The organism is Colwellia piezophila ATCC BAA-637 (assembly GCF_000378625.1).
GTDB classification, from domain to species: Bacteria; Pseudomonadota; Gammaproteobacteria; order Enterobacterales; family Alteromonadaceae; genus Colwellia; species Colwellia piezophila.
Map to the genome: position 1 here is coordinate 27,024 of NZ_KB905160.1, position 57,534 is coordinate 84,557.

Consider the following 57,534-nt stretch of genomic DNA (forward strand, 5'->3'; position numbering starts at 1 on the left):
AGTTCTTTTCTTAGCTTTCTAATACGCCTCATAAGCCTTTCTTGTGGTCTTTCACTTTGGCTTGCGTAATGTAAGCCGATACATTGACGACAAGCATAGGCGTATTTAATCGCGTAAAGGTGCTGGCGTTGCTTTTGGCAATAAGGGCAAGTTATGTATAGTTTGTTACTTGCGCTTCGATTATCAAGCTTTAAGGCTATTTGGTGCTGTTTATCGTTTATAGTGAATGTTACATAACGAACGCCATTTTCATTTTCTTTTAAGACTAGCTTACAATGGTTATCACTTAGATATTCAGAGTTGATTGAATAGCTACCTAGTGGTGTAGAGAGTAATGACTTAAAAATATTGGCGTTTATGCGGTGATATTCACCAGTGTAAGCCCTTGTTTGTGTTCTGCCGTAATGATGACCTTTAGGCATTGTCATTCACTCCGAAAAACTAAAGAGAAAATATACTATCTTCGCCCACTTCTCTTCGCGCTGTACTCACACCAACTTGTTTAATAGGCGCACATACAAAAGGCATGAATTTAGTTAAGAAGTTTAACCTTTGAACAGGGTCTTTAATTTCTGCGAGTGTTACTGGCAAGTTTACTAATTCATCTTGAATGGCTTTATTGATTAAATGCCTTATATCGCCAGCCATGTATTTACTGGTAGGTGTTTTGTTAGCTGCTGTCATGTTAAAAACCTTGTTTGTAATAATTTTATTACAGTATACCATTTTTATCTTGTACGAAAAACAGGCTGTTCTTTAGGTTAGCTATTCCTGTATAATTCACAACTAAGTAACTAAATGAATAATAACTAGTAAAATGGAATTAACATTGATTAAAGATGAATCACTACTTGTAATTAAGCTTCCACGAATGTTTGAAGCATTTATTGAAATAATCATTAAATTGATAGGGCTATATTTTACATACCTAGTATTTAAAAAAATGGGCATTTCATTGATGGGTAAAGAATTCCAAACAGATACGCTTTTTAGTTTATTACTCTTACCTGTTCTATATATTTTTAAAGATTCACATGTTGTATTCAAGCCTTTTACGATCAAAGTATTGTTAAACGATAAAGATGTGACTGTAACTAGTGGCTTTTTTACAAAACGTCATGACAAACTAACGATTAGAACAGTAGATAATATAGAGCTTATCACTACGCCCATAGGTAGATTGTATAATTATGGAACATTACATCTATATACCCCTGGAGCTACGGTGACTTTACCTTATATTAAAAATGCTATAGAAATACAAGTGAGAATAGAAAACATCATGAAAGTACAGAATGGCAATTAAAACTTAGGATTTTCTTAGGTTCATAATTTCTTTAAGGGCTCCGAAAACTACTCGCCTTTTATGACATGGGGAAAACCTTTACTTACTTTACATTAGCCTCAAATAGCCCTATTAATGGCTTAAGTTCTTCTTTTATAAGTTTGAATTTTTTCAAATGTTAACTACCCTTAATCATTCAACAAGTAATTAAGGATGATTATGAAAAACTACCCACCTCGTGTATTGACACAAACATGGATAACCCTAGCAAGTTCAAATCAACTTGAAAATGAAGAAGCTAGTCGAAAAGCAATGAACAATATAATTGAGGTCTTTGGCAATATAGAAGTTGCTGAAATGTATTTGGATACATTCGAACGTGATAAATACCCAAAAAGTGCTTAGTTAACACCAGTTTTTTTTGGTTTCTCCATCGTACCGAATAGCATGGCCTTGTTTAAGGAGTAACTCGCCTAAGCTAACACCGTCAACATAAACGTCAGCTATTAATCTGAAATACTTACCTCGTTTGATGTTATTCAAAGTAATATTCTTAGCAGCTCTCAAATGCTCAACAGTGAATTGTTTTGCTTTCCTTGCTAGTTGCTTCTCTTTGTCGCATTTACCTCTTAATTCAGGTGTATCTATGCCATTTATGCGAATAGACATATGTTCGCCAATAATAGCAGGATAGCCTTTGAGGTTAGCTCTAAACGTATCGCCATCATAGATGCTAGTGACCTCTAATACTTGTGCGCTTCCATAGTTTTTATCTTTGGCATTTACTGTTAAAGCCAGAAACGTAATGACTATTATTAATAGTTGTTTAAAATTCATAGCGTATATTCTAATAAGAACAATTTTTGGCTTCTTGAAGAGAAGTAGCATAGATAAGGCAAGAACTAACTTCTTCGTTTTTTCTTGAAAGATTTGTATTTTCGACCTCTATATCATTATAACTATTGATTAAATTTTTATGCTTCCTTAATAACTCATTGTAGTCATCCACCAAACTGCTGTTTTTCCTTAATAACTCATTGTAGTCATCCACCAAACTGCTGTTTTTCCTTAATAACTCATCATATTTCTTCTTACAAATGAGACCTCCACCACCAAACCCACACACATATTTATCGTAGCAAATAGAGTCACTATCAACAACTTTATCACTGTAATCAAGGCACGCAGCTTTTTGCCCATAATTACATGAAAAATTCTGAGCTATGGTAAAGCTCGGGTTTATTATCAGGAGTGTAGATAGGAGGGCAAGTAATACTATTTTCATTTTATTCCCTTAAATTTATTAGTTGCTGTAATTGGATTCTGTGTTTTGGAAACATACAGTTTTCTAGATTGTCGTAGTGTTTCTATTATTCCAACTTATACTTAAACAGAGCAAATTTATATTTATTTTTACTATATTGCTTTCATGCTTGTTCCCAATCATTTATCCATTCATCATTAGTTTGTTCTTCTGGCTTATTAATACTATTAATTACTGGTAAAGGATTGCTTATAACCGCACTACCTTGTTTACTTAATTCGTAGTTGTTTGAACACGTTGTTACATCACCTGTTAAGCCCTTATATTCATGGGGTTGAGCTATGTCGTTGTATGGCATATTTGTATGCCTGTTGTATGGTAGTTGTATGTCACTTGTTTGGTTGTTGTATGGGATATGTTGTGAAAACCTAGCCAATACCTCACCATGACAAAGGTTAAGCAAAGGTATGATTTTCTCTTTTACTTTAGCGCTATGATCAAAAGTAGGTATGAAATAACACTGTTTTAGGTTGCCCATATAATCATGGAAGCTAGATAATCTTGGCGGTAAACTCAAGCCAGTTGAAAGCCAAAATTGGTAGAACTTATATTTTTTGCTTATGCGGAATTGTCCTTTAGGCAAGCAACTACCTTTTATCCCGTTGTCAGTTGTACGGCTTCTTTTTAGTTCAACATTAAAGGTTAAATAGCAATCCTCACCTGTTGATATATTAATTAACTGTAGTGTCATTCCTGGGCTTTTATGTTTGCCATAATATCCCGTTGAATAGCCATCGTAGATATAAACATTAATATCAAGCAAAGCGGCTATTTCACTTAACAAGCGGGTTGAGCTTTCAGCAAGCCATTTTTTAGGTACTGGCTGTTCACTTGCTGGCGTGATAACTAACTTACCTTTGATAATATCAATATGATCACCCCTAGAAAATAAAGTTTCTAGCAATGAATATTTATTAAGCTGTCTCATTGTGGGATACTCTTTAACGAATTGGCTAGTGGCTCGGTCGCCAAACTTTCACCACTAGCTAGTTAAAAGAAGTCTTCTTTGGTTAATCCATTGAAGGCTTTTTGTTTTTTACATTAGGGTCATTTGCTGCTTCACCTAAAGATAAAAAATGTGCTGCTCTAGCATCAGATCTTTTAACACGTGCGGCTTCTTCCCTAGCGCTTCCGAGCTTAGCTTCTTTATAAGATTGCTCTGTTAGTTTTTTCCTACGCTCTAACCTAGCTTTATTATCAATATTTATATCTTTAGAGTAGTGTCTTTCATCAAGCTCTATATAAAGCATTTTATTATTGATATTCCCCCTATGAATTAACCAACAATTATTAACTTCACCATCAAGAGCTTGTATATCTGTTCTGAAGCTATCACCTAATACTCTGGTCAGTTCTTCACGAGTGATACGCCTCTTTTGAGCAAATAGCACAAGCAGTTTATAGCCTTTAGCATTTGAGTTAGGAAAGCACTTATGATGTGCGATAAAAACCTCATAAATATTTTTATAAGTCATGTTGCCCCCTATGCTACTTTCTTGCGTTTTTGGATTAGCTCTGAAACAAGCTGCTTGATCTGTTCTGGTGTTTGTTCTTGGAACATGGCTTTAATAACAGCATCAACTTCATAAGAAATAAAGCCTATACTTCTTTGGCCAAGAGATATGGATTTAACGAATTGATGTGATTCAATACGATTGTATAAAGTACTTTTTGACCAACCTGTAAGTTCTAGTACTTCAGGGCGGCGCAAAATTCGTGGCTGTTGTTTAACTTGATATGTATTCATAAAAACTCTCTGTGTTGTTTGAGTTTTTAAAGAATATAGATAAACCTAATAGGAATGGTGGCCAGCCAAAAAATTGTTTGGCTGACTTTGGCTAGCCAATGAATTAAAGCTTAAATCTACCTTCTAGTTGCCTTAGTGCGGTAGATATATCTTTGTTCAAGTTACTGAACATTATTTTGTTATCTGTGTTTTCATTCAGACCAAGATCATTAATAACTGTTACAACGATCTCTTTTATTTGCGAAGCATTAGGCTTGTCATTTCGCTGTAATTTGCTAGTTTTTTTAGATAACAGCCAAGCCATTACTCCTAGTGAGGCGAGTAATGATGACTCTGGTGTTCTCATAATGGGTGTGTTTTTCTTATGGAGATCGGTTCCAGCTGAATGTCCGTCTTCTATTGCTACACTTGTGTTATTAATAAGCTTAGCTAGGTCATTTTTCCTATTGGTATTTTCTTGTATGATTTCTTCGATATTCCCTTGAACGTTAATCGCATATTTTTTATAACCATGATTCCAAAGCCAAATGGCGACACTATGCTTAGTTATTAAAGTTTCTTCGTATTTAATATCATCTTTATTTTCATATTTTTCGCAGTCAATAACAATATCTGTCCCCCTTGATGGGCTAATCGCGTTTGGATTCATTCCAATGCCTGCGAAATCAGCAGCTACTAGATTAAAGTTTAGATTTTGATAGCCAATTTTTATTTCTTCAAGCAATGCTTCTTTGATATTAGTAGCATTATAAATTGAATCGCCTTCAAGCTTAGGGTCAACCTCAAGATCAGTATATTCACCACCTTGTTCTATTACTCGTTTTGCGTGAAAAAGCTCTTCCTCTTGGTACTGTCGGCCTTCAAGTGCTGACTCAATAGAACTGTAATACTGTAAGCCTACAGCTATTAGGGCTGCGTGTTCTGCCGTAAAAGCTTGTTTGAAGTGATTGATAGGAACAATTTTTACAGGACCTTTAAAGATCTTGCTTATGTTTATTTCGCCAGCCTCTTCAAACCATTTAGCTAAACTAGCTTTAGTTAGTTGAGAATAATCAGGATCGAAAATACCATTAAATTGTTGGTTATAACTTGGTAAGTAAATCTCTAAACAGCTACTTGATTCCTCTTCATGAACTAACCAAGTTTCTTCTTTTAATGCTTTTATAATATCCATTGCTTCATTAAGCTGTTCAGCCGTAACGCAAGTGGTATGCCCTAAGCACAGTTCGTCATCTATGTATTTTTCTGCGTTCTCTAATGTACGATATGACTCCAAATTAACAGCAATTAAAGCTGCTTCCTCTGGTGTATACCCCTTTTTATATTTACTCATGTGATTACCTCTTTCACTACCTCAATAAATTGATTGGGAAAGTACCGAGGTGAGTACCTTTTACTTAAAATGATCAGTTTTAAGCTATCCCAACAAATTTAACCTATGGCTTCTAAGCCTTTATTAGATTTATTAAACTTTCCTGTTTGAGCCTGTTCAATATGCTCTGACCACCAGTACATTAATTTACGTCTACGCTCTAAATATTCAGCACGGTTATAAGCGCGTCTAACTTCGTTTTTATCAACGTGTGCTAGTGCCGACTCAATAACATCAGCATCAAAACCTTGTTCGTTTAATATAGTACTGGCTAACGCTCTTAAACCATGAGAAACGAGCCTGTTTTTAAAGCCCATTCGCTGTAACGCCTTGTTTGCTGTTTCAGTGTTGGTATGTTTCTTAGGGTCGTTATTTGCTGGGAATATGTATTCTCTATGCCCACTTATAGGTTTGATTCTTTCTAACAAATAAAGTACCTGATCAGTCAACGGAATGATATGTTCTCGTTTCATCTTCATTTTTTCAGCAGGAATAACCCATACTTTATTGTCTAAATCTATTTCTGTCCACTTAGCCATTGCTGCCTCACTAGGTCTTGCCATAGTGTGTAACTGCCATTCAATTAAACAGCGAGTTACTATTTTTATGCTGGCGTAATTTAACGCTTTCATTAACTCAGGTAGTTCTTCAGGCTTTAAGGTAGGCATGTGTTTACCGGTTGGTGAATCGAATGCTGCCTTTATTCCTATTAAAGGATTAGCGTGGACAAGGCCAATGTTTACCGCATGATTCATAATTTCATTAATGCGTTGGCATAATCTTCTAACAAGCTCCAAGCTGCCTTTGATGGCAATAGGTTTTAGCACTTCTATTACTTGTGGTGCGGATATCCTAGAAATAGGATATTTACCTAAATCATGTAATAAGTGATTTTCTATTGAATTCCATATCCTACCGCCTGTGTCAGGTGTCACTTTCTTGGCTTTTAATTCATACCAGTTAGCTGCTACGTTTTCAAAAGTGTGAGACAGAATTTTTTTTTGTGTTATTTCTTTAGCGTCTCTATGTTCTTTGGGATCAATATCATTGCTTAATAACTTTCTAGCTTCAGTTCGTTTTTCTCTTGCCTCTGCCAGTGTTGTTTCAGGGTAAGTACCAAAGCTAATATTGGCTCTTTTTTTGATGAAAGGGCGGTAGTAGTTAAATAGCCACAACTTAGAGCCAGTGGGCTTTATACGCAACATTAAGCCATCACCATCAGATAAGTTATATTCTTTCTCTTTAGGTTTAGCTTGTTTTACTTGTGTGTTGGTAAGTGGGGTAACTTTTTTAGCCATAGTAACACTCGGAAAGTAAGGGGTAAGCGATGTTACTTCAGATGTTACTATAAAACTTGAGTGTTACAAACTCTTATTAATCGCTATGGATAGCTAAGAGTCTTATTTTTAATGGGATTCGGTAAGTTTTTGAATGGTGTTAATCGTCTTGAATAGTGCTTTTGGCGTCTCCACCGGGACTCGAACCCAGAGCAGCGGCTTAGGAGGCCGCAGTTTTATCCAGTTAAACTATGGAGACATAGTACTAAGGTCGCTATTTTAATCATATTTCTTATGGTTTGTTAATGTTTTTCTTAAATTTTTTTCTTCTTGAGCTCACGCCTTATTATTCCAAACTAGCCATCTAGCAGAATAAGTTCATTTTATGTACTTTCCTTGATCTGTATCGCTTTTGTATTACACAGGAGTTTTACAATGAATGATGGGTAATTCGTTGATAATTATTTCGGCGACATTAATTTCAGTAATAATAATGTGAAAGGAGTTCTCTTATGAAAGCAGCAGTGATCCATCAATTTAAAGGTAAACTTGAAATTCAACAGCTCGATAAGCCAATAATATCTAGCCAAGAAGTTTTAGTTAAAATTCATGCCTGTGGTGTTTGCCATACGGACTTGCACGCATGTCACGGTGATTGGCCGGTTAAACCTAAAATGCCCTTAGTACCAGGTCATGAAGGCGTTGGCGAAATCGTCGAAGTAGGCGAGCAAGTTAAACATTTAAAGCTCGGCGATCGCGTTGGCATTCCTTGGCTTTATAGTGCTTGTGGTTATTGTGACTACTGTTTAAGTGGTGATGAGAATTTATGTTTATCACAACAAAATTCTGGTTACTCGGTTGATGGTAGTTATGCAGAATATTGTAAAGCCGATGGTGATTATGTCGTTAAGATACCCGATGGTATTAACTATGTCGATGCGGCACCCTTATTTTGTGCGGGTGTTACCACCTATAAAGCGCTGAAAGTTTCAACTGCAAAACCCGGGGAGTGGGTGGCAATTTTTGGTATTGGTGGTTTGGGACATTTAGCGGTGCAGTATGCCGTTGCCATGGGCTTAAATGTTATTGCTGTTGATACGGGCGAAAATAAGCTAAAACTCGCTAAAAAATTGGGTGCTAGCCTTTGTTTAGACTTTAAAAGTGATGATGTTGTCGCCCGCGTACTTGCTGAAACCGGTGGTGTGCATGCTAGTATTTGTACTGCGGTGAGTAAAAGTGGTTTTGAGCAAAGTTATAAGGTTATTCGCCGTGGTGGTAAATGTGTTTTAGTGGGTCTACCTGCGGAAGACATGCCTTTGCCTATTTTTGATACCGTACTTAATGGGGTTAGTGTTATAGGCTCTATTGTTGGTACACGCAAAGACTTAATTGAGTGCTTAGATTTTGCCGCTCGCGGTAAAGTGAAAGCAATCACCATTGAGAAATCGCTTGAGGATATTAACGAGATTTTTGACGATATGCTTAACGGTGAAATTACTGGTCGCGTGGTAATGACGTTTTAATAGTGCTTGTTAGATGCTTAGCTGATTTTTATTAATAGCCGCTAACGTATTATACTAATCGGACCAATTTATTGATCACTTAGCGAGAATTAAAAGGTTTAGAGGCAAGGCATTGATTGAAGAGAATGGTTATTCCCTTGTCAAAATCAATAACGCCGTATATAGACCTTTTAAACTCGCCCTTCGGGAGTTCATTAGCAACCTGATAACATCACAAAATGAATGAAATATAGACGAACTATGTTTAACTCATTTTACTTGTTTTAAGCTGGCTAATGTAACTCTAAGCAGACCAATTAATTAATCCGTTTGGTATTTATATTGTTATAAGCCCTTTACTGTTACTTGCAGTGAAGGGCTTTTTTGTATTTGGCTGATTAACCAATGTTTTATCGATATATTTTTGATAGGTAAGGTCTTAATACTCTGAGTATTAGAATTGATGAAAATATAAATTAATTAATTTCAAACTATTTTCCCTTCAACCTCTACTTTATATAACAATGAAGCTTATGTTACCGAGTCACTTAACTAAAATGCTAATAACAAATAATAATGGGAGCCTTTGTGTTTGAAAGAAGCGATGAAACGCTCATAGCGCAAGCGCTAAAAGGCAAGAAATCAGCCTGGTTAACACTGGTAAAGCGTTATGAGAAAAATATCTATAACTACGCTTTACGTATGGTGAATAACCCCGCTGATGCTATGGACTTAATGCAGGATGTTTTCATGGCATTATTTCGTAATTTATCGAAATTTAGAGGGGAATGTCCCTTTAAAAGTTGGCTGTTTAAAATTGCCCATTACCGCTGTCTCGAGTTTTACCGACGTAAACGGCCGATGCAGTCTCTTGATGATGCCCCCGAGCAAGAAGACGAACAATCGTTATGCCTAGAGAAGGACTTGTTTTTAAAACAACAAAGCAGTGCACTATTACAAGCAATGCAATATTTACCGGTAAAACAAAAACTGGTAGTGGAGTTAAAGTTTTTCCAGCAGTGTACTTTTGAAGATATTGCTCAGCAGCTCGGCATATCAACCAATACGGCAAAGTCACAATTATATAGTGCACTTGATAAATTAAAACTGCACTTAAGCAATGAGTTAGTAGAAAAAGAAGAGGTGGAGTATGTCTGAGTTAACACCAGTTGATGCTCAATTGAGTGAAGATGAACGAGCATTGTTTAGTAAAAACCTTGCTGAGCAAGCAAGTCTTGAAGTAGAGCAAGAAGTGCCAAATTGGCACAGAGCACAGGCCTTTGAGCAACATTTTTCAACGGATGAGCATAAGCACAAAAAACTCATTAACTGGGGTGTTTGGTTAGGTGTACCAGCATTGTCTATGGCGTGTTCAGCTTTTGCTATTACGGTGGTGATGAATTTTATGCCCGGGCAAACGTTTAATAAGCAGGTTGTTGCTCAACAAGTTCTCTCTCAAGGCGTTACCGCGCTAATAGATGAGCAAGTTAAGCTAAAAGTTGCCGCTGAGCTAGCAAGTCAAAGTGATACGGATATAGAAGCCTTATTAAACCTTAAATTACGCGAATTTGCCGCAGAGCAACAAGTAATGTTAGCGAATTACCGCGCTGATTTAAGTACGCAACAGCAAAGTAGTAACCTCGCTTTAGCCAGTTATGTTATTGGCGCGTCGAGAAAGGAGCGCAAAGAAGATATGAGCGACTTTATCAGCTTTATTAATGCACAAAGAAAAGATGAACAATTGAGTCAGAAAATTAAATTTCAACAACTTGAACGCGAGATTGGCTTTCAACAGCTCAGCCTAAAGCAAATTGGCAACATTGAGCATAATTCGGCAACGCCTATTAACTATAAAGGGTAACTATAAAGGTCGATTGTTAAGGTTTGTTATAAAAGCTCAACTGAAAAAAGATAATTTTAAGTAAATATAATCAAGATATTACCGAGATAAGCCATAAAGGGGAAACTTATGATGAAAAAAACAAAGATATTTACCAAGCCTGCTGCGCGCAGTAATACGTTGAAAATTAAAGCAAGAATAGCGCTATTCAGCTCTACTATGCTATTAGCCTTCAGTGCTTATAGTGCACAGGGTACTGAAAAGTATGATAACTTGCAAAAACAACTCAGTATCATGAATGACATTATGATGTCATCGGCAAAAGGGCCACAAAATTCAGACAGGACTTTGATTCGCTCAATTGATAGTGTTTACTTACAAGGGCAAGGCGCAATCTTTACTATACAATCAGCGCATGGCGGTTCATCTCATCACCAGTTTTTTCAAATGGTATCATCAGTACCATCCGTACGCTCTGTAAGAGGTATTGAACAAATTGTTATTAGCAATGATGAAGATTTTGTTATCGCCTTTGAAGATCATGAGGATGAGTTTGCACATGTGATTGAAGTTTTTGAGCAACAAAGAGAGGGTGCTAGAGAACTGCATAGTGAGCAGCGTGACATTGCTTACGAAATGCGAGATATTGCCCGTCAAGAAAAAGACATTCATTACCAGTTAAAGCGTGCAGAAAAAAGTGATAAAGCTGATCTGAACACCGAGTTAAAAAAACTTGAAAAAGAACGAGTCACTTTAAAGGCCGATAAAGTTCAGCTGGATAAAAAAACCACTAAATTGAATAAGCAGCTCAAACAGCAAAAAGTGGCACAAACTAAAGCCAGAACTGCCCACTTTAGTGCTCTCAATAACACCTTAGTGGAAACGTTATGTTTATACGGAAATGGCTTACAAGCAATACCAAGCAAAGAGCATGTCAGTTTAATTATTAAAGGTGCGGGCACTAAACAGAGTAGGGGTTACAAAGATCAAATATTGGTCTTTAACAAAACAGATATTAATGCTTGTGCCAACAATAAACTTACCGTGAAAAAACTATTAGCCAAAGCGGATAAGTATCAATTTTAATCGCTAGACGCTAGTTTGTTGCCATAGATAGAAGCCATAAATATCACTGCTGATATTTATGGCTTCTTTATGTTTTAACGATGAGTACTTGGGTAGCTTATCGTTAAAGTCGTCAGTTCCAATAGATGAATGCTCTGAACTGGTAAGTTCATTAGTATTTAAGTAGTATGCAACTTTTCAATAAGTAAACTTTAGGGTGTTATCAAATGGGTAAGTTTGTATTACTAGTTATTATTATCGGTTTTGTGGTCTTTTATCTGATGAAGCAAAGCGCCAATAAAGAAGCGGCGCAGATAAACATTATGGCAGGTAATATGTTTTTACAGTCGAATAAAAGCGAGGAAGGGGTGATAGAAACAGCTTCCGGCCTACAGTACAAAGTGTTAACGCCAGGTACCGGCACTGAGCACCCAAGTGCATCGTCAAAAGTAAAAGTACATTATCATGGCACTTTACTTGATGGCAGCGTATTTGATAGCTCAGTCGATAGAGGCGAGCCACTTAGTTTTGGCTTAAATCAAGTGATTAAAGGTTGGACCGAAGGTGTGCAGTTGATGGTTGTTGGTGAAAAAACACGTTTTTATATCACTTCAAGCCTTGGTTATGGCAATAGCCCTGCCGGTAAAATAACCCCGGGTTCATTATTAGTTTTTGATATTGAATTGTTAGCGATAAACTAAAGTCGGTTTTGCACATCACGCTAATATAAAGACTAAGACTAAGACTAAAGCTAAAACTGAAACCTGAGCGTTTCAGCGCGCTATTTTGAGAAAAAGTGGTCAGTTGAGCCAGAACTAACTTAGCGATTAAGTTAGTTCTAATTTAGCGCTAACTTAGCCCTAACTTAAGCTCCAGTAGTAGCGTCGCTAAGCGTTCAATTTTGTTATTTGATAACTGGCGGTAATCAAAGTAAGGACAGACCACTAGCTTATTTACCCTATCGATAGCAAACTCATCATCTAACCACGTTAACTGACAATCCAACTTTCCCGAGTTAATCAATTTTTTTGCATGGGTTTTACCGCAAATAATGTGCAAGGTGTTTTGTTGTTTATCTACTTGAGGCGACAATAATGGCGCACTAAAGAGCAACGTGGTTTGGCTGTTGTTTTGCAATAAAAAATCATCACGGTATTTCTGCCAAGTTGGCGCAAGTTGGGTGAAAGGGAATACTTTTGGCTCTAAAGCAAACAACAACTTTGCATAAACATTAAATACCTTGCGCCATCCATTACCGCACGCTTGACCAATAGTGAAAATTTCACTTGTTGTTAACGGTGTGATGTTTGATAACTGTTGGTATTCCAACATATTAGGCCGGTTAGCAATGTACACTGCGAAGGTGAACTGATCACAGCCCAAGCCGATATTCTCTGCCATGTGTTTATTTAGCTTTTAATGTGAGAGTGAACTGAATGGTAATAGAAGCACAGTGGTATTTATACTGTTAATACCTAAAAGATAAAGAGAAGGCTATCCCCAGACACGGAAAGTGACCAAGCCAGTATGAACAAAAAACTCATGAAATACAGCTTAGGGGTTATAAAACAAAAAAGCATGTCAAAATGACATGCTTTTTAATAAGGTATCAGTCGCGATTAACTAAACTAATAAATGGTGAATATTTACTAAATCTTTTTTACCTTTGATGATTTCATCAGGCGTCAAACCAGAGAGTTCATGTGGGAAGACTAACCATTCTTCCGAGGTATGTATGAAGTAGTCAGGGGCAAAATCGACTTTTGAGTTTTGCGGTTTATACCAAGGGCAGGCAACACGAACATCTTTTGGCATGTTGTTGCGCATATTCTGTTTTAACTGCTTAATTAAAGCTTGGATACTACGGCCAGAATCAAAAACATCATCAACAATTAATAAGCCATCATCAGCATTGGCATTTTCGATAATGTAATGTAAACCGTGCACTTTAATTTCTTTACTTTGTTGGTTAATACCGTAGTAAGACGAGGTACGAACAGCAATGTGATCCGTTTCTACTTTTTTAAAATCAAAGTATTCTTGCACAGCGATACCGATAGGTGCACCACCACGCCAAATACCGACGATAAATTGTGGACGAAAGCCATCTTCAAATACCTTAGCAGCTAAACGAAATGAATCTTCTAATAATTCTTGCGCAGTAATAAAACGTTTTTCCATTGCCGAGGAAGCCTTTTGTTTAAAAATTGATAAGCGCTCATTATAACCTGACAAATAAAAATAGTGTACTGCTGCACGCTGATAATTGTGACAAACGTTGCTTAGTTGGCCAATGCGCGGTTATTAGGTAGCCATAGGCTAATCGAGTACTGGGCAATGAAAACTCAACGGCTAGTTGATGTTTACTTAGGTAACCTCAACTCTGGATAAGCAAAGTTACTCAAAAAGCTATTTTAGGCGATATCAGTGTTGGTATTCCTACCAATAACCAGTTATTGGCTACGTAATACCGCCTTGTTATCACCAAAACTATCAATATTGAGACGAATAAATAAACTTATAGCATAGGTGTTTATGCTATGTGGTTGATAATAAATAAGTACTTATAAAAATTAACATTCATTATCCAGAGTTGAGGTTAGGTATTGTCACCAGATCAAATAAAATAAACTTGGTAAAGTTAAAATTAACTTTGACCTTGGAGCTAACTCCAAGCTTTATACTGTATGATATTCAGTTATAGGCACGCTGCTATCGCGTTTAGTAAAGGACATATTATGTATAGAATTGGTGAGTTGGCCCAAAAGTTATCGGTATCGACAGATACCTTAAGATATTATGAAAAGCATAAGTTATTAACCGCAACCAGTCGCGCTGACAATGGTTATCGCTTTTATAATGAAGAAGCACTAAAAGTGATGCAATTTATTATTCGTGCGAAAGCGGTTGGTTTTAGCTTGAATGAAATTAATGAGTTATTATCAATTAAGGTTGATAAAGCCAGTCATAGCTGTGCTGACGTTAAATCGTTTACTCAGCAAAAGCTTGAGCAAGTGAATAATAAAATTGCTGAACTAGCGCGTTTTCAAAGCTCATTAGCGCTACTCGTTGATGCTTGCTGTGGTGGTGAAGAAGAAGCAACACACTGCTCAATTTTATCTGCTTTGGAGAATGTTGATGCTATTACTCAGTAATTTTTGGCAACTATTTGTACTATCCGCGCCGTGGTTGATGTTGGGACTGCTGATTGCAGGCATCATTAATGTTTATCTACCGAAAGACTTTTTAAATAAACACTTAGGCAGCGAAGGTTTATATACCACCATAAAAGCAGCTCTGATTGGCGCACCTATGCCACTTTGTTCATGTGGCGTTATTCCAGCTGCGCTAGCGCTTAGACGGTCGGGCGCTTCTAAAAGTGCTACCACCGCTTTTTTAGTATCTACTCCTGAAACGGGTGTTGATTCTATCTCGGTATCCTATGTATTACTTGGTCCTTTCATGGCCGTTATCAGACCTATTGCTGCTATAACCAGTGCCATTGTCGCAGGCGTATTGGTCGGTCGAGATAAAGAGCAAGACTCAGCGAAACACGAGATAAAAGAGCAAGCGAGTGATAATTCCTGCTGTGAAGATAAAGCCGAAAAAATTGAACAAAGCGCTTGTTGTGCTAAACCTGTCGTGGAAAGTAAAACGTCATGTTGCTCATCAAAACCTCAGGCAGCAACACAGCAAGACTTAGCACAAGTGTTAGCGAAAGAGTCAGTAACAGAGCCAGTGAAAGCGTCAGAGAGACTAGAAAAAGCTAATTCGACAGATAGCTGTTGTAGCACAAAAACAGCTGACCCTACCCAAACATCGGTAGTTGCCAGATTAAAGCAGGCGATAGCGTTTAGTTGTACTAAATTATTAAGTGATACCGCCGTTTGGCTTGTAATTGGTTTAGGTTTTGCAGCTATTGTGCAAACTTATGTACCGGTAAGTTTCTTTAGTCAGTGGGGCAGCGGCATACTGGCGATGCTTGTGGTTATTTTAGTGTCAATTCCAATGTATGTTTGTGCGACAGCATCAACTCCTATCGCCGCAGGCTTATTGTTGTCAGGGGTTTCACCAGGTGCAGTCTTAGTTTTTATGCTGGCGGGCCCTGCGACAAATATAGCGACACTTGGCGTTGTTGCTAGTGAGCTAGGCAAGCGCGCCGTGGTTTCCTACTTAACTGGCGTTATTGGCGTTGCCATACTGTTTGGCTTTTTAACGGACTTCTTAGTAGAACACTTTGATATTGAAGTAGCACCAATGTTGGGCGAGCACCACGAAGTACTACCTCAATGGCTGTCACAATCATTTGCCTTGATTCTGGTGTTACTATTAATGAGATTGTTGGTATTGAAATTTGTCCCTAAGTGGCAAGCATTAAGGAGTTAACAAGTAGAGTTAACTTAATATATGAACGCAAGAAAAACACAATAAAAAGCAGCTATCATTAGCTGCTTTTTGATTGTCTATTACTGCCGGTCACTTTCTACTAATAAATCAGTAAATTTATAACCAGTGAAATTAGTTATTACCTTGGTAACATAAAACAAAAGGCCACCAAGCATTATCATTGATGGTATTGCAATGATTGGGTAACTCAGTAAAGTCATACGACCAAGTTCTTCATTAAAAGCAACGGTCCCTGCCGGACTCGTTACCAGCCACTTTGCTAATATATAATTCATAACGGCTGAAAAAATAAACGTTAATGCTAATAAGTTATTAGCAAAGCCAATTTTAGCTTTAAATGCCTCAGTATTCCCTGATGTATAAAGTTTTTCATATATCTGATCGACCTTAAATATCGATTCATTCAATAATAATTTTGCGATTAAAGGCTTACCATACACACTAGAGAACACGACAAACACAGCGATTAAAGTCGGTATAGAGGCTTCTTTTATTGCGAGCCAATGAACACTTAGCTCAAACAATGCAATGCCACCGGTTAAGAGGGTACTTAAAAAGCCAAATACAGATATTAGGTTCATTGCTTTGGTTCGAAGGTAATCATAAATGGCATAACCAAGAGGAAATGCTAAAGCTATGATTAATCCTGCCACTACCCCTAAATACTCAGGACTGGAAAACTTCATTAGAACCCAAGAAGGTAGGGCTACATTAAAGATAATTTCCACGAAGGGTTTATTTTTCGGTTTTTCGGTTGTCATTTGTACTACCTGGATATTTATAAAATTTTTAAAGCACCGAAAACAAAAATAAAAAAGGAGAATTACTCATTAGTGGTAAAGCTTTAATATATGAGTTAATGGATACTTAAACCAATACTTGGGATTGTCTATTATACCTATAATTAACGGCCTCTGGGCTGATAACTTATCACTATTACCCATTTGTTCTCTCAACTCTTTAATTTGTTTATATTTCTATCTTTTCTTCACCTTGTTTAGTCAAAGCAGCTAAGTTATTAAAATAAACCAGGGCAAACACTGTTAATTTTTTATAGCTAATGACAACTTTCAGGTATAAAGAAACCGCAATGAAGCGGTTTCTTATCATAGACGTTGCTTTGTCTATCGCCAAACCTAAAAGTTACTAGCTATAACTAATGGAGTAAAAAGGCTTACTTATTCCACTCTAGTTAATCAATACCATATAGCCTTTATCTCGTTACATTAATAGACTATTTTCTCAAAGTACTCTATTAGCATACGTGTGTCGTACCCTATCAAGCTCTTTGCTTCCATACCAAAGAGCCTTTTTGATAGATAGCCCATATCTTTAATTTCAACTGTATCAGCTAGTATAACTTTACCTGCTATATCTTTGATTACATACCCGAATGACATGCGTGGAATATATAGATCTTTTAGTATACGTATTTCATGTGTGTTGAACCTAGTCTCACCAGCTAAATCAATATCAGTGAATGTAATATCAATAGTTACATCAGCTGCTTTAAAGTGGTCAGCTAATGCCTCAGCCAACTTCTTAGCTACACTCTGTTCGAAATTAGACTGTATACCAAAATTACCTGCATTTATATCAGTAAAATCACGAGGCTTAATCAATGTGACGGTAGCTAATCCATCAGTAGCTGCTACTGTTTCTGGTTTCACAATAGTGTTTGAGCAAGATGCTAGTAGCATAACTAGCGTTAGTGTTAATAGTTTTTTCATAATTTATCTCCTTCCTATAGGTATAGTATTAAACTGCTATGGTTATCAAAACTATCAAAATATGAATTAACAAGGTCTTTATTTGGTGGCGCGGGGACGTCTGGATCAGTTCTTCAATTGGCTTGTTTTATTGATTTGTTTTTTGTGATGTAAATTTAGCTAGTAATAAACTCCCGATGTAAATGGGGGCTATTATGACTACCACTCCTAAAAGGAGTTCTATATAGACAATTATACTCCTACCTAATAAAAGAGGTTGAATAATCACTGTTAAAAAAGGTAATAGAATAGAGCTATATACAATTAGCTTATCCTTTATTTTTAAAAAGTTAGTTATAAAAGCTAAAGGGAGCCCAATTAGTACAATAGCCAAAATTAATATTAGGCTGTAAAACTCAAGTAAGTGCAAGAAACTAGATTCTATGTGGTACTCCTGCGCTGCAGCAAAGCCATACATAGCAATTAGCAGATATGTAAAGTATACATTCGAAAATACGACATATAACATCACTTTGAATTTATAATAACTTTTCATATTTTTTTAAACTTTATCTATTTACATTCCATCCTTACACCTGCTGTCCCAGTACAACCAACAAAACCACAACCAGATTGTTTCTGTGCCCTCGGACCAGCTTCGCCAATACTAACAGGGGTTCCGTTGTTGTCGGTAGTACTCTCATCTAAATACACATAATTAACACTAAAGTAGACTGTATGAAAGTAATTAACAAGGACACTCACTGTTGATTTTTATAGTAAATGACAAATTTTTGACATAAAAAAACCGCAATTAAGCGGTTTCTTATCATAAACAATGGTCTGTCTATGGCCAAATCTAAAAGTTACTAGGTATAACTAATGGATTAAAAAGGTCTTAATTTGGTGGAGCGGGTGGGATATACCATATCCACCAATAAACTCCACCACGAATGGCCTACCTGTTGCTTTATAACGATATTATATTTTAGTTGAATGCGTTTGTGTAGCACTTTGTGGGAGGTTTGTGGGATCTATTCACTTATATTACATTTTAGGGAGTTGCACCTCCGACCGATTCTTAGGTGAGGTGTCGATTTCCAATCATGAGTAAAAGTCTGTGTAGCAAAGTTTAAAATTACCTTTGATATTTTAAATAGGGGGTAGCTAAATAGTTGATTTTTTTCGTATGCTTATACCACCCCCTCTTATTGTTCTTGATGATCACTTCATAAATAGCAAATATCAATTTGAATAGCTTGAAATAAAAGCACAATTTTTAACTTATACATTACAAAATATTCTGGATAGGAAGAACTTTAATAACAATATGTTGCGGTTATTAAAGTTAAATCACCTTAATATATGATGATATTTATTTCAAAATAGAGGTTTTATGAAAACAGATGCAAAATTATCAGAGTGTCGAAAATATAGGTATGCACTTTGGCGCATATGGGATGAAACAAAACCTTGTGTAACCATTATTGGTTTGAACCCCTCTACTGCAGATGAAGTAGAAAATGACCCTACAATAACTCGTTGTATTAACTTTGCGAAGTCTTGGGGTTATGGAGGTGTATGTATGGCAAATTTATTTGCATTTCGTTCAACTTTGCCGCCAGACATGAAAGCATCATCTGATCCTATTGGTAAAGAAAATGATGACTGGCTGTTAAAACTTGCAAACGACTCGGCTCTTGTTGTTGCCGCTTGGGGTAATGATGGTGCTTATTTAGGTCGGTCAGAGCAGGTTAAAAACCTTATTCCAGATTTACATTTTTTAAAAATGAATAAGTCAGGCGAACCAGCTCATCCATTATATCTAAAAGGGGATTTGAAGCCTCTAGCATTGATTAGTTAGGTAGAATCTTTTGAAACTTATTTTGAAGATACTTTTTATTGTAAGGTTTAAAGTTTGGACAGGTTGTAATATAAGCACAATTTTTTAATTAGTGAAGTGGCATGATTAGCCAATGTACTAGCAAGCTAAAACCAGATAACCCAATGGTTAAGATTATAAAGCTTGAAGTACTTAATCAATGGGATTCACCTTTAAGAGGATTAGATGTAAGCAAAGGCGGTTATCAGTTTGGTTTAGATTACTTAGCAACCATAAAGAAGAGTAACTGCAGCATTAAACAGGTATCAAGTAAACTTTATTACTTGCCTGATGGTACAGCTAACCACGGTAAAAAATAGAAAAACAAATCTACTTAACAGGAATACGAACCATGAACCTAAGAGGTATAGGTAGACAACTAAACAGATATTACAATAACGTATTAGATTTTGAATTTAATGCACTAGTTAAAGTAATAGTAACAATTGGTTTGATAGTGGCTGCCTGGTTATATGTAGTTGAGCTAACAAAGTCGTATAGATGCGATATGGACAATTACAATGAATACGCAGACTACGTGGATTTTATAGAAAATATTAAATTAAATAACCCTGGGTTTTGTAGTGGTAGGTAATCAATGAAAAAATTATTAGTTATGCCTCTTTTTATTTGCTTGTCAGTAACAGCACATGCTGAAGATAATACCAAGTTAGCAACAGAGCATGCAAGGTGTAGCGCTGTAGCAGCAATGACAGGTGACACACTGGTAACTACTGTGCACGCTTATTAATTAACAGGACACTCACTGTTAATTTTTATAGCTAATGGCAATTTTCAGGCATAAAAAAACCGCAACTTGTAAAAAAAGTAGCGGTTTTTTTATCATAAACAATGACTTGCCTATGGAAAAATCTAAAAGTTACTAGGTATAACTAATGGATTAAAAAGGACTTTATTTGGAGGAGCAGAGGGGATATACCATATCCACCAATAAACGCCACCACGAATGGCCTACTTGTTGCTTTATATAGAGATTATATTTTAGTTTGATGCGTTTGTTTAGCACTTTGTGGGATCTATTGGACTGTGTTGCGGGATAGGGAGCTGAACCGCCGTCTATTGGTTTTGGTGGGCTATATGCAGCTGATTAGGAAAAGAGTTACTTCCTTAGTTTTGGCAGCCTCTTTATGTAGTGGTGCCTTGATCTAACCTGTCTGCCAGGATAGTGATAGCTGAGTAGGGAAGTTTAAATGTCACCGGACATGACAGAGGTCTGTGGATATGTGCAGAGAAAGTTAATAATTACCACTCTACAGAGGTTAAGAATAATAGACTACGATGGGATTTAGATTGATTTTTGTGTCAATAAACCTCCCTAAGCTGAAAAATAATCACACGCTTTTTGTCAGCTTAAGTGCTTTGTTAGGTGAAGCTATTTCGCGAAACTACTAACTAATGGTGGTATATCTGGAAACTCCGGTCTTTTAGCTTTAAGCACCTCGTACTCTTTAGTTAAAGACCATTCTTGTAGCTGTGAGCTACGGCCTTCAATTATGAAAGCTGTTCCTCCGACCGTATAGTAAGGTGAGTTATACGCTGGAATTATATTGATCGACTGCATAATTGTAGCTATGTTATCGCTACTTTTAGGATCTGAAGCAGCGTAGTGTGCAGCTACCTTATTGCGCCATTTTTTAACACGGACAGGTAAATATTCAACACGCATAGTTGCCGTTTTATCACGAACTAATGATGGAGAACTTTTTATATCCTGGTATGTTGAACCATTTTCAAGAAATTCTTTCAAAGCTAAAAGTGAACAATAGTTTGTAAGATAAATACTGAATATATCAAAATTGGTTGTACCAAAACTATTAACGAACAGATCAGCCGTATTGAATAAGCTAATAGTTTGCGTTGGTCTAGATTTTAACTTTAGTTCACCCGTTTTATAACACTTATTCAACATTTCAGATGCTTCATTTATGTTTGCAGCACCATGGTTTAAATAAAACTTAAGGTTTTCATGCTGTCTTACATTCATTGCCTCACGCCATAGCAATTTCTGAACTTGCCTTATTTGAGGTAAAAGCCTCTCTTGACTACCTTCCTCGACTAATTCAATCATTTATAAATACCTTCTTAATTTTCTGAGTCACCTAACGCTTACCATGGTGGATTCTCAGTAATGGTTGAACCATTATTTTTATTCAATATTCATAAATGATCACATGGCTTAAAAGTATTATACATAAGAATAAAGTTAAATTTTGTAATCGACAGGGGAACTCTGTGTTGTTTTATGTACGCTATCGTAAGGATAAAATCATTAGAAAATCTATGGCGATAATTGCCCCATTGGGGGTTAGAAACTATAAGTTAGTTGTCAGGAACACTTAGCAACTATACAGTTACATATAGCAGCCTAAGAGTTTACTGATCTCTATTTCTTAAGGGAGATAACATATTTCAAAGACTCGCTTCCTTGATAAACATTTAATGACAATTTCAAATCTGTGACGGTGCTACGATCCGCCCAATATAGCCTTGCTTTTCCTAGGCTTTAAGCCAGTTATGAAGTTGCCTTTCAGCAAGAGGGATGTCAAACGTACTTTCTATGAAGCTAACTGCACGTAACTCAACATTACACCTATCAGCATTGAACAAGGTTTACGTATGCTAAGCGAATATGAAGCATTAATTTATCCTGCAGTTAATAGAGGTTGGTCAAAAAAAACTGCACCTGTATATGTAGAAGCCCACCATATAAAACCACGTTGTTTAGGCGGCGATGACACCGCTGATAATCTAGTAGTGCTTACCGCTCAGGAACATTATGAAGCTCATAGGTTACTAGCAGCAATCTATCCAGACAATCATAAGCTAGCGCATGCCTGGTGGTTAATGGCTAATAGTACTGGGCGACGTATCATCGAGATAAGTGCAGAGGAGTACGCAAAGGCTCGGAAGGCACACGCCCATGCCACGGGTGTATTTCATAAGGAGCTGTGGAATGATCCTGAATATAGAGCAGCTAGACCATCTATGTCTGGGGAATTAAACCCAAACTACGGCAACGGTCAGGCCCTCTCAGGTAGTAAAAACTTTTTCTATGGTAAGACACATGAAAAAGGTACCATCGAAATAATATCCCAAACTCATAAAGGTAAGGCTACTTATAGAAACATTGATGGTGGGGAGTTACGTAAATTTCTTGTAGGTGAACAACCAGATGGTTGGGAGAGTCAGATTAATGGTTTAGTGCCCGTTAAATCAAAAAATAATCCTGAAGATACTAAGTTTGTTCCTAGGGGGGAGATACCTTACGGGTACGAGCATGTGAACTCAGGTAAGACTGTATACAGGTCCTCGACAGGAGAGACTGGTTCTTTTATAGCGGGAGAGCAGCCTACTGGATGGATTCATATTAATTGTGGTGTATTGCCCTGGGACCAACTTCGTGTCAGAGAAAATCCTCAACAAATGGAAGCATGGAAGAATTTTAATGAAATCTATGAAATATGGGGTTCATCAAATAACCCTAGATATACCGTACTTCAAAGGTTAGTTAGGGAATCACTAGGACTAACAGCTAGTCTACTAAATATGGTTAAGATATTTAACTCAGCCGATAAGTTTCACCTTATAAAGTTAGCTCATACTGAGTGGGTTAAGAACGTACCTTCTTAATAAATCAACAAGGACACTCACTGTTAATTGAACAATCAGAGCCTCTCAACTAAGGTTAAATAACCTGCATAGTTAAGAGGCTTTTTATTATGGCCGTAGCAAGAAAACGTCAAATCAGTTTGCAAGATACTCCTTATTATCATTGCATTTCCCGATGCGTACGCCGTGCCTTTTTGTGTGGTGAAGATAAGCATAGTGGGCAAAATTTCGAGCATAGGCGGGCATGGGTTGAAAATAAGTTACTCAAATTAAGTGGGGTATTTGCCATAGATGTCTGTGCCTATGCGGTTATGAATAATCATTATCATGTGGTGTTGAGGGTCGACGAAGAGCAGACTAAACAATGGTCTATGGATGAAGTATTAATTCGTTGGCACAAGTTATATAAAGGAACTTTGCTGACACAGCAATATTGTCGAGGTGTACAACTAATTGAGCCACTGCTTGATATGGTTAAAGTGAGTGCGGAAATATACCGAAAACGGCTAATGAAAATAAGTTGGTTTATTGGAAATATCAATGAGCATATCGCGCGAGATGCGAATCGAGAAGATAATTGCACTGGGCGATTTTGGGAAGGGCGTTTTAAATCACAAGCCTTACTCGATGAAGCAGCGCTTGCAGCCTGTATGGCTTATGTTGATTTGAATCCTGTCCGTGCCAATATTGCTGATACCCCTGAAGAGTCTGAATATACTAGCGTAAAGCAAAGAGTGAAGAAAGCAAAAACCGGCAAGCAACCAAAGCAGCTTTTACCTTTTGTTGGTAACCCGAGGGAAAATATACCCAAAGGCTTACCATTTGAATTAAGCGATTACCTAGAACTTATTGATTTAACGGGTCGCTGTATCCGCGAAGATAAAGCCGGCCATATAAATGCTAATCAAGCTAAGTTACTTAGTAGGCTAAATATAAGTCCTGAAAATTGGCTTACACTAAGCAAAGAGTTTAGATCTCTTTTCCATGGGGCTATAGGGCATGATGATGTGATTAGTGACTACTGCAAACACCAGTCATTTAAGCGACGACAAAACTTAAGTTGCTGCCAGCGGTTGTTTGCTTAACGTTTATTACGTTGTGAGCCATTGATGGCGTATTAATTGCGACGCTACTTTTATAGTGATTACAAATTTTAGACATAAAAAAACCGCAATTTGTAAAAAATAGCGGTTTCTTATCATAAACAATGACTTGTCTATGGCCAAATCTAAAAGTTACTAGGTATAACGGATAGATCAAAAAGGTCTTAATTTGGTGGAGCGGGGGTGTGGCTCACCTACAAAACATACCAGAACTTTTAATGTAAGTTGCTGATTAATAATAAAGTATTTAACTTGTTAAGGTGGAGTGTACCACCACTGTGTCCTTATTTCACCTCTGTTTTATCGTGAATAAAGAGTTTAATCACGTTTTTCGGACGGGGGTTCGACTCCCTGTTTTAATGGTTAATCTTGTTTGATGTTATGCCTGTTTTCTAATTATAGGTATAACGTTGTTTTCATATTTCAAATCGTCAGAATCAATATTCATTTCTTCAAACGTTGAACTAATAACTTTATTTAATATCTGCTCTAGTCCTCCTGCTCTCGCTATTCGTTTGTTTCTGGCTGCTCCGCCATAAATGGTTTTATTTTTATTTAAATACAAAGGGCTGCAAAATTTATCTTTCATCGGTATATCCTTAATATAGTGAGAACTCTTTTGATTAAGAATCCTTCGTTCATAATAATAAACATTTATGAATGTATTTATACACACAAGTGTAACTTTAAGACGTTGGTATCTATCCTGTAAGCCCTTATATAGTATGCTTGGTGTATTCTAGTCTTTATTGGTTTTTACAGGGGAAGGTTATGAGAACTAAACAGTATTACGATGATTTTGAAAAGAAAGTATCAGAAATAATTGATGATAAGAAAGCAGAAGATTTAGAGGTTGCAGACGCTTTCTTTTTACAGCAAATATTAGTTAGGCGGTTTAAATTAAAAAATAGAGGAGAGTTTGACGAACTAGTGAATATAAGGAAAGAAATTGAAAATTTAGCTGAACCTAAGTTTTTACCGTACCACCCTCATTTGGCTAGCAAGCTTGATTTACCTTATGTTGTTGATGCCGTAATGTCATTACTGCTTAAAGAAAGCCAAAAATCATTCTTTGAAGCTTTAACGACAGAGCAAGTCGAAAAGGAGTTGGTTGAAGAAATTTTAAGCAAACAAGATGAGCCTTTTGGATTAACCATTGATAAGGAGTTTGTTGTTCTGATTAAGCGTTTCCTAGAGTCGAACCAAGAAAGGTTTCGCTTGATAGTCAATGCTTTTAACTATTTTGATTTTTACAGTCCATTAGAAATGAGCATTGAAGTCGATTTTCAAAAACTATTAGCCATTTATCACACCGCATTTTATGAGATTGAGAAGTATCTTAGTTTAAGTTGTAGCGTAAAATTTACGATAAATGAGACTAACTGGTGTCACGGTTATGACTGTAATTATCCTGAATTAGAGTATTTTTATAAATTAGGATTTCCTCATTATCAGAGTAATGTAGACATCATTATCAATGAAGGGACTAACAATGATTATGATAATGATGTGGTTATCAATAACTATAGAACATCAAACTCTTTATATATAAGGCTACCGTTAAACGAAGCGCCTAAAATGCTGGATAGAAAAATAGAGAGAGCAAAAAACACTTTAAAGTATTACTACAAGCAATTTAATGTAAACGATGATGCTATTAAACAGTCTAATTTTTTCAAGTTTAAATCTCAACAGGCTTGTTGTGTATTGAAAGAATCTCGTTCGATGCTTAAAGTTATTTCATCATTAGCCACTTGGGATATTGCTAAACGAACACCAGAAAGCACCGTTGACGGTGCTATTAAAGAATTGTTGAGTGATATTGATAATATTAATCAATTATTAAAAGATTATGGTGTTGAAAAGCAGGTGATCCCCTATGCAAATGTCAGTTATAGAAGAAATTACGATGACGTTACTTCCTTGATCAAAGGTAATACAAGGGAGGTGGATACTTTCCTTACAGGTAGTGATTTAGATGTTATAGGTAAAAATAAATAAATTTAATCGTCCAGATGTTTTATGAGGAGGAATGAAATATCTGGACTCAAAAGTAGTTAACTTTTATCGAAATACGATATCAGTTTTAAAAGCTTGTCAAGTAATGAAAAATAAAGTTCTTGACGATGGGTTTGGTTTTGTGTTATCATACTAACACGCTTCATATAGGGATTTATTTAGCGATTGTTGGTTAAGGATTATAAACCCAACATTATGGTTAATCTGCGTTTAAGTTTTTTATAGCTTTTCTGTGAATTAGCCGCCAGATAGCGAACCAATGTTCGCAATTAGAGTAAACCCGATAAGGGTTACTTTTTAGAAAGATGAATTGATTTACTTATTAACAATAGGAGTATTAAGTTTAGAGTTTGGTTAATTAACACAAAATAGATTTTACTATGATTTGGTAACACTCGCCTATTTTTGGCTGGTTATTCGATTAATAGTTACCGCATTAAATACTAAAATGTATTGGTGCTGATATTGTGTTTTTATACTATTTATTCTGGCTTGATGCACTGAAAAATAAGTAACTATTTTATCTTAATTGGCGGTTTAATTGAGAGGAAAGTTATATGTCTACACAATCTATATCACACCAGTATTATACATACTCGCCCTTGTTTATCATCGGTGCTGCTTTGTCGTGTCTGCAATCCATAAAAACTACATTTCATTCTTCATATTTGAGGCACTTTCCATAGTGTCATTCCTGAGTTCGTCCGAACTTAATTTTTAAATAAAAAACAAAATAGAAAAAAATACACCCTATGGGTGGGGATTTTTGCACCCTAAATATGAGGAAAACAATATGAAATACACAACATTATACCGAGATCAACAAGAACTAATTAAATCTGCTCCAATGGGTAAGAAGGCTTTAAAAGTCCTTTTTGGTAAGAATCCTGTGAGCTTTCAAAGATATGCTCACACAATGAAAGATATATTTAATGATGGTTCTGAAGGTGGAAAAAACTCCATTAAACTTATCAATGAAGAATTACAGTGGCGTAAAGATGGTTCACCTGTCATTTTTTTAGAGACAAAAGAGCTTGCTAGCTACTTGTATGAAGCAAAGTTTAACTTTGAAGAAGACTTTAATGTAGCCCCTCCTTTTCAATCATTTGTAATGGCATTTCCTGAGCATACGATCATTAATGAGGTAATGCTAAAAAGTGCGCTTATTACCATTATGACCCGTAAGGAGTTTATCAATCTGTATGGGCCTTCAGTCACTACATTATTAGATTTTTTCAACACTGATTATGAAGATGATGAACTATGCATTAGCGTTAACTATACAACTGCAAGTGGTCGTGTCGACACTAACTTTAGTCACCTATCAAAACTCACTACAACATTAAAAAGAAATGCAATTAACCCACTTCCAAATAACGGCACGAATATGCTGGAAGCATTAACGAAAATAGCGCTTGGATTATGTGTTTATCACAGTGCTACTGATGGTGAAAAGCTTGAAAAAGGCTACCCAACTTTGGCTATTTCCTTACCTAAAGGTAAATCAAAGGGAAGCTATAAAGCCGTCACTATTCGCTCATTTAAGCAAAAACAAAGCAGTGATAATAATAGCAAAAGAATAATTACGCATCGGATTCCCCACTTTAGAAACCTTAGAGCAGAAAGGTTTTATCAAAAAGAGGAATACAAAAATATGAAGCGTGGATCTCGATGGACGTTCGTTAAAGAAGTCGATATTTACGGCAGTATGAATACCTTACTGAATTAATAGTGTTAAAAGTTTATGAAATATAAAAAGAATTACCCACAAACCAAAGGAGAAATAAATATGTGTGTATTAGCAGTAATGAAAGAAATGACGGACGACTATGAAAACTTTAATAGTGTTCGCCGCCAGTTGGCGACAACAATGATTTATTTTGTAGATATTAATATGTTGCAACACCGCAGCGATGAAATGAAAGCCACAGCAGAAATGCTTTTGTTGAAAAACTGCCTTGGAGCAAGCCGAGTGGAAGATTTAATCAATGATTTTTCAAATGAAGCTGATTTTATAGAGAATAACTTTGATGAAATAACGTCAGAAAATATTGATTCAGAACTTCTATTTAGATTACTGATTAGAACGCTTCGAGCCACCGTTAATCTTTTTAATGAAGTATTAGATACGTTCAACAACTCACAACAAACCAACCAATAAAGAGGATAAAAATATGGAAACTGTAGCGAAATATAACAACTTAGTAAACCAACACCCTAAGCATATGACATTAATTGAGACCTTATTTCATCAGGGTACATTAAGACAAATGTTAGTAAGGCTTTCTAAAGAAAAAATAGATTTTATGTCGATCCCTAATGAAGAAAATGGCTTTGCTTGCGTTTCTTCTAGAGATGTAAAAATGTATTCAAAAACAGGTTTTCGTTTGATTGAAAAAGACAAAATTATGCTGTTTGGACTTACCGAGTGTTTAGCTGATAAAGATATCGCATTTGCGAAGAAAATAGCCAAAAAGATTAAATGCAAAGCATTGACGAAATTAGCTCATTCAATAATTGAAGATTTTGAGTTTTCTTATCAACTTGAAGAGATGAAAAATAATGGCACAGAAATCATTCAACTTTAACAGGAACTTAACGCACAGGGATGTTGCATTTATGAGGAAATAATTATGAACAAGAAAAAAACACAAAAAATATTTAGGGAATGGGCGTTAGATTTTAAGGCTGTTGGCGATCTGAGATGCTATGAAAAATGGCTGTTTATATCAAATCAAAAACGTTATACAGATCAGGAGTTAAGTCTGATTTTCCTAGAATGTCAGCAAAGAATAGTAACGGATTTAGGGATAGAAGAATTAGGGCTACTTATCTCTAAAAAATATGCACAGGCAACAAAAGAGATATCGAATGAAGCTCAATGCGTGCTTCAACACATTCAACAACTTAAAAATAAAAAATAGGAGCATAAAATGAAAGAAAATATTAAATACATAGAGCAATGGGCGTTATTAAAGATTATTGATAACTATGAGATAGAAAATAGTATAGCAACTGATGATTTTGGATGGGTTGAGAAAGTTACAAACGATATATCAGTTACATTCCCTGCCAGTATTTTTAGAGCATTGCCAAATTATGCAAGATTAGAGGTAATTAAGGCTCTTGAGTGGTGCAGTGTGTTATCAATGGATAATATACATTATGTTGAATCTGAATTAAGAAATATAGAAGAGGCTTATGAAAATTACGATTGGTACATAGCGGATACAGCTCGTGAGGTTAAGCAAAACCTAAGGAGTTTAAATGTATAAATCACTAGAAGATAAAATCGAAGCTTTAAGCATTGATGAAATAGCGCTAATTGTCGATGAACAACCACGATTACAAGAGTTTGTACGTTGCTTGTTTACTAATGAACAGTATCAATTAAACCAACTGAGAATGCTTGATGCTCAAAATTACTTAATTGCACTAACTATTTTGAAAATAGTATACCCAGAGTGTAGACAAGTCTTTAGTAAACACTTTTAATTATATTTATAAGTAACACGATACAAAAAAGCCCGTTTAGGGCTTTTTGTCGTTCTGGGCTAGGATAAATATCACATTGATAAACGTGATGATTTCAGTTTGTTTTTAGTCGGTTTTTCTTCATCGTCATTATCATCAGACACATCAAGAATAATTGACTGTAATAACTTTAAATTATCTAACTCTTTTCGAACAAGTGATGAAGCGCTACCTGTAAGGGATACTTTTTTATCAGGAGTAAAAACATCAATTCCGCCTTTAATCTCGTTATAACCAATGATTTTTTGATTTTTAAGGGGGATCAGTGAAGTGAAATTTTTAGCACTTTTAATGATGTATTCTCCTAACCCGTCAGCGTGTTTATCTTCTAACTTTAATTCAAAGTCTAACTTATCAGGTACTTTATAAACGGGTGCAATAGAGAGATCTAATTTGTGTTTTAGCACTTTATGGCTAATGTATTCCTGTGCTGATCTAGCTTGCTTACAAATGCTCAACAATGCTTTTTTCTTATCTTTAAAGTTGCTTGCCCAGCCTTCTAAATATTTGGCGTGACTATTAAACGTTTGAAGTCCTTCCTCATCTAAACACAAAAACATTGTACTCGTCTCAGCAATAAGCTCTTCTGTAGCATAACCTATTGAATTAAATGGGTTCGAAAGTTTTCTGTCAAGCCTGCTAGGATGCCCCGTACTATGCGATAGTTCGTGTAGAATAATAGCGTAATATGCTTTGTCTGATATAAATTTTTTCCTTGGTGGGATAGTAATACAGTCGTCTTTTGGCGAATAGAAAGCTCTATCCTGATTCTTTTCAATGACAGGAACGCCCATAGCATCAATGATAACCTGCACTTTTTCAACAAATGCTAAATCTTCCATTTCAGGAGACATCACTTTATTTTCTAGTTCTTCTTGCTGTGCAAAATATTCACGCTCTTCAATGAATGATTGAGGCAATAATTTTTTGATTTTTTCAATTGGAAATACTCTATAGGGCTTTAATCCCTTTCTTTTTTGATAACCTTTTTCACGCATTTCAGTAAATGACATACCTTCTGTCTTTTTTTCAAAAATACTTTTGCTGATAGCTTTACCATCTTTTTTATATGTTTCTAGGTATTTAATTACTTGAGCGTCAAGCGTTATACCTTTTAGTGGTTTAGAAGGATCAAATATGTCTGATTTAGGAGGAAGTTGATCTTTATGTTGTTCAAGTAAGTCGGTAGCTTGTTTGAAGGTAGAGTAAATAGGGACTTTGGTAGCGTGATCTACTTGTGCTTGAAGTAGCATAATGATGTTAACACCATTATATTCATTATTATGGTGATTTACTGGAAGTTTGTTTAAAGCACTACGGTAAAAACTCACGTCAATATCACTATCTGAACTAGGCTTTTCTCCTTTTGGTTTTGAGAAGTAGTCGAACAATCTATCAAGTATTTGGCTTTGTTGGTCTATTTTTGCTGTAGTGCGTCCTGCACTCGTTCTAGGCTTTTTCATAAGCATTCCTTTTGTTAGGGGGTTACTTATGTCGTACCATTTATTCTACTTTTTCCAAGTGATTGAAAGTATGACTATTGTTTTATCCTATAACCTAGATGTTTTTTCTATTTACCCTCACTAAATTTTAAAGCTTGTTTTTGATCAAGTTGATGAAATTAATACTTGTTTAGTCCTTTTTTTAATATAAGAATCAATCCTTTTTTGGTATTGTATGGCCTATTAATTCATCAGTGTGAATTTACAAAATAGAATTTTATAGGATATAACTCAGTGGCTAAACCATCACCTAAGAAAACAGCAGCAAAAAAGAAAGAAAAATCATTTGAAGAAATACTCTGGGACGCAGCAAACAAGCTACGTGGTAGTGTTGAATCGTCAGAATATAAACACATTGTTTTAAGTCTGATATTTTTGAAATTCATCAGTGATACGTTTGAACAACAAAGAGAAAAACTCATAGATGCTGGGCTTGAAAAGCATATTGATATGGTGCCAGCTTACACTAAAGATAATGTGTTTTATTTACCAGAAAACAGCCGTTGGAGCTTTGTTCAACAAAATTCTAAGCAAGAAGATATAGCGCTTAAAATTGATACCGCCCTAAGTACCATTGAAAAGACCAACAAAGCCTTACAAGGCGCATTACCTGATAACTATTTTTCTCGTCTTGGTTTGGATGTCAGTAAACTCTCTGCTTTAATTGATGTTATTAATAATATTGATACTCTAGCTAATCCGCACGAAGATGTGGTTGGGCGAGTATATGAATATTTTCTTTCTAAATTTGCCATTGCAGAAGGTAAAGGTAAAGGCGAGTTCTATACTCCAAAAAGCATCGTTAACTTACTTGCCGAGCTTATAGAGCCATACAAAGGGAAAATATACGATCCCTGTTGTGGGTCGGGCGGTATGTTTGTGCAATCAATGAAGTTCATTGAGAACCATAAAGGTAATAAAAAAGATATTTCTGTTTATGGTCAAGAATACACTGGCGCAACCTACAAGCTAGCAAAAATGAACCTCGCTATTCGTGGTATTTCAGCCAACCTTGGTGCTGCCGCAAAAGATACTTTTGCCAATGACCAACACGAAACACTGAAAGCTGATTTTATTATGGCAAATCCGCCATTTAACCAAAAAGATTGGCGTGCTTCTGATGAGTTGGTTGATGATCATCGTTGGGATGGTTATGAAACACCACAAACAGGTAATGCCAACTTTGGTTGGATCTTGCATATGGTATCTAAATTGTCTGAAAATGGTGTGGCTGGTTTCATTCTTGCCAACGGTGCGCTATCAGGTGAAGGTACAGAAAAAGAGATCCGTAAGAAATTAGTCGAAAATGGCCTAGTAGAAGCGATAATCATCCTGCCAATGAAAATGTTTTATACCACTGATATTAGTGTCACGATGTGGATAATCAATAGCAATAAAAAAGAACGTACCGTTCCGCACGGAGATTTAACTCGCCATTACCGCTCCCGTGAAGATGAAGTGTTGTTTATGGATTTGCGTAAACACGGTGAAGCGTTTGAGAAAAAGTATGTTCAATTCTCTCCTGAAAAAATATCTGAAATTGCCGAAATATTGCATACCTGGCAAGAATTACGTGCTGAATCTGAATATCAAGATATAGCTGAATATTGCTACTCAGCCACAAAAGAAGAGATTGAAGGAAAAGGGTACTCTCTTGTACCAAGTAAATACATCGAGTTTAAGAACCACGATGAAGATGTCGATTTTGATGAGAAAATGGCTCAAATCCGTAATGATTTTACTGGCTTACTAAAAAAAGAAGCAAAATCAAAAACTGAACTTTTATCTGTATTTAAAGAGTTGGGCTATGAGATCACACTATAAGCGAATTGGTGATTATGTCACCCAAATAAAACTAAAAAATTCAGATGATGCAATATCTAATCTTAAAGGGATAAATATTAACAAGCACTTTATGCCATCGGTCGCCAACATTAATGGTACTGATCTGAGTAAATATAGAGTTGTTAAAAAGAATCAATTTGCTTTCAATCCAATGCACGTTGGTCGTGATGAAGTGCTTCCTATATCAATGTTACAAAGTGAAAGCTCGATCATTGTTTCACCTGCATACGTTGTTTTTGAAGTTAAATCCGAGGAAGATCTACTTCCTGAATATCTGATGATGTGGTGCAGACGTTCTGAGTTTGATCGTAATGCTTGGTTTATGACTGACAACAGTGTTCGAGGTGGATTTGGTTGGGCAGATTTTTGCGATATGGAACTCCATCTCCCATCTATCGAAAAACAGCGTGAGATCGTGCGTGAATACAATGTGGTTACTGACCGTATTACACTAAACGAACAACTGAGTCAAAAGCTAGAATATACTGCTCAAACTATTTACAAACAGTGGTTTATCGATTTCGAGTTTCCTATCACTAAAGAATACGCTGACTCTATCGCTAAGTTAGAATTAGAAGGGAAGCCATATAAATCTTCTGGCGGAGAGATGGAGTATTGTGAGGAACTTGAACAGGATGTTCCTAAGGGATGGAAGCTAGTTGATATAGGTCAGTGTTGTTCAAAAGTTATAGATAATAGAGGAAAAACACCTCCATTGAGCGCTGACGGAACAAAGTTCTTATTTGAGACATTTTTACTTGATAAAGCGTTTCCAAGTATAGGTGCAGGTTCGAAATATAAATACGTTGAGCAAGATATTTATGATAGCTGGTTTAGAGCGGGCCACCCTACGCATTTAGACTTACTCGTTGGCACTGTTGGTAACGGTATTCCTAACTGGGGCTTAGTGCCTAAAGGTAAGGATTTTTGTATTGCACAGAATATTGTAGCTTTACGGGTGTTAGAAGAGATCTCTCCTTTTTACTTAAATTGTTTCTTTAATACTCATTTATTTAATACTCAGTTTAACGCAAGAATTAAAGCAACTGCTCAACCTAGTATTAGGGTTAGTGATTTGAAAACTATTAACCTTTTACTTCCAAGTGATTCAATAATGAGCGCATTTCAATCAATAGTTCTGCCTATGTTTGAGCTAATGGAAACAAAAGTAATGGGAAATATTAGCTTGATAAATTTACAAGATTTATTGCTAAAGGCACTGGCTAAAAAAGGCTAATAAATGAAATTTACAGAAGAAAGACTTGAACAAGCCATTATTGAACTGCTAGGGAGCGAGGGCTATCCACATAGTCGTGGTGAAGCGATTGAGCGAACATCTGAAGATGTACTGATTAAGTCGGATCTTCGTGAATTTCTAAGAAACCGTTACCAAGCTGATTTAATCACGAATAATGAGATTGAGTCGATCATTCATAAGCTGGAATACCTTCCTGCATCAGATCTTTACGATACCAATAAAGCCATTATGAAGTTTGTCGCTGATGGATTTTTGTTAAGGCGTGAAGATGCAAGCCAAAAAGATTTGTATATTCAGCTTATCGACTATGACAATGTTAAACAATCATTACCGATAGTATTGAAAGAATTACAAGGTGTTGCTGAGGTTAGTCCAAAATACCTGCCTAGTGGTGATAATAATATCTACCGTATCGTTAATCAGATGGAAATACAGGGTTATGAGCTGCGTATTCCTGATGGGATCCTTTATATCAATGGCTTGCCGTTAGTGGTGTTTGAGTTTAAAAGTGCCATTCGTGAAGAGGCAACGATTTTTGATGCGTATAAGCAAATAACCACTCGTTATGATCGGGATATTCCTGAGTTATTCAAATACAACGCTTTGTGTGTGATCAGTGATGGTGTGAATAACAAGATGGGATCTTACTTTGCCCCGTATGAGTTTTATTACTCTTGGCGAAAAATTACGGGTGAAGAGAAGCTAGACAAAGACGGTATTGATTCACTGTTTACTATGATCAGTGGTTTATTTAATAAACAGCGTTTAGTCGATGTTATCCGTCACTTTATTTATGTACCTGACACCTCCAGTAAACAAGAGAAAATTGTTTGTCGTTATCCACAGTATTATGCGGCAACTAAGCTATTTTCCAATATTAAACAACATATGAAACGTGTTGATAGGCAAGGTAACTTGGTTAACGATAATGGCTTACGTGATGGTAAAGGTGGTACGTACTTTGGTGCAACGGGTTGTGGTAAAAGTTTTACGATGTTGTTTTTAACTCGATTGTTAATGAAAGATGTAGGGCTAGGCAGCCCGACCATTATCCTTATTACTGATCGTACAGATTTAGATGATCAGCTTGCAGGCACATTTACTAATGCAAAAGCTTATGTAGGCGACCAAAATATTATTAGTGTTGAGAGTCGAAGTGAGCTGCGTGAACACCTTAAAGGCCGTAAAAGTGGCGGTGTATTCCTTACTACTATTCATAAGTTTACCGAAGAATTAGCACTACTGACTGAACGTACCAATGTTATTTGTATCTCTGATGAAGCGCATCGTAGCCAAATTAATTTAGAGCAAAAGATTACCGTCACTGAAGATGGTGTTAAAAAGACTTATGGTTTTGCTAAATATCTGCACGACTCTTTACCTAATGCGACTTATGTTGGTTTTACGGGTACACCGATTGACGCAACGCTGGATGTATTTGGTGCAGTGGTAGACAGCTACACCATGACTGAATCTGTTTATGATGAAATTACCGTTCCTATTATTTATGAAGGCCGAGCTGCAAAAGTCTTACTAGATGGTAAGCAACTTGACCTCGTTGAAAAATATTATAAAGAGTGTCAAGACGCTGGCACGAATGAATATCAGATAGATAAAAGCAAAAAAACGATGGCGAGTATGTCTACCATACTAGGCGATCCTGACCGTATAAATACGATAGCTAGAGACTTTGTTGAACATTATGATAATCGTGTAGAAGAAGGCTCTACTCAAAAGGGTAAAGCTATGTTTGTTTGTAGCAGCCGTGAAATTGCTTATCAATTCTACCAAGATATTATTGTGCTTCGTCCTGAATGGGATGAAGTGAAAATATGTGAAGAAGGTTCAACTTTATCAGAAAGTGATAAGAAAAAAGTTAAGCCGATGGAGCGAGTTAAAATGATTATGACTCGCAATAATGATGATGAAAAAACACTATGGCATAAGGTCGGAAACAAAGAGTACCGTAAAGAGTTAGATCGTCAGTTTAAAAATGGTAAATCTAACTTTAAAATAGCCATTGTGGTGGATATGTGGTTAACAGGCTTTGATGTGCCGTTCTTAGATACTATATATATTGATAAACCACTGCAAAAGCATAATTTGATTCAAACTATCTCTAGGGTGAACCGTAAGTTTGAAGGAAAAGAAAATGGTTTAGTGGTCGATTATATCGGCATTAAGAAACAGATGAACTTAGCCCTTTCTCAATATACGGGCGGCCAAAAGCAAGATATTGAAGATATTAAACAATCAGTGATTGTGGTGAAAGATCACCTTAGTTTACTTGATGGTTTATTTCATCAATTTGATTCAAAACCCTATTATCACGGCTCCCCATTAGAGCAACTACAATGCTTAAACGCTTCTGCGGATTTTACGCTAAGAAGCAAGAAGTTTGAAAAAACCTTTATGGACTTAACTAAGCGGCTTAAATCTGCTTATGATATTTGTGTGGGTAGCAACGAGTTAACTCAAGATCATAAAGATAAAATTCATTATTATTTAGCGGTTCGTACCATTGTTTTTAAAATTACCACGGGTGGTGCGCCTGATGTTGATCAAATGAATCGCAAAGTACGTGATTTAGTTAAAAATGCATTATTAAGTGATGGTGTTGAGGAAATATTTAAACTTGGTGAAGATAGTGGCGGCGAAATTAATATTTTCGATGCTGATTATCTCGCTAAATTAGAAGTGATTAAACAGCCTAATACTAAGCTTCAATTACTTCAGCAGATGCTTGCCAAAGCCATTGGAGAGTTTAAAAAGACCAATAAAGTTAAGGGTGTAGATTTCTCTAAAAAGATGAATATGCTGGTTGAAAAGTATAATGAGCGTGAAGAAAAAGACGTACTTAGATCTGAAGTGATTACCGATTTTTCAGATGAGATTATCAACCTATATAACGATCTGCGAGAAGAAATGTCTTCGTTTAGTGAGATGGGCATAGATTTTGAAGAAAAAGCATTTTACGACATTTTAATATCATTAGCTCATAAGTATGATTTTACTTACCCAGAAGATAAATTACTGGATCTAGCGAAAGAAGTAAAAGCGGTTATTGACGATAAAGCTCAATATCCAGATTGGAATAAACGTGAAGATATTAAGGCGGATCTTCAATTTAGTTTAATCATTTTGCTAGATGAGTGGGGTTATCCACCTATAGACCGTGATGAAGTATATAAAGAAATTTTTGAGCAAGCTGAAAACTTTAAGCGCAATGTAGCGTAGGTGAAAATAATGACGATACCAAAGCATAATGAAATACGATTTGTAGCTTTAAAGACCTTGCTTGATGGTGAAGCTAAAAAGTTAAAAGAGTTAGTAAAACCAATGGCGTTACATTTTAAACTTTCTGATGATGATGTTGAAAAAATGTATGAATCGGGTAATGGACCCGTGTTTTTGGATCGAATCTCTTGGGCTATGAGCTTTTTAAGTTTAGCTGAATATATCGACAAGCCTAGGCGTGGGGTTTATCAAATCAATGACGCTGGGCGTTTGGTACTAGAGCGTGAAGATGCTCAAATGTTTCTGTATAAAGCTAATACCAAGCGAAAATCTAAGCCGAAAGATATTGATGATATTACTGATCTGCAAGATACAGACAAAACGCCATTACAGCTTTTTTCTGAGTCATTTGATGAAATTAAAAAATCTATTTACGATGAAATTTTAGAAACTGTGCTTCGTAAATCTCCACGAGATTTTGAGCATCTTGTCGTTTCTCTACTTGAACGGATGGGCTACGGCGGACAAGTTAAAAATGCTGGTCAAGTCACTCAAGCGTCTAATGATGGTGGAATTGATGGAATTATTAAAGAAGATTTACTGGGTTTAGGGCGAATCCATATCCAAGCAAAACGTTATGGTATAGGTAATACCGTAGGTAGGGATGAAATACAAAAGTTTGTTGGTGCATTGGCTGTTGCACAGTCGAATAAAGGGGTATTCATTACCACATCATCTTACTCTAAAGGTGCTCACGAATACGCTAATAATCTTAATGGCACTACTGCATTAGTTTTGATCGATGGTCAGCAATTGGCACGATATATTTATGATTTTAACTTGGGTATGCAAATAGAAAAAGTCATTGAAATTAAAAAGCTTGATAGTGAGTTTTGGGACTTAATGCAAGACGCATAATCCGTAAATTCTTTACCAGAAAAAGAAAAATCTCTGATTTTTCAGTGCTTTTAATCTCTTCTCCTTCATCTAATGAAATACCCACCGTATCAGCATCTTAAACACCTGTTCTAGCCCTTATCAACGAAATAATAGGTAATGGGCTAGGTGCAGTAATAGAGTATCTAGAATCCTTTAATCTGTGCATCTCGTTATATAAATTACTAAATTCTATTATTAAATATATTATTAATTAGCTCTGGTATATAAGGGGGTGTGTTAGGTGTGTGTGTAATAAGGTGTTTGGGTGTGTGCAATAAATCTGGGGTGTGTGTAATACGGTGTTTGCTATTGCAAATTGTTTTTTTAATGGTTTACTAAAATAACAACGAAAAAAAGAACTCTGGAAAGTTCTTAGTTTCGGAAAATCTCGATGCAGCGAGATATAATCATTATTAGCATATTTTTATTTATACTCAATAGCTTAATTGTAAATTATATTTTTTCTCACGAGATAGCATAATCAAATCAGGAGGAAACATATGCTATCAAAACAACTTTTTCTAAGACTACCAAGAGCTTGTGTAGTTAATAACTCAGATGAACAAGCACTACTTTACCCTAAAAATTTAACACCATTTGAATTAAAACTGGTGCTATCTATTCTTGCTCAAGCCAATATGAGTAATGAAAAAATCATCGAACACTTTGATATTTTACTTAAGGATTTTAAAGCAGAAGACTCACTATTTAGCTGGGTTAAAACATCAATGTTAACGGTGATTAAGATAATTAACGGGATAAAACACCCATTTATTCATAAATTAAAGTGTGAGAATGGCAGAATAAATATCACTTTAAGCAGGCTCTACCGAACTTTAATTGCTCAACAATTATTGGATAAAAAACCCGTAAATGTCGAGCTTGAACCGTTAATGGCATACAAGAAAATATCATCTATCAAATTACATATTCAGGTTAAAGGCTTTTATCCATACAAGGCTAATTTTTATTTTTTAGTTGAGTTTCTAGGGGTATCAACCAACCAATGTAGAAAAGAACAGATCCGCTCGATTAAGAACAAAATTAGAACCTTGAATAATGTTGCTGATTTTAAGTATCAACATCCCGTAGAGATCTGTGCTCTTGATAAAGAAGGTGATTATGACTTTAGCATTTACAGGCTTAGGGATGGTGACTGGATTTCAGATAATATGAAAAAGAGAAAGCCAGGGAAAAGGAAGAATGTTGGCAATGTGGAGCTACTAAAGTAGTGCTATATATTTTATAAAAATTGACATTTCATCTGATTTTTTCTTTCAAATGGAGGGTTTGATTAAAGGCTGACATTAAAAATAGGTTGTGATTTTAGAAGTGATTTTAGAAGTGATTTTATAATTTTTATAATTTTGATATGAGATCTTGATTTTATGATGTTATCAATTGATAATAGATATAGACTTATCAATTGATAACAAGGAGCTTGTGTGAGTTGTTCGGTAAATGAAGCTTTGATCTGGATAAAGGATGCGATAGCCGCAGGCCGATTTACTCTAGTTCCAAGATCAAAAAACAACCAAGGTATTATAGAGCTTGGTTTAACAAGAGAAACATTAAAAACTTTAATTTGTAGTTTTACACATTTAAATTATTGTTCAGGGCCAGAGCAGGATAGAGACCGTCCAGACTCTGGCGAAGTGTGGTTGTACGGTGAAGATGTTAATGGAATCGAGGCATATATTAAGATAAAAATTTATGTCGTCAATGATAAACAGTATGCAAAATGTATATCGATCCATCCAGCTAATCGTCCAATGAATTACACAAATAGATAAGAGAATAGATTAATGAAAAATACAAATGAGGAGCTAGATATGAATATAAAGCGTGTTTGCCCTTGCTGTGAGAGTTTAACTAATCAAGAGTTAGTTAAAAACACTGAAGAATATAAAGTAAGGAATGAATTAATCTTAGCGGAAAGTTCGTTCTATGTTTGCTCGGTTTGTGAAAATGAAATCGAGGATGATAGTGTTACTGATCCACTTGTTGAAGTTTATAGAAAATATAGAGATATTAAAGGCTATATACACCCACATCAATTGGTCGAGTTTAGACAAAAATATGATTTAACTCAAAAGGAGTTAAGCCATATGTTGGGTTTTGGTGCTGTGACCTTAAGTAGATATGAGAATGGATCATTACAAACTGATTCTCATAATATTTCTTTAGAAATGGCTATGCAACCCAATTCATTAAAAATGCTAGTGGAACGAAATCAACCTATCTTTAGTAAAGATAAATTGGAGGCACTTTTAACCTCGTTAGAAAAAGAGTGTGAAAACCTTTACTGTGGTAGTAGTAATGAAATATCTCGCCAACTAAGTAAGTCTAAGATAAATGAGTTTTCTGGTTACTCGGAATTACAAGTATTAAAGCTAATTGAGCTTATTATCTTTATGTGTAGTTTTGGAGGAACGTTAAAAACCAAATTAAATAAACTTTTGTTCTATAGTGATTTTTATGCATTTAAAGAATCTACTAGGTCTATGACAGGTCTACAATATGTACACCTCCCGTACGGGCCTGTTCCTGATAATTTTGATTTTGTCTACGCTCAATTACTCAAAGAGGGTGTGCTATGTAAAGAGGAAATATCTTATCCGAATGGTTATTTTGGTGAAAATTACGTATCGAATCGGGATGTGGATTTGACAATGTTCAATGAAAATGAAAAATCAATATTAGAATTGGTGCAAGCTAAGTTTCAAAACTATTCATCTAAAGAGATTACTGATTATTCTCACGAGGAGATGGCTTATAAAGAAACTGTTTTGAGTGAGGTTATTAGTTACAAATTCTCTGAAGATCTGAGTGATTTACAATAACCCACTTCATAGCTCTAGAGACTAATTATCCCTAGAGCTATAGAAATGCTCTACTAGTTATTTATATAGACCTCCCTATCTAAATATAAATGAATCAATCATTATGCAGTATGAGATCTTATTAATAGTTTTTTAACGATTGATATTAGCTTTATTATGGAGTATCAATTTTATTATTTCTTTTAGGATAACATTTACTTTTAATAGGCTTGAATTCATTCATTTCATTTTTAATATCATTTAACACTAATTGACGCTCCTCATCTTCAAACACAATTGGCTGGCTACTATTAGTTGTTTTCTTAATGGGCTTAAATGAACTACTCTGCTTGGAAACCTTTAACTCTTCTGATGTTTTTTTATCTAACTCTGCAATAGGATAGCTAATATATAGAGCCTTATAAAAGTTTTTTTCTTCAGTTGTTTTTGCCTGTTCCTCCATTGCATCAACCAGTATTGAAATGTCACTTTTTACTACTAAATTATTTCTAATCGCTGTTTTTAATTCATCAAATGTTAAATCACCTTTAATTTCTTTCAAGTCGGCATAGGTCAATTGATGTGGCTTATCAGGTTTAACAAAAAACAACAATTCGGGATCTTTTTGATAAGCAACTTTCATCATTCGTTTTAAAAATTCAGGGCTTGAGTTGGTAAGGGTTGCACCTTTCCAACCATTTTTCAAAGCGACACTGATTGAAAGAGTTAAATCGTGATCGTTGGGTGTTGAAGGGCCAAACCTTATCAAGTCTTTATTACTTGATAGTCTGAGGTTGTAATTGTAAGGACGGGCTGCAATGTTCTTTTTACCGAAATAGATCAGAATATCGTCATTAGCGTTGTTCTTGCGCTGTTTGTAATACTTGTTGATTTGCTCAATCTGAAAATCCAGCATCTTACGCTGTAGCTTGTGTGTTGAGCGTAGTGAGGGTGGTTTTTCTAATGTATGAATGAAGTTCGGGAAACGCTTTTTAATCTTACCTAAAGTCATAGAACTGGATATTTTACCGCCTGAAATGGTTTGTCCTTGGTAGTGAAAGGCTATGCCCTTATTCTTGCCCGATTTAGCGTGTTTTAATAGCTCAATGGTGATGCCTTGCTTTTTAACCAAGTTAATAAATTCATCTTCATCATTAGCTGAGTTGTAGAGAGTAAAAATCGTCTTTTTTGCTGCTTCAAGCTTTTGATTAACTTCTCCATTTTCTGCTAAATTCTGCAGGGCTTGTTGATATGAGTGTTGCTCGGTAATTTCCGCTTCACTGTGATAATTATCTTCCATTAGCAGGTCATAAGATTTACGCTTGAGTTTGGTCAACGGTGAGTCTTGCTCTTTAGCTACGCTGAGGTTTTTCTGATAATTGTATTCCGCTTCCAATTGACGGTTTTTCATTACCTTCGCCATTGGATCGTTAGCTGGTCTTATTGCATTAGAAACATTTTTTCCAGTGAGAGTTAAGTTATATTTCAACTCTATTGCTTCGCACGATGCTCGCATAGCTCGCTTTGAGTTTTTTACTCGCTGATAAGTGCCATCAGAGCTAAAACTTGAACGAATAAAGTGAAAATGCAGCCTACCACTGTCTTTTTGAGGGTAGATAACATAAGGGGTATTTTCCATATCGTATAGGTCTGATAAAAGCTCTACGCTGATTTGAGCTAGTTCTTCTTGGCTGAAACGAGCGTTGTCCTCATCTTCAAAACTGATCATCTCGTGTGCATACAACTTCTTTTGGAGTTTATTGCTTGAAAGGCTTTGATTGAGCGTAATCTCATTAATAAATTCACGCATAAAATCTTGATATGCTGCTGGGTCTGAGATGTTGATAATACCAAGGTTAGAGATTGCTTGTAACAATCGAGGGTTATCTGGTGAGTTAAGATACTCTTTTGCTACTGTGTTATATCTAATAGTATTTCTAAGCTGTTTAACTGTTTCTCCTTCGTGCAAAAGTTTTGCTATGGCCATTATTTTTTCCTACTAACGACAAAGGTTTTTAAAACTTTATTTTTGAGTGTCGATATTTGTATTGCCAATTTTTTTAGCTGAATTGTTTCAGACTCAGTAATGGTTTTATTTCTATTTGATGTTCTCGTTATTTGGTTCAAATTATTGCCGCAGCATTTTAATTGCGTCAAAATTTCGAGTAGATAAATACTGTCTTGAATAATGATCTTAGGTGCTTCAATTTTCTTCTTGTTTCGTAGTTTTTCGACTAACTCAAGCCAAGTTCGTGCTTTAAGCTGTATTTTTGTTTTTAGTAGTGACGCTTTTTCTTCATCAGTGCAGCGTATGACAATTTTTGTATTGTTGTTTCTCATCTTTATTAATCTCCAAATGTAATGCGGATATTAAGACTTTTAAATGGTGAGTAATATTTAAAACAAGTGGTTAGAGGACTGGTCCCTAACCTCAACTTACCTATTTACTTTTAGTCTTAAACCCTTATATCCAGAAGAGCATATTTTTTATCATTGTAAAGAAAAAGACTTGGGCCAATTGTTAACTCATTTATTTATATCCCTTGTAATAGTGTATTTCTGTGATATCACAATTAGATACACAGGAGAAAAATAATGAACAAAAAAGAGAAAGAAAATAAATTGGTGGCTAACGCTGAAACTGAATTACAAAAAACACAGCAACTTGTAGAAAGTGATTTTGTAAAAACACAATTACAGAGCTTTGTGAATAATAAGTTGCGTCAAGATATTATAATACGTGATGATTTACTCAAAGATGATAGAGAAGTTTCTGATAAGTTACTTGATCGCATTGAGGGCAGAGAAGAGGCTTTAAACTCCATTTTACTTGAAATTAACGACACTGAAGTTCAGTATCATAATGCGTTAAGCCTGTCTAAAATCTGTTTAGAAGCCTTACGAGCCGTGAATCCAGCAAAAGCCGATCAATTAGAGAATAGCGTTAGAATGATACAGAAAGAGAAAAAATCTCAAAATAAGAATAAAAGAAAGTAACGGTAAGTCTTATTTATAAAGACTTACCTTATTAGTGGTAGTTAAACTCAAGAAACCGCTTGTGGAGCCTTTCTTGGTTTTCTGGGAACTATTACTGGCGGTGTTACTTTTAATGATTGAATCTTAAATAATGCGTTGTGTAAATGTTTATCACTGTAAATGCTTTTATTCATATCTATCAATGCATTAGATTGCTTACTCATTGTGTTTGTTATTCTAAACTCCTTCCACAGCTTAAAAGGCAATATCTTTTTTATTTGTTCATCAGATAAAGTGACATATCGATCTATTTCTACTTTTTTAAGGGTGATTTTATAGTCTTTACCATAACGACCCAGTGTTTCATTATCTATTTCGTGTCCCATCAATTCTGCCGTCATTGCAGGGTTGCTATCAGCTTGCTTACGTTCATCGGCAAACGTATGGCGAAAGCTATGAAAAGACTTTCCCTCTGATTTTATTTTCAGCGCTATGAGGTAGCGGATAAAAAATTTACCAGGGTTATCTCCGTAACCATCTCGACCTTTTACAATATCTGGGAATAATAAGTTGCGATGCGTAATATTCGCCTCATAGCAATTTTTTAACTGTTGAACGTATTTAATGAAGCCTAAACGCATTAATGTTTTATGAACAGGCACTTTGCGTATGCAGTTAATCGTTTTAAGTTTTTTGTCTTCTTCTTCATTAAAATCAATTAACCACGTACCATTTTCAGTATATATATCATTGAGTCGAAGTTGAGATAGCTCTCCTGCACGAGCACCAGTGTAAAGAGAAAGTAGTGGAACCCAGTATTCATACGTGCGGTTATGTTTGCCTTTGGTGTATTTATCCGAGCCGAATATGAGAGAAAGATCATCTATTGAAAAACGTTCACGTAAGTCTTTAGTTTTTGATTTTTGAGCTTTATCTTTAACCCGCATTTTATCAAGAATATTAATTTTTATGTATTTTCGCTGAACAGCCCAAAGAAATACGCTTTTCAAGCGTTCGATGTTTTTATTCACATTGATTGACGGCATTGGCTCAAATGAGCTTTCCATTGCGATAATCTCTTCTATAGATTTATCCCGAAAAAGGGGTGATTTTTTACGATTTCTTGGAAGTTTACGTAGCGTATCAATATACAAATTAGCGTGTGGATAATCTAATTCATCAACAAATTTGTCACCGACAATATCAATAAAGGTTTGATAACAAGACAAGTTCATTGTGTGCGTCTTTTGGTGTTTCCACTCTTTACTTTGTTCATCATAAAATTTATTACATAACTCTGAAAATTTAAGCATAGACTTCGGCACAATCACAGGTTTTGAAAAGGCTTCAAAATCTTTAAGTTGAACATCTTCATTACTTTCTATTAGCTTGAGTAGCGCAGAAAAGTTATGTATATCCTCTTCATTATCCAGTGATATCCCTTCTAAAATAATGTCGTCCGTTGGACTATCAGGCGCATCTGTTCTTATTGCAGGAGTTTTACCTGTTTTTATTTGACCATCGATCATTTGAACTAATGCATTACCTGTGCTGTTACGGCTCGTTTTCGCTTGCTTTGTTAGTTGTGCAGGTGTTTCTGCAAGCGGTGTTTTTTTCTGTCGCTTAACGACCAATCTCGCTATGTTAACCGCTTTCGATATACCGCCAATAGAAGAAGATAAAATAGACTGTTGTTTGAATTTAAGTTGAGCAATATAAGGTGCTGGATCTGATAGGTGCGGAGAAGAAAGTAAATCAATGATAGCAATGAAGCGATTAATTTTATCAACCGTGTTTAAATCAATATCAGCAAGAGAGTAGGGTTGTAATGCTTCAATATGTTCAAAAGCATTCTTAATTCGATTCTTACGCTCAAGTAAGAAAAAAAGCTGTTGGGTTAATTGTTGATCGTTGATTGCCTCAACTGCTCTTTGCTTGAGCATCAATTCACGCTGTATTGATTCATCTAATTCATTAAAGCTTGTTTTGGTCTTTTCCATTCTTTTTATACTTTCCCTGATCTCGGTAAATAATAAATCAAACATTACTTTATGTTGTCGAGCGTCCGTTATTGCCGTTGCTCTACATTTTGTGCGTAAGCTGATTTTTATTTCTTTTTTAGCGTTAGGTATAACGTTAAGAATATCTAAAGGTGTGCGTTGGCGAAAGTAAAAAGTGTGGAATCTATTAAGAAAGATAAAATTGTTGTGTTGCATCGTGTGTACCACCTAGGTGTAGCACTTGCAATAAAAGCGGGTTTTGATGGGGTACGTTTAGAAAGTGGATAAAATAAAGGGTTATAAATCGTTGATTTATAACCCTTTATTATCATTATGTGGTGGAGCGGGGGGGAATCGAACCCCCGTCCAAAAAGCCTACATCCTCGGTACTACATGCTTAGTCGCTTATTTATTTAACCAATTGGACGCCAAGCGACAGGCTTCGTCATGGTGAGCTTAATACTATTTCGCGGTTCAGCCTTAAGCATGCTTCCCTCGCTATCCTATTTGGGGTGACCATCGATCCTCTAACCAATAGGAGAGATTTAAAGGCGATGGCTAGCCTAAGCGGCTAGTGCGAACGTATCGTCGTTAGCAATTATAGTTTTTACGGCTTTTTACCAGGCAAACCGCCCCTGGGCATGCACCTTGGGTTTCATGAATCTTGTCGAATCCTAGATCCGCCCCAAAGTTTACTCTTTTCTATTTCTTTTCTAACAAAGGCTCGATATGCCTATAAACACAGTATACAGCGCTTAACTTGAATAGACAACGTGGTAATTTTTAACCACTTATCTAAATAAGCAATTTAACGGTCTAAATTTTTGTTCTTCATTAAACGTCCTTTATCAACAGCCCATTCTCTGTCTTTTATATCGGAGCGCTTGTCATGATCTTTTTTGCCTTTACCCAGATAAAATTCGAGTTTTACCCAACAGGCTTTCCAGTACATCGCGGTTGCAATCAATGAGTAACCGTCACGTTCAACAGCAGCGGTAATTTTCTCTAACTCTCTACGGTTAAGTAATAATTTTCTATCGCGGTTTGGATCACAGACCACATGACTAGAGGCAGCATTAAGTGGCGATATTTCAGCTCCTAATAAATAGGCTTCACCGTTTTTAACATGTACGTAACAGTCAGAGATATTAACTTTACCACTTCTGATGCTCTTCACTTCCCAACCTTGCAAGCTCATACCACCTTCAAATTTATCGGTTAGGCTGTAGTTGTGCCTCGCCTTTTTATTTAAAGCGATGGTATTGCTGTTAGATTTATTTTTAGATTTTTTCTTAGCCATCTTTATCTTCCATTCCTTTGCCGCAATAAGCAGCAAACGCGGTGATTATACTGAGAATAATTTGCTTTTACATAATAAATTTATCATAAAGATAAAAATTAAGAGAATAATGCGCTTTTTGTGGGGTTTTGTTATCATACCACCCATAGAATGGGGGTAATATGCGGAGTAACAATGCCAACCATAAGTCGTAGTGCGTTAGTAATGCACAGTGTTGATCAGATGTACCGATTAATTAATGATATAGCTGCTTATCCTAACTTTTTACCTGACTGCAATGACAGTAAAGTAATTAGTCAGGATGAGAAAACGGTAACGGCAGCGTTACTTGTCTCTAAAGGCGGCTTAAGTAAGTGGTTCACGACGAAAAACACCTTGGTTTCAAATGAAAAAATTCATTTATCGCTTGTTGACGGGCCTTTTAAAAAGCTCGAAGGTTATTGGCTACTGACACCTTTGTCGGACGAGGCTTGTAAAATAAGCTTGGAGCTTGAATATGAGTTTTCAAATGCATTAGTTTCATTAGCCTTTGGCAAAATATTTGGGCACTTTAGTAATAGTTTAGTGCAAGTCTTTACTCAGCGGGCTAAAGAAATTTACGGAGTTAATGTTTAATTATGGCTCTAGAGAATAGTGCGTTAGATAATATAGATGCTTCAATAGAACAAGATAAAGTTACCATAGAAGTTGTTTATGGTGTGCCGAACAAACAGAAAATTTTAACCGTGTTACTTGCTGCTAATACTACGGTAGAGCAAGCTATTATCGACTCAGGTGTATTGGCTTTATTTCCTGAGATTGATTTGACGGTCAATAAAGTAGGTGTGTGGAATAGGGTAGTCAAGTTATCTGACACGGTAAGCGATCTCGATAGAATTGAAGTTTATCGCCCGCTGATTGCCGATCCTAAAGATGTCAGAAAGCGTCGTGCAGAAAAAGCTAAGCTGGAAGGTCGCGCGGATAAAACTACTGGTGGTCGAGTTAATCCATTAAGGGTTGATGCAAAAAAATAATGCTAGCGGTGTGATTAGACCGTAGCCAAAAATAAGGCTATTAGGCACGATAAAATTTAGTACTAAAAAAACGGCTTTGATGCCGTTTTTTTGTGTTCATTTAACTGTATTGCTTATCTGCGAGTAACACACAGAGTTAACGCAGCTCAGTTTACGCAGTTAAGTTATAGAAGGGTAATTACAGAAGGATAGTTAAAGTCTATTGACCTTTTACTGGCTCTGAACTTTCAGCCGGCTTATCTTCCACCAGGGTTGTTTGCTCTGTATTGAACTTACTCGTACTAGTGGGCTCAACTTGAACCGCTGGGGCATTAAATGGGGTATTAAAGTTTTCAGATAAGTCAAAATCACCAGCCGCTGCTACTAATTTATCGTTAGAAAAACTAAGGATAAACCGTTTACTCATATCAAAGTCTTTATTTCGACCAGACTTCAAGTTGTATACATAACTCCAAGTATCATTATCAAAAGTATCAACAACCACAGGGCTGCCTAGAATAAATTTAACCTGCTCTTTGGTCATACCCACTTGTAATTGATTAATACTTTTTTGTTCAAGGTAATTTCCTTGAGCAACATCATAGCGGTAAACCCAGCTAGAGCAGGCTGACAACGTAAGGGTGGTGATGATAATGGCAAGACGAAAATACATAAAATTAATTTACCTTTAAGTAGCTTAAAAATTCAGGCTAAAAGTGTGAGCAAGGATAATACCCAAGCACAGCATGGATTCAAAGCTATTTATTTGTTCGGTTCAAAAAAAATCCATCGGCTCAGCTAACTTAAAGCTATGCTATTTACCCAATTTGAGCGGATCGCTCGACCTTCATCGAAACTAAGTAAAAGTTAACTTGCCAATAGCTCTTGCGCGTTGGCTAAACTGTATTGTGATATTTTATCACCAGCTAATAAACGGGCTATTTCTTTGACCCGTTTCGATTCACTAAGTTCACTCACTTGAGTTTCTGTTAGCGAACCATCGGTTGATTTACTGACAAATAGCTGTTGATGACCTTTACAAGCAACTTGTGGTAAGTGAGTTACACAAATGACTTGGGTGTTTTTTGACAGCTGTTGCAGCTTTTTACCTACCATTGCCGCGGTTGAGCCACTTATACCGACATCAACCTCATCAAAAATCAATGTAGGTGTAATCACTTTATCAGCCAAAATAACCTGCATTGCTAAGCTGATACGTGATAGTTCACCACCTGAGGCCACTTTATGCATTGCTTCTAATGCTTGACCTGGGTTAATACTTACTTGAAAGCTGATGTTATCGCTGCCATTGGTGTTGATAGCCTCTTTGCCATTACTTTGTTCTTTATGGCTATTAACGGCAATAAAGAACTGACCATGAGGCATATTAAGCTCTTGCATGCTCTTACTGATACGTTTACTCAGGCTAGACGCTGATTTCTGTCTTGATTTTGATAAGGCCTCAGCGCTGTCGTAATAGTGTTGCTTGCTATGTTCTAACTCTTCGATAATGGTATTAATGCGTGTTTCATCACCTGATATCGATGCAAGTTCTCGTTTTAATTGATTATGAAAATCAACCAATTTTTCTGGAGATAGTTGGTGTTTCTTTGCTAATTGCACCGCGGTTGAATAACGCTCTTCAATAATGGCGTAGCTCTGGGGGTCTAATTCTAACTGTTGGTAATAGTCTTTTAAATCACTATTTGCTTCATCTAATTGAATAAGCGTGTCGGATAATATGGTCGCAACATTATTAAGTTGGTTATCAACACGGGCTATGGAGTTAATACTTTCACTACATGCTCTTAATGAATCCAAAATATTGAAATTTTCATTTTCAGAGAGGCTTTGTAATGAGCTGAGCGTTGACTCAAGTAAATCTTGGGCATTACTGTGGCGTTTATAGTCTGTTTCCAGTGTGGAAAACTCACCTGGCTGTAGTGAGAACTCATCTAACTCGGTGACTTGGTATTGAATGAGTTGTTGTTGGGCTTCGCGCTGCTGTTTACTTTGCTGAAGTATTTCGAGCTCTTTATTGAGTTGACCCCATTGCTGCGCGTAATGTTTAACTTCACCAAGCAACGTTGGATGATTGGCGTAATTATCGAGTAAGCGGCATTGTTGATTAGCTTTGACTATGAGTTGATGGTCATGCTGGCCATGGATATTAATAAGGAACTGACCAATTTCCTTTAATTGCACTAAAGGGACTTGGCAACCATTGATATAAGACTTTGAACGCCCTTCTGCAGATATAACACGGCGTAGAATACAGTCACTTTCATGCTCGGCAACAAGTTCATGTTGTTTTAACCACTTTTTCGCCATTTTATTTTTTTTAATTTCAAAAGTGGCAGCTAAGTCCGCTTTTTTGCAATTTGGCCTCACTACATTGCTGGTTGCTCTATCACCTAAACATAAACCAAGCGCATCAATGGCAATAGATTTACCCGCGCCGGTTTCACCAGTAATTGTCGTCATGCCTGATTGCCAATCAATATCTAATGAACGGACAATGGCAAAATTTTGAATGGTAAGTTGCAGTAGCATAGTGAACCCTATAAACATGAGTAAAAAACCAGTAACTGTTAATTTATACAGTATATGGTTTTTAATCAAGCTTATTTGCCACTATTTTGAGAGATTGATAGTCGATGCATTGGCTAGCACTTGGGCTTAATTAGTGTAAGTCCCCGTTAATAAAGCTTATTACCCCAGCTTAATTTATTACGTAAAACATTAAAGTAATTGTGATCAAGTGGGTGAATCAAACGAATGCTACATTCACTTTTTTTAATAATAACTTCATCACCGGGCATTACCGTTAAGATAACGTGGCCATCACAACTGACTTGCAGATTTTCGTGATTATCATTGGCGAGTATTAATTTTATTTCACTATTACCATCAACGACAATAGGTCGACTGGTAAGCGTATGTGGGAACATTGGTACCAGTGAAAGGGCATTTAAATTAGGCGTTAAAATAGGTCCGCCAGCTGACATTGAATAGGCCGTTGAACCGGTAGGTGTTGAGACAATTAAACCGTCTGAACGTTGGCTAAACATAAAAACGCCATCAATATACACTTCAAATTCGATCATACTGGCAACTTTACCGGCATGAAGAACTGCTTCATTAACAGCACTATTAGAGCTTTTAAGTTTTCCATGACGATAAACTTCAGCTTCGATGATAAAACGTTGTTCACTACGAGACTTACCCGCGAGAATCTGCGCTAAAGGCTCTATAACATCGTTTGGCGGCAGGTCGGTTAAAAAGCCTAAGTTACCACGGTTTACACCTATCACTCCAATATCGAAACACGCTAGCACACGGGCAGCGCCAAGCATATAACCATCACCACCCACCACAATAGCCAAATCTGCCTGATCGCCAATATCCGTTAAGGTGCCGGTTACCATGTTTTTTATAGGGAGTGAATGTGCCACTGAACTTTCCACAATGACGTTATATTTTTTCGCTAATAAATAGTCATGCAACGTTTGTATTGTGGTACTAGCGCCTTCATGATTTGGTTTGCCAATTAGGCCAATGGTTTTATAGTGTTGAGCCATAACGCGATTTTGCTTTTAATTACGAGAGTTAAGAGCAGTTTCGCTATATTTTAGCCACTTGTAAAGTTCACTTTTTTATAAAATGTATAAAATCATGCTTGAATCCTTTTTCACAGCCCCCATAATGTCCCCATTAGTTATAAAATTGAGGTTTATTCCATGACAACTGAGTCAAAAAACAACGAAGAAGAGTTAAGTGCTGAGCAATTAGCAGATGACATTGTAAAGCAAGCTGAAGAACAGGTAGAAGAGCAACATGAACACGCTGTTGAAGCGATTAGTGCTGAGCAAGAGAAAATTAACGAGTTAGAATTAGCGTTAGCTACTGCCCAGTCTACGGTTGCTGATCAAAAAGACTCTGTGATTCGCGCTAAAGCTGAAGTGGATAATATTCGCCGCCGCGCAGCGCAAGATGTAGAAAAAGCTCGGAAATTTGCTTTAGAAAAGTTTGCTGGTGAAATGTTAGCAAGTGTTGATAATTTAGAGCGCGCCTTACAAAGCATCGATAAAGAAGATGAAAGTAACAAAGCTATCATTGAAGGTGTTGAGCTTACGCTACAAGGTTTAATTTCTTCATTAGAAAAATTTGGCGTTAAAGCGGTAGATCCACAAGATCAACCTTTTAACCCTGAACTTCATCAAGCGATGTCTATGCAAGAAGTACCTGATGTAGCGCCAAATACGGTTATTGCGGTTATGCAAAAGGGTTATGAGCTTAATGGTCGTTTAATTCGTCCAGCTATGGTGATGGTATCTAAAGCGGCACCTTCTGTTGACGCCACCGCTTAGTAGCGGGTTCTCCTTGTCGCTGTAAAGCTCAATTTATTTGTCAAAGGTACTCACTGACTAACGTCAGCTCCGTACATTTTTCTCTAAATTGAGTCATACAGCTTAAAGTTTAATTACAACTTTGCCTTTTTAAAGTTATTAAAAGATGCTTAGATATTTATAAAACCAGACATTTGTCTGGTTTTTTCATTTTTAATTTAAAAAAAGGTAACTATTTTATCTTTTTTCTATATGAATAGTTGAAAAGCATTTTGCTGACCCCACTTACTATTCAACAAACAATTTAATTAATATTACTTTGCTTTTTGTAAGCAAAGGATAATGAATAGGAGCTCCCAAGATGGGCAGAATTATTGGTATTGACCTAGGAACAACTAACTCATGTGTTGCTGTTTTAGACGGCGACAGTGTACGTGTTATTGAAAATGCAGAAGGCGATCGTACAACTCCTTCTATCATTGGTTATACGGCTGAAGGCGAAATATTAGTGGGTCAACCTGCTAAACGTCAATCAGTAACTAACCCTGAAAACACTTTATATGCTATCAAACGTTTGATTGGTCGTCGCTTTGAAGATGAAGAAACTCAACGTGATATTAAAATCATGCCATTTGGCATTGTTAAAGCCGATAACGGTGATGCTTGGGTTGAAGTTAAAGGCGAAAAAATTGCGCCACCACAAATTTCAGCTGAAGTATTAAAGAAAATGAAAAAAACAGCAGAAGACTTCTTAGGTGAGCCAGTAACTGAAGCAGTAATTACTGTTCCTGCTTACTTTAACGATTCACAACGTCAAGCAACGAAAGATGCTGGCCGTATTGCTGGTCTTGAAGTTAAACGTATTATCAACGAACCTACTGCAGCGGCTCTTGCTTATGGCATGGACAAAGCGAAAGGCGATACAGTTGTAGCGGTATACGATTTAGGTGGCGGTACTTTCGATATTTCAATCATTGAAATTGATGAAATGGACGGCGAACATACGTTTGAAGTTTTAGCAACCAACGGTGATACTCACCTAGGTGGCGAAGATTTCGATAACCGTTTAATCAACTATCTTGTCGCTGAATTCAAGAAAGATCAAGGCATGGACTTAACGTCTGATCCGCTTGCTATGCAACGTCTTAAAGAAGCAGCAGAAAAAGCGAAATGTGAACTTTCTTCAGCACAGCAAACAGATGTTAACTTACCTTACATCACTGCTGATGGTTCAGGTCCTAAGCACATGAACATTAAAGTTACGCGTGCTAAATTAGAATCTCTTGTTGAAGACATGGTCAAAGCAACGTTAGAGCCTCTTAAAACAGCGCTAAAAGACGCTAATTTATCAGTAAGTGACATCGATGATGTTATCTTAGTTGGTGGCCAATCACGTATGCCTTTGGTGCAAAAAGCGGTAACAGATTTCTTTGGTAAAGAGCCTCGTAAAGACGTTAACCCTGATGAAGCAGTAGCGTGTGGTGCGGCGATACAAGCTGGTGTTCTTTCTGGTGAAGTTACCGACGTACTTCTTTTAGATGTAACGCCACTTTCATTAGGTATTGAAACGATGGGCGGTGTGATGACTGCCGTAATTGAGAAAAACACTACAATCCCAACTAAGCAATCACAAACTTTTTCAACGGCTGACGATAATCAATCAGCGGTAACGGTTCATGTTTGTCAAGGTGAGCGTAAGCAAGCTTCAGCGAACAAATCTCTAGGTCAATTTAATCTTGAAGGTATTCCTGCAGCGCCACGCGGTCAACCGCAAATCGAAGTAACTTTCGATATTGATGCTGATGGTATCCTACATGTAACGGCTAAAGATAAAAATACCGGCAAAGAGCAAAAAATTGTCATTAAAGCTTCTTCAGGTTTATCTGAGGAAGAAGTAGAGCAAATGGTACGTGACGCTGAAGCTAACGCTGATGCCGATGCTAAGTTTGAAGAGTTAGTTACTGCGCGTAACCAAGCTGATGGCATGATTCATAGCACTCGCAAGCAAATTGAAGAAGCAGGCGATGAACTACCAAGCGAAGATAAAGAGAAAATTGAAACTGCATTAACAGAGCTTGAAGACGCAGTTAAAGGTGATGACAAAGAAGCGATTGATACTAAAACTCAAGCGTTAATGGAAGCATCAGCTAAGTTAATGGAAATTGCACAAGCTAAGCAACAAGCGCAAGCTGCTCCAGAAGGTGCTGAACAAGCAACTGATGCTGGCGCACCTGCTGACGACGTTGTTGACGCAGAGTTTGAAGAGGTTAAGGACGACAAGTAAGTCAGTTAAAAAGCTTGTCGCTAGTTAGCTCCATTACGACGTTGTCAGTACTCACTTGGTAAACCAAGCTCCGTGCTTCCGCCTTGTACTGAAACTAACTAGCTTAAAGCTTATTTAACTTTGCTTTATAACGTCTTATGAAAGCGTCGATATTACTCGGCGCTTTTTGTGTATATAAAATCAGCTATTAATTTTTAAATTGGTGCTGATTTTCTTGATTTTTATCGTGATAACATAAATAGATCACGGAGAAATGAAGAAAATCTGTCTCAAACAACTTGAAGTAAAGAAATATATTTATGTCAAAACGTGATTATTATGAAACGCTAGGTGTTGGCCAAGATGCCACTGTAAAAGAAGTCAAAAAAGCTTATAAAAAGATGGCAATGAAGTATCACCCAGACAGAACTCAAGGTGATAAGGTTAAAGAAGAAACGTTTAAAGAAGTTAAGGAGGCTTATGAAATCCTTAATGACGACCAAAAACGTGCTGCTTATGACCAATATGGCCATGCTGCTTTTGAACAAGGCGGTCATGGTGGTGGCGGTGGTTTCGGCGGCGGTGGTGGTGGCTTTGGCCAAGACTTCGGCGATATCTTTGGTGATATCTTTGGCGGCGGCGGACGTGGCAGACAACGTCAACAACGTGGTTCAGATTTGCGTTATAACGTAGATTTATCTCTTGAAGATGCGGTTAGAGGCAAAACTTTAGAAATTAAAGTGCCAACTTTTGTTGGTTGTAAGCCTTGTGACGGCTCAGGCGCTAAACCAGGTACTTCGGCTAAAACCTGTAGCACTTGTCATGGCCACGGCCAAGTTCAAATGCGTCAAGGTTTATTTGCTGTACAACAAACTTGCCCAACCTGTAGCGGTAAAGGTAAAGTAATTGCGGATAAGTGTACTTCATGTCGCGGCCAAGGCCGTGTTGAGAAAAATAAAACCTTATCAGTCAAGATTCCACCGGGTGTTGATACCGGCGATAGAATTCGTTTATCCGGTGAAGGTGAAGCGGGAGAGCATGGCGCACCATCGGGTGACTTATATGTACAAGTAAACGTACGTGATCACGGAATATTTGTTCGTGATGAAAATCAGTTATATTGTGAAGTACCCATTAGTTTTGTTACGGCCGCCCTTGGTGGTGATATAGAAGTGCCAACGCTAGGTGGTAAAGTTAAGCTTAAAGTCCCTAAAGAAACACAAACGGGTAAGATGTTCCGCTTACGTGGCAAAGGTGTTAAATCGGTACGTAGTTCTACTACTGGCGACCTAATGTGTAAAGTGGTACTTGAAACCCCGGTGAATCTATCTGGTGACCAAGCTGACTTATTACGTCAATTAGAAGAGAAAATGGCCAATAGCAGCAAGAAGCATAGCCCAAAAGAAACCGGCTTCTTTGATGGTGTTAAAAAGTTCTTTGATGACTTAAAAAGCTAAGCTCTTAAGCTAATACCTTAAGTATTAGCTTTTCAAAATAAAAATCCCGCGTTATGTCACATAACGGCGGGATTTTTTTATGCCTTAATTTTTATGAATAATTCAGGGGGGAATTATTACTCGTCAAAGTTGGGTAAAATACCGCTGCGGCTATGTTCAAAAACTAGCGATGTTTCTACCGTGGTAACTTCTTCGCGAGAGGTGATGTATTTGAAGACAAATTGGCGTAAATGCTCACTATCTTTGACCGACATATGAATATAATAATCATAGCTACCGCCCATATGGTATAAATTTAATATCTCAGGATACTTCAATAAGTCATCACGCAGGGAATTAACAATTTCTTCTGAATAGGGTTGTAGACGAATTGCCGCTATCGCTTCGATATTACCACCGATAGTTTTTAGATTGACATCAATAAAGGCACCTTTAATAACACCACTTTGTTTTAAACGCTTAACACGTTCTAAACAGGTCGATGGCGCAATACCTATTTGGGCTGCGAGTTCTTTATTTGTAATGTCTGCGTCTTCATATAGTATGGTTAATACTTGTAAATCGATGCTATCGAGCTTCTTCATTAGTCACCTGTAAATTTATTACCACTTAATTGGGTAAATACTACACTTAATAGCGGTATTGAGACTAGTGTAAAAAGTGGATAATTTGAATTTTTGACGTGAATTAGTAAATAATCCGAATTATTTTTAGAGTTCAGTTAATATTTTGGTGTTATGTCGTGAAAAAAGCATTACAAAACATCACATCGATAATGTTTGCCAGTACTAGGTAAATTGACATATTATGACCATATCATAACTTCTAGTTAGAAAAATAAAAAAGGTTTACTCTATGACTTTGCTTTGGATACCATTGTTATCCTTACTTGGCAGTA

General features: G+C 36.4%; 61 protein-coding genes, 1 tRNA gene, 1 other RNA gene and 1 pseudogene (1 of these 64 cut by a window edge). 36 read left to right on the forward strand and 28 right to left on the reverse strand.

The annotated features are described in order from the left end of the window. Together F580_RS26535 and F580_RS0100120 are read right to left on the reverse strand one after the other, a co-directional pair. Positions 1-428 (reverse strand): hypothetical protein (locus F580_RS26535; protein ID WP_211215592.1); only part of this gene is annotated, 428 nt, incomplete at its 3' end. Between the two features lie 13 nt (positions 429-441). After that, positions 442-684 carry a hypothetical protein gene (locus F580_RS0100120; protein WP_019025662.1) on the reverse strand — a complete coding sequence of 81 codons (243 nt, stop codon included), beginning with the start codon at positions 682-684 and terminating at the stop codon, positions 442-444. A gap of 145 nt (positions 685-829) precedes the next feature. Between F580_RS0100120 and F580_RS0100125 the strand changes: the two genes are divergently transcribed. Both F580_RS0100125 and F580_RS0100130 read left to right on the forward strand, forming a co-directional pair. Continuing rightward, positions 830-1,306, forward strand: coding sequence for a PH domain-containing protein (locus tag F580_RS0100125; RefSeq protein WP_169338286.1), 477 nt, complete (start codon positions 830-832; stop codon positions 1,304-1,306). A gap of 198 nt (positions 1,307-1,504) precedes the next feature. Continuing rightward, positions 1,505-1,690, forward strand: coding sequence for a hypothetical protein (locus tag F580_RS0100130; RefSeq protein WP_157442948.1), 186 nt, complete (start codon positions 1,505-1,507; stop codon positions 1,688-1,690). On the opposite strand, the gene F580_RS0100135 is transcribed toward F580_RS0100130, so the two are convergent. From F580_RS0100135 to F580_RS0100170, 8 genes are all read right to left on the reverse strand, one after another. Next, positions 1,691-2,122: a thermonuclease family protein gene (locus F580_RS0100135; RefSeq protein WP_026301149.1), complete on the reverse strand. Its 432-nt coding sequence runs from the start codon at positions 2,120-2,122 to the stop codon at positions 1,691-1,693. Positions 2,123-2,132: 10 nt separating this feature from the next. Continuing rightward, positions 2,133-2,570, reverse strand: coding sequence for a hypothetical protein (locus F580_RS0100140; RefSeq protein WP_019025666.1), 438 nt, complete (start codon positions 2,568-2,570; stop codon positions 2,133-2,135). A gap of 142 nt (positions 2,571-2,712) precedes the next feature. After that, positions 2,713-3,537, reverse strand: coding sequence for a hypothetical protein (locus tag F580_RS0100145; RefSeq protein WP_019025667.1), 825 nt, complete (start codon positions 3,535-3,537; stop codon positions 2,713-2,715). 82 nt (positions 3,538-3,619) lie between these two features. Further along, on the reverse strand, positions 3,620-4,084 hold the full coding sequence (locus tag F580_RS0100150) for a hypothetical protein (RefSeq protein ID WP_019025668.1): 465 nt from the start codon (positions 4,082-4,084) through the stop codon (positions 3,620-3,622). An 8-nt stretch (positions 4,085-4,092) separates the two neighbouring features. Next, the gene (locus F580_RS0100155) at positions 4,093-4,356 is read right to left on the reverse strand and encodes a helix-turn-helix transcriptional regulator (RefSeq protein ID WP_019025669.1); all 264 of its coding nucleotides are present in this window, start codon (positions 4,354-4,356) and stop codon (positions 4,093-4,095) included. Between the two features lie 103 nt (positions 4,357-4,459). Continuing rightward, positions 4,460-5,689: a hypothetical protein gene (locus F580_RS0100160; RefSeq protein WP_019025670.1), complete on the reverse strand. Its 1,230-nt coding sequence runs from the start codon at positions 5,687-5,689 to the stop codon at positions 4,460-4,462. 98 nt (positions 5,690-5,787) lie between these two features. After that, on the reverse strand, positions 5,788-7,026 hold the full coding sequence (locus tag F580_RS0100165; RefSeq protein WP_019025671.1) for an integrase domain-containing protein: 1,239 nt from the start codon (positions 7,024-7,026) through the stop codon (positions 5,788-5,790). A gap of 162 nt (positions 7,027-7,188) precedes the next feature. Further along, positions 7,189-7,264: transfer RNA gene (locus F580_RS0100170), tRNA-Arg, on the reverse strand. Positions 7,265-7,517: 253 nt separating this feature from the next. Between F580_RS0100170 and adhP the strand changes: the two genes are divergently transcribed. The 5 genes from adhP to F580_RS0100195 all read left to right on the forward strand — a co-directional run bounded on the left by adhP (position 7,518) and on the right by F580_RS0100195 (position 12,113). Next, a complete protein-coding gene (gene adhP / locus F580_RS0100175; RefSeq protein WP_019025672.1) occupies positions 7,518-8,528 on the forward strand; it encodes an alcohol dehydrogenase AdhP in 1,011 nt (336 codons plus the stop codon). A gap of 567 nt (positions 8,529-9,095) precedes the next feature. Then, positions 9,096-9,665 carry an RNA polymerase sigma factor gene (locus F580_RS0100180; RefSeq protein WP_026301150.1) on the forward strand — a complete coding sequence of 190 codons (570 nt, stop codon included), beginning with the start codon at positions 9,096-9,098 and terminating at the stop codon, positions 9,663-9,665. Next, positions 9,658-10,368 carry a hypothetical protein gene (locus tag F580_RS0100185; RefSeq protein ID WP_019025674.1) on the forward strand — a complete coding sequence of 237 codons (711 nt, stop codon included), beginning with the start codon at positions 9,658-9,660 and terminating at the stop codon, positions 10,366-10,368. Before F580_RS0100180 ends, F580_RS0100185 begins: the two co-directional genes overlap by 8 nt. 108 nt (positions 10,369-10,476) lie before the next feature. After that, the gene (locus F580_RS0100190) at positions 10,477-11,433 is read left to right on the forward strand and encodes a hypothetical protein (protein WP_019025675.1); all 957 of its coding nucleotides are present in this window, start codon (positions 10,477-10,479) and stop codon (positions 11,431-11,433) included. Positions 11,434-11,639: 206 nt separating this feature from the next. Beyond that, positions 11,640-12,113, forward strand: a complete 474-nt coding sequence (locus F580_RS0100195; protein WP_019025676.1) for an FKBP-type peptidyl-prolyl cis-trans isomerase — start codon at positions 11,640-11,642, stop codon at positions 12,111-12,113. Between the two features lie 148 nt (positions 12,114-12,261). On the opposite strand, the gene F580_RS0100200 is transcribed toward F580_RS0100195, so the two are convergent. Together F580_RS0100200 and F580_RS0100205 are read right to left on the reverse strand one after the other, a co-directional pair. Beyond that, positions 12,262-12,813: a DUF6942 family protein gene (locus F580_RS0100200; RefSeq protein ID WP_019025677.1), complete on the reverse strand. Its 552-nt coding sequence runs from the start codon at positions 12,811-12,813 to the stop codon at positions 12,262-12,264. A 222-nt stretch (positions 12,814-13,035) separates the two neighbouring features. Next, on the reverse strand, positions 13,036-13,593 hold the full coding sequence (locus F580_RS0100205; protein ID WP_026301151.1) for a phosphoribosyltransferase: 558 nt from the start codon (positions 13,591-13,593) through the stop codon (positions 13,036-13,038). A 557-nt stretch (positions 13,594-14,150) separates the two neighbouring features. Here F580_RS0100205 and zntR point away from each other — a divergent pair. After that, the gene (gene zntR, locus F580_RS0100210; protein ID WP_019025679.1) at positions 14,151-14,567 is read left to right on the forward strand and encodes a Zn(2+)-responsive transcriptional regulator; all 417 of its coding nucleotides are present in this window, start codon (positions 14,151-14,153) and stop codon (positions 14,565-14,567) included. Further along, the gene (locus F580_RS0100215; RefSeq protein WP_019025680.1) at positions 14,551-15,798 is read left to right on the forward strand and encodes an SO_0444 family Cu/Zn efflux transporter; all 1,248 of its coding nucleotides are present in this window, start codon (positions 14,551-14,553) and stop codon (positions 15,796-15,798) included. The genes zntR and F580_RS0100215 overlap by 17 nt, the downstream gene beginning before the upstream one ends. Before the next feature lie 80 nt (positions 15,799-15,878). Here F580_RS0100215 and F580_RS0100220 read toward each other — a convergent pair whose 3' ends face one another. The 3 genes from F580_RS0100220 to F580_RS0100230 form a co-directional block, all read right to left on the reverse strand. Continuing rightward, positions 15,879-16,580, reverse strand: a complete 702-nt coding sequence (locus tag F580_RS0100220; RefSeq protein WP_019025681.1) for a VC0807 family protein — start codon at positions 16,578-16,580, stop codon at positions 15,879-15,881. A 208-nt stretch (positions 16,581-16,788) separates the two neighbouring features. Continuing rightward, complete coding sequence (locus F580_RS26225) at positions 16,789-16,929, reverse strand: hypothetical protein (RefSeq protein ID WP_019025682.1); 141 nt, start codon at positions 16,927-16,929, stop codon at positions 16,789-16,791. Between the two features lie 116 nt (positions 16,930-17,045). Next, the gene (locus tag F580_RS0100230; protein WP_019025683.1) at positions 17,046-17,549 is read right to left on the reverse strand and encodes a DUF3016 domain-containing protein; all 504 of its coding nucleotides are present in this window, start codon (positions 17,547-17,549) and stop codon (positions 17,046-17,048) included. A gap of 1,375 nt (positions 17,550-18,924) precedes the next feature. Here F580_RS0100230 and F580_RS0100240 point away from each other — a divergent pair. From F580_RS0100240 to F580_RS26230, 3 genes are all read left to right on the forward strand, one after another. Next, positions 18,925-19,392 carry a DUF1643 domain-containing protein gene (locus F580_RS0100240; RefSeq protein WP_019025685.1) on the forward strand — a complete coding sequence of 156 codons (468 nt, stop codon included), beginning with the start codon at positions 18,925-18,927 and terminating at the stop codon, positions 19,390-19,392. Between the two features lie 143 nt (positions 19,393-19,535). Continuing rightward, entirely contained in the window at positions 19,536-19,730 is a 195-nt protein-coding gene (locus F580_RS0100245) for a hypothetical protein (protein ID WP_157442949.1), read from the forward strand. A 278-nt stretch (positions 19,731-20,008) separates the two neighbouring features. Beyond that, on the forward strand, positions 20,009-20,161 hold the full coding sequence (locus F580_RS26230) for a hypothetical protein (RefSeq protein WP_019025688.1): 153 nt from the start codon (positions 20,009-20,011) through the stop codon (positions 20,159-20,161). Positions 20,162-20,803: 642 nt separating this feature from the next. Here the strand turns inward: F580_RS26230 and F580_RS23655 are convergent. Further along, positions 20,804-21,499, reverse strand: coding sequence for a hypothetical protein (locus F580_RS23655; protein ID WP_019025689.1), 696 nt, complete (start codon positions 21,497-21,499; stop codon positions 20,804-20,806). Between the two features lie 548 nt (positions 21,500-22,047). Here F580_RS23655 and F580_RS25275 point away from each other — a divergent pair. Continuing rightward, positions 22,048-23,061 (forward strand): HNH endonuclease signature motif containing protein, encoded by a 1,014-nt coding sequence (locus F580_RS25275; protein WP_019025690.1) that lies wholly within the window; start codon positions 22,048-22,050, stop codon positions 23,059-23,061. A gap of 89 nt (positions 23,062-23,150) precedes the next feature. Beyond that, the gene (locus F580_RS0100270; RefSeq protein WP_019025691.1) at positions 23,151-24,125 is read left to right on the forward strand and encodes a hypothetical protein; all 975 of its coding nucleotides are present in this window, start codon (positions 23,151-23,153) and stop codon (positions 24,123-24,125) included. Positions 24,126-24,522: 397 nt separating this feature from the next. Here F580_RS0100270 and F580_RS0100275 read toward each other — a convergent pair whose 3' ends face one another. Continuing rightward, complete coding sequence (locus F580_RS0100275; RefSeq protein ID WP_019025692.1) at positions 24,523-24,732, reverse strand: hypothetical protein; 210 nt, start codon at positions 24,730-24,732, stop codon at positions 24,523-24,525. Between the two features lie 182 nt (positions 24,733-24,914). Between F580_RS0100275 and F580_RS0100280 the strand changes: the two genes are divergently transcribed. The 7 genes from F580_RS0100280 (at position 24,915) to F580_RS0100310 (ending at position 29,657) form a co-directional block, all read left to right on the forward strand. Next, positions 24,915-26,144 (forward strand): hypothetical protein, encoded by a 1,230-nt coding sequence (locus F580_RS0100280; protein ID WP_019025693.1) that lies wholly within the window; start codon positions 24,915-24,917, stop codon positions 26,142-26,144. Positions 26,145-26,955: 811 nt separating this feature from the next. Beyond that, positions 26,956-27,891 (forward strand): hypothetical protein, encoded by a 936-nt coding sequence (locus F580_RS0100285; protein WP_019025694.1) that lies wholly within the window; start codon positions 26,956-26,958, stop codon positions 27,889-27,891. A gap of 15 nt (positions 27,892-27,906) precedes the next feature. Beyond that, entirely contained in the window at positions 27,907-28,323 is a 417-nt protein-coding gene (locus F580_RS0100290) for a hypothetical protein (RefSeq protein WP_245560573.1), read from the forward strand. 13 nt (positions 28,324-28,336) lie between these two features. Further along, positions 28,337-28,750, forward strand: a complete 414-nt coding sequence (locus tag F580_RS0100295) for a hypothetical protein (protein ID WP_019025696.1) — start codon at positions 28,337-28,339, stop codon at positions 28,748-28,750. A gap of 45 nt (positions 28,751-28,795) precedes the next feature. Beyond that, positions 28,796-29,086: a hypothetical protein gene (locus F580_RS0100300; RefSeq protein WP_019025697.1), complete on the forward strand. Its 291-nt coding sequence runs from the start codon at positions 28,796-28,798 to the stop codon at positions 29,084-29,086. Between the two features lie 9 nt (positions 29,087-29,095). Next, entirely contained in the window at positions 29,096-29,437 is a 342-nt protein-coding gene (locus tag F580_RS0100305; RefSeq protein ID WP_019025698.1) for a hypothetical protein, read from the forward strand. Beyond that, positions 29,430-29,657 carry a hypothetical protein gene (locus F580_RS0100310; RefSeq protein ID WP_019025699.1) on the forward strand — a complete coding sequence of 76 codons (228 nt, stop codon included), beginning with the start codon at positions 29,430-29,432 and terminating at the stop codon, positions 29,655-29,657. Before F580_RS0100305 ends, F580_RS0100310 begins: the two co-directional genes overlap by 8 nt. A 71-nt stretch (positions 29,658-29,728) precedes the next feature. Here F580_RS0100310 and F580_RS0100315 read toward each other — a convergent pair whose 3' ends face one another. Next, positions 29,729-31,159, reverse strand: a complete 1,431-nt coding sequence (locus tag F580_RS0100315; RefSeq protein ID WP_019025700.1) for a zincin-like metallopeptidase domain-containing protein — start codon at positions 31,157-31,159, stop codon at positions 29,729-29,731. Positions 31,160-31,432: 273 nt separating this feature from the next. Here F580_RS0100315 and F580_RS0100320 point away from each other — a divergent pair, with 273 nt between their 5' ends. The 7 genes from F580_RS0100320 (at position 31,433) to F580_RS0100350 (ending at position 41,320) form a co-directional block, all read left to right on the forward strand. Next, positions 31,433-33,022 (forward strand): type I restriction-modification system subunit M, encoded by a 1,590-nt coding sequence (locus F580_RS0100320; protein WP_019025701.1) that lies wholly within the window; start codon positions 31,433-31,435, stop codon positions 33,020-33,022. After that, positions 33,006-34,280, forward strand: coding sequence for a restriction endonuclease subunit S (locus tag F580_RS26235; RefSeq protein ID WP_019025702.1), 1,275 nt, complete (start codon positions 33,006-33,008; stop codon positions 34,278-34,280). The genes F580_RS0100320 and F580_RS26235 overlap by 17 nt, the downstream gene beginning before the upstream one ends. A 3-nt stretch (positions 34,281-34,283) precedes the next feature. After that, on the forward strand, positions 34,284-37,538 hold the full coding sequence (locus F580_RS0100330; protein WP_019025703.1) for a type I restriction endonuclease subunit R: 3,255 nt from the start codon (positions 34,284-34,286) through the stop codon (positions 37,536-37,538). Positions 37,539-37,547: 9 nt separating this feature from the next. Next, complete coding sequence (locus tag F580_RS0100335) at positions 37,548-38,456, forward strand: restriction endonuclease (protein ID WP_019025704.1); 909 nt, start codon at positions 37,548-37,550, stop codon at positions 38,454-38,456. Positions 38,457-38,977: 521 nt separating this feature from the next. Beyond that, positions 38,978-39,709, forward strand: coding sequence for a hypothetical protein (locus F580_RS0100340; RefSeq protein ID WP_019025705.1), 732 nt, complete (start codon positions 38,978-38,980; stop codon positions 39,707-39,709). Positions 39,710-39,922: 213 nt separating this feature from the next. Further along, entirely contained in the window at positions 39,923-40,270 is a 348-nt protein-coding gene (locus F580_RS0100345; RefSeq protein ID WP_019025706.1) for a type II toxin-antitoxin system MqsR family toxin, read from the forward strand. Positions 40,271-40,282: 12 nt separating this feature from the next. Next, positions 40,283-41,320, forward strand: coding sequence for a type II TA system antitoxin MqsA family protein (locus tag F580_RS0100350; RefSeq protein WP_019025707.1), 1,038 nt, complete (start codon positions 40,283-40,285; stop codon positions 41,318-41,320). Positions 41,321-41,474: 154 nt separating this feature from the next. Here F580_RS0100350 and F580_RS0100355 read toward each other — a convergent pair whose 3' ends face one another. Next, positions 41,475-43,286, reverse strand: coding sequence for a relaxase/mobilization nuclease domain-containing protein (locus F580_RS0100355; RefSeq protein WP_019025708.1), 1,812 nt, complete (start codon positions 43,284-43,286; stop codon positions 41,475-41,477). Then, complete coding sequence (locus F580_RS0100360) at positions 43,286-43,639, reverse strand: hypothetical protein (RefSeq protein WP_019025709.1); 354 nt, start codon at positions 43,637-43,639, stop codon at positions 43,286-43,288. The genes F580_RS0100355 and F580_RS0100360 overlap by 1 nt, the downstream gene beginning before the upstream one ends. Before the next feature lie 255 nt (positions 43,640-43,894). On the opposite strand from F580_RS0100360, the gene F580_RS0100365 reads away from it, so the two are divergent. Continuing rightward, a complete protein-coding gene (locus tag F580_RS0100365) occupies positions 43,895-44,296 on the forward strand; it encodes a hypothetical protein (RefSeq protein ID WP_019025710.1) in 402 nt (133 codons plus the stop codon). 47 nt (positions 44,297-44,343) lie between these two features. Here the strand turns inward: F580_RS0100365 and F580_RS0100370 are convergent, their stop codons facing one another. Both F580_RS0100370 and F580_RS27260 read right to left on the reverse strand, forming a co-directional pair. Beyond that, on the reverse strand, positions 44,344-46,275 hold the full coding sequence (locus tag F580_RS0100370; RefSeq protein WP_019025711.1) for a site-specific integrase: 1,932 nt from the start codon (positions 46,273-46,275) through the stop codon (positions 44,344-44,346). A 75-nt stretch (positions 46,276-46,350) separates the two neighbouring features. Beyond that, a pseudogene (locus F580_RS27260) lies at positions 46,351-46,491 on the reverse strand (DUF6538 domain-containing protein); the annotation flags it as partial. On the opposite strand from F580_RS27260, the gene F580_RS27065 reads away from it, so the two are divergent. Continuing rightward, positions 46,435-46,563, forward strand: a complete 129-nt coding sequence (locus F580_RS27065; RefSeq protein ID WP_019025712.1) for a hypothetical protein — start codon at positions 46,435-46,437, stop codon at positions 46,561-46,563. The pseudogene F580_RS27260 and the gene F580_RS27065 overlap by 57 nt on opposite strands. A 48-nt stretch (positions 46,564-46,611) precedes the next feature. Here the strand turns inward: F580_RS27065 and ssrA are convergent. Together ssrA and smpB are read right to left on the reverse strand one after the other, a co-directional pair. Then, positions 46,612-46,962, reverse strand: a transfer-messenger RNA (tmRNA) gene (gene ssrA, locus F580_RS25795). Between the two features lie 121 nt (positions 46,963-47,083). Further along, on the reverse strand, positions 47,084-47,575 hold the full coding sequence (gene smpB / locus F580_RS0100380; protein ID WP_019025713.1) for an SsrA-binding protein SmpB: 492 nt from the start codon (positions 47,573-47,575) through the stop codon (positions 47,084-47,086). A gap of 174 nt (positions 47,576-47,749) precedes the next feature. On the opposite strand from smpB, the gene F580_RS0100385 reads away from it, so the two are divergent. After that, entirely contained in the window at positions 47,750-48,190 is a 441-nt protein-coding gene (locus tag F580_RS0100385; protein ID WP_019025714.1) for a type II toxin-antitoxin system RatA family toxin, read from the forward strand. 2 nt (positions 48,191-48,192) lie between these two features. After that, on the forward strand, positions 48,193-48,588 hold the full coding sequence (locus F580_RS0100390) for an RnfH family protein (RefSeq protein WP_019025715.1): 396 nt from the start codon (positions 48,193-48,195) through the stop codon (positions 48,586-48,588). A gap of 199 nt (positions 48,589-48,787) precedes the next feature. On the opposite strand, the gene F580_RS23670 is transcribed toward F580_RS0100390, so the two are convergent. The 3 genes from F580_RS23670 to nadK all read right to left on the reverse strand — a co-directional run bounded on the left by F580_RS23670 (position 48,788) and on the right by nadK (position 52,148). Then, a complete protein-coding gene (locus F580_RS23670; RefSeq protein WP_019025716.1) occupies positions 48,788-49,240 on the reverse strand; it encodes an outer membrane protein assembly factor BamE in 453 nt (150 codons plus the stop codon). A gap of 194 nt (positions 49,241-49,434) precedes the next feature. Then, positions 49,435-51,120 carry a DNA repair protein RecN gene (recN, locus tag F580_RS0100400; RefSeq protein ID WP_019025717.1) on the reverse strand — a complete coding sequence of 562 codons (1,686 nt, stop codon included), beginning with the start codon at positions 51,118-51,120 and terminating at the stop codon, positions 49,435-49,437. 146 nt (positions 51,121-51,266) lie between these two features. Beyond that, positions 51,267-52,148 (reverse strand): NAD(+) kinase, encoded by an 882-nt coding sequence (gene nadK, locus F580_RS0100405; protein ID WP_019025718.1) that lies wholly within the window; start codon positions 52,146-52,148, stop codon positions 51,267-51,269. 159 nt (positions 52,149-52,307) lie between these two features. Between nadK and grpE the strand changes: the two genes are divergently transcribed. The 3 genes from grpE to dnaJ all read left to right on the forward strand — a co-directional run bounded on the left by grpE (position 52,308) and on the right by dnaJ (position 56,636). After that, the gene (gene grpE, locus F580_RS0100410; RefSeq protein ID WP_019025719.1) at positions 52,308-52,937 is read left to right on the forward strand and encodes a nucleotide exchange factor GrpE; all 630 of its coding nucleotides are present in this window, start codon (positions 52,308-52,310) and stop codon (positions 52,935-52,937) included. A 340-nt stretch (positions 52,938-53,277) separates the two neighbouring features. Continuing rightward, positions 53,278-55,200, forward strand: a complete 1,923-nt coding sequence (gene dnaK / locus F580_RS0100415) for a molecular chaperone DnaK (RefSeq protein WP_019025720.1) — start codon at positions 53,278-53,280, stop codon at positions 55,198-55,200. Positions 55,201-55,499: 299 nt separating this feature from the next. Then, entirely contained in the window at positions 55,500-56,636 is a 1,137-nt protein-coding gene (dnaJ, locus tag F580_RS0100420) for a molecular chaperone DnaJ (RefSeq protein WP_019025721.1), read from the forward strand. A 116-nt stretch (positions 56,637-56,752) separates the two neighbouring features. On the opposite strand, the gene F580_RS0100425 is transcribed toward dnaJ, so the two are convergent. After that, positions 56,753-57,220, reverse strand: coding sequence for an Lrp/AsnC family transcriptional regulator (locus F580_RS0100425; RefSeq protein ID WP_019025722.1), 468 nt, complete (start codon positions 57,218-57,220; stop codon positions 56,753-56,755). Between the two features lie 271 nt (positions 57,221-57,491). Between F580_RS0100425 and F580_RS0100430 the strand changes: the two genes are divergently transcribed. Further along, positions 57,492-57,534: the beginning of a monovalent cation/H+ antiporter subunit A gene (locus F580_RS0100430; protein WP_019025723.1), read on the forward strand. The gene runs 2,750 nt beyond the window's last position; 43 of the gene's 2,793 nt are visible here — the first part of the coding sequence; the start codon lies at positions 57,492-57,494; the stop codon falls past the right edge of the window.

Excerpts from the sequence above, each read along its gene's own strand:
- F580_RS0100120 (WP_019025662.1), bottom strand. The coding sequence starts at position 684 with ATGACAGCAGCTAACAAAACACCTACCAGTAAATACATGGCTGGCGAT.
- F580_RS0100130 (WP_157442948.1), top strand. The coding sequence starts at position 1,505 with ATGAAAAACTACCCACCTCGTGTATTGACACAAACATGGATAACCCTA.
- F580_RS0100135 (WP_026301149.1), bottom strand. The coding sequence starts at position 2,122 with ATGAATTTTAAACAACTATTAATAATAGTCATTACGTTTCTGGCTTTA.
- F580_RS0100140 (WP_019025666.1), bottom strand. The coding sequence starts at position 2,570 with ATGAAAATAGTATTACTTGCCCTCCTATCTACACTCCTGATAATAAAC.
- F580_RS0100145 (WP_019025667.1), bottom strand. The coding sequence starts at position 3,537 with ATGAGACAGCTTAATAAATATTCATTGCTAGAAACTTTATTTTCTAGG.
- F580_RS0100150 (WP_019025668.1), bottom strand. The coding sequence starts at position 4,084 with ATGACTTATAAAAATATTTATGAGGTTTTTATCGCACATCATAAGTGC.
- F580_RS0100155 (WP_019025669.1), bottom strand. The coding sequence starts at position 4,356 with ATGAATACATATCAAGTTAAACAACAGCCACGAATTTTGCGCCGCCCT.
- F580_RS0100160 (WP_019025670.1), bottom strand. The coding sequence starts at position 5,689 with ATGAGTAAATATAAAAAGGGGTATACACCAGAGGAAGCAGCTTTAATT.
- F580_RS0100165 (WP_019025671.1), bottom strand. The coding sequence starts at position 7,026 with ATGGCTAAAAAAGTTACCCCACTTACCAACACACAAGTAAAACAAGCT.
- adhP (WP_019025672.1), top strand. The coding sequence starts at position 7,518 with ATGAAAGCAGCAGTGATCCATCAATTTAAAGGTAAACTTGAAATTCAA.
- F580_RS0100185 (WP_019025674.1), top strand. The coding sequence starts at position 9,658 with ATGTCTGAGTTAACACCAGTTGATGCTCAATTGAGTGAAGATGAACGA.
- F580_RS0100190 (WP_019025675.1), top strand. The coding sequence starts at position 10,477 with ATGATGAAAAAAACAAAGATATTTACCAAGCCTGCTGCGCGCAGTAAT.
- F580_RS0100195 (WP_019025676.1), top strand. The coding sequence starts at position 11,640 with ATGGGTAAGTTTGTATTACTAGTTATTATTATCGGTTTTGTGGTCTTT.
- F580_RS0100200 (WP_019025677.1), bottom strand. The coding sequence starts at position 12,813 with ATGGCAGAGAATATCGGCTTGGGCTGTGATCAGTTCACCTTCGCAGTG.
- F580_RS0100205 (WP_026301151.1), bottom strand. The coding sequence starts at position 13,593 with ATGGAAAAACGTTTTATTACTGCGCAAGAATTATTAGAAGATTCATTT.
- zntR (WP_019025679.1), top strand. The coding sequence starts at position 14,151 with ATGTATAGAATTGGTGAGTTGGCCCAAAAGTTATCGGTATCGACAGAT.
- F580_RS0100215 (WP_019025680.1), top strand. The coding sequence starts at position 14,551 with ATGCTATTACTCAGTAATTTTTGGCAACTATTTGTACTATCCGCGCCG.
- F580_RS0100220 (WP_019025681.1), bottom strand. The coding sequence starts at position 16,580 with ATGACAACCGAAAAACCGAAAAATAAACCCTTCGTGGAAATTATCTTT.
- F580_RS26225 (WP_019025682.1), bottom strand. The coding sequence starts at position 16,929 with ATGATAAGAAACCGCTTCATTGCGGTTTCTTTATACCTGAAAGTTGTC.
- F580_RS0100230 (WP_019025683.1), bottom strand. The coding sequence starts at position 17,549 with ATGAAAAAACTATTAACACTAACGCTAGTTATGCTACTAGCATCTTGC.
- F580_RS0100240 (WP_019025685.1), top strand. The coding sequence starts at position 18,925 with ATGAAAACAGATGCAAAATTATCAGAGTGTCGAAAATATAGGTATGCA.
- F580_RS0100245 (WP_157442949.1), top strand. The coding sequence starts at position 19,536 with ATGGTTAAGATTATAAAGCTTGAAGTACTTAATCAATGGGATTCACCT.
- F580_RS26230 (WP_019025688.1), top strand. The coding sequence starts at position 20,009 with ATGAAAAAATTATTAGTTATGCCTCTTTTTATTTGCTTGTCAGTAACA.
- F580_RS23655 (WP_019025689.1), bottom strand. The coding sequence starts at position 21,499 with ATGATTGAATTAGTCGAGGAAGGTAGTCAAGAGAGGCTTTTACCTCAA.
- F580_RS25275 (WP_019025690.1), top strand. The coding sequence starts at position 22,048 with ATGCTAAGCGAATATGAAGCATTAATTTATCCTGCAGTTAATAGAGGT.
- F580_RS0100270 (WP_019025691.1), top strand. The coding sequence starts at position 23,151 with ATGGCCGTAGCAAGAAAACGTCAAATCAGTTTGCAAGATACTCCTTAT.
- F580_RS0100275 (WP_019025692.1), bottom strand. The coding sequence starts at position 24,732 with ATGAAAGATAAATTTTGCAGCCCTTTGTATTTAAATAAAAATAAAACC.
- F580_RS0100280 (WP_019025693.1), top strand. The coding sequence starts at position 24,915 with ATGAGAACTAAACAGTATTACGATGATTTTGAAAAGAAAGTATCAGAA.
- F580_RS0100285 (WP_019025694.1), top strand. The coding sequence starts at position 26,956 with ATGAAATACACAACATTATACCGAGATCAACAAGAACTAATTAAATCT.
- F580_RS0100290 (WP_245560573.1), top strand. The coding sequence starts at position 27,907 with ATGAAATATAAAAAGAATTACCCACAAACCAAAGGAGAAATAAATATG.
- F580_RS0100295 (WP_019025696.1), top strand. The coding sequence starts at position 28,337 with ATGGAAACTGTAGCGAAATATAACAACTTAGTAAACCAACACCCTAAG.
- F580_RS0100300 (WP_019025697.1), top strand. The coding sequence starts at position 28,796 with ATGAACAAGAAAAAAACACAAAAAATATTTAGGGAATGGGCGTTAGAT.
- F580_RS0100305 (WP_019025698.1), top strand. The coding sequence starts at position 29,096 with ATGAAAGAAAATATTAAATACATAGAGCAATGGGCGTTATTAAAGATT.
- F580_RS0100310 (WP_019025699.1), top strand. The coding sequence starts at position 29,430 with ATGTATAAATCACTAGAAGATAAAATCGAAGCTTTAAGCATTGATGAA.
- F580_RS0100315 (WP_019025700.1), bottom strand. The coding sequence starts at position 31,159 with ATGAAAAAGCCTAGAACGAGTGCAGGACGCACTACAGCAAAAATAGAC.
- F580_RS26235 (WP_019025702.1), top strand. The coding sequence starts at position 33,006 with ATGAGATCACACTATAAGCGAATTGGTGATTATGTCACCCAAATAAAA.
- F580_RS0100330 (WP_019025703.1), top strand. The coding sequence starts at position 34,284 with ATGAAATTTACAGAAGAAAGACTTGAACAAGCCATTATTGAACTGCTA.
- F580_RS0100335 (WP_019025704.1), top strand. The coding sequence starts at position 37,548 with ATGACGATACCAAAGCATAATGAAATACGATTTGTAGCTTTAAAGACC.
- F580_RS0100340 (WP_019025705.1), top strand. The coding sequence starts at position 38,978 with ATGCTATCAAAACAACTTTTTCTAAGACTACCAAGAGCTTGTGTAGTT.
- F580_RS0100350 (WP_019025707.1), top strand. The coding sequence starts at position 40,283 with ATGAAAAATACAAATGAGGAGCTAGATATGAATATAAAGCGTGTTTGC.
- F580_RS0100355 (WP_019025708.1), bottom strand. The coding sequence starts at position 43,286 with ATGGCCATAGCAAAACTTTTGCACGAAGGAGAAACAGTTAAACAGCTT.
- F580_RS0100360 (WP_019025709.1), bottom strand. The coding sequence starts at position 43,639 with ATGAGAAACAACAATACAAAAATTGTCATACGCTGCACTGATGAAGAA.
- F580_RS0100365 (WP_019025710.1), top strand. The coding sequence starts at position 43,895 with ATGAACAAAAAAGAGAAAGAAAATAAATTGGTGGCTAACGCTGAAACT.
- F580_RS0100370 (WP_019025711.1), bottom strand. The coding sequence starts at position 46,275 with ATGGAAAAGACCAAAACAAGCTTTAATGAATTAGATGAATCAATACAG.
- smpB (WP_019025713.1), bottom strand. The coding sequence starts at position 47,575 with ATGGCTAAGAAAAAATCTAAAAATAAATCTAACAGCAATACCATCGCT.
- F580_RS0100385 (WP_019025714.1), top strand. The coding sequence starts at position 47,750 with ATGCCAACCATAAGTCGTAGTGCGTTAGTAATGCACAGTGTTGATCAG.
- F580_RS0100390 (WP_019025715.1), top strand. The coding sequence starts at position 48,193 with ATGGCTCTAGAGAATAGTGCGTTAGATAATATAGATGCTTCAATAGAA.
- F580_RS23670 (WP_019025716.1), bottom strand. The coding sequence starts at position 49,240 with ATGTATTTTCGTCTTGCCATTATCATCACCACCCTTACGTTGTCAGCC.
- recN (WP_019025717.1), bottom strand. The coding sequence starts at position 51,120 with ATGCTACTGCAACTTACCATTCAAAATTTTGCCATTGTCCGTTCATTA.
- nadK (WP_019025718.1), bottom strand. The coding sequence starts at position 52,148 with ATGGCTCAACACTATAAAACCATTGGCCTAATTGGCAAACCAAATCAT.
- grpE (WP_019025719.1), top strand. The coding sequence starts at position 52,308 with ATGACAACTGAGTCAAAAAACAACGAAGAAGAGTTAAGTGCTGAGCAA.
- dnaK (WP_019025720.1), top strand. The coding sequence starts at position 53,278 with ATGGGCAGAATTATTGGTATTGACCTAGGAACAACTAACTCATGTGTT.
- dnaJ (WP_019025721.1), top strand. The coding sequence starts at position 55,500 with ATGTCAAAACGTGATTATTATGAAACGCTAGGTGTTGGCCAAGATGCC.
- F580_RS0100425 (WP_019025722.1), bottom strand. The coding sequence starts at position 57,220 with ATGAAGAAGCTCGATAGCATCGATTTACAAGTATTAACCATACTATAT.